The organism is Streptomyces sp. NPDC001373 (assembly GCF_042895815.1).
In the GTDB taxonomy this organism is placed as follows: domain Bacteria; phylum Actinomycetota; class Actinomycetes; order Streptomycetales; family Streptomycetaceae; genus Streptomyces.
Map to the genome: position 1 here is coordinate 515645 of NZ_JBIAWQ010000003.1, position 57296 is coordinate 572940.

General features: G+C 75.5%; 49 protein-coding genes and 1 pseudogene (2 of these 50 running past the window's edge). 34 read left to right on the forward strand and 16 right to left on the reverse strand.

What is annotated here, in order from left to right; translation table 11 throughout:
• From ACFY15_RS10680 to ACFY15_RS10695, 4 genes and pseudogenes are all read left to right on the forward strand, one after another.
• Nucleotides 1–697: the 3' portion of a BtrH N-terminal domain-containing protein gene (locus ACFY15_RS10680; RefSeq protein WP_390825356.1), read on the forward strand. The gene continues 308 nt to the left of window position 1, outside the view; only the last 697 of its 1005 coding nucleotides appear in the window; its start codon lies off the left edge, out of view; the stop codon is at nt 695–697.
• A 259-nt stretch (nt 698–956) separates the two neighbouring features.
• Nucleotides 957–1232 (forward strand): annotated as a pseudogene (locus ACFY15_RS10685) (chitinase); the annotation flags it as partial.
• A 103-nt stretch (nt 1233–1335) separates the two neighbouring features.
• Nucleotides 1336–1851, forward strand: coding sequence for a TspO/MBR family protein (locus tag ACFY15_RS10690; RefSeq protein WP_390691152.1), 516 nt, complete (start codon nt 1336–1338; stop codon nt 1849–1851).
• Between the two features lie 192 nt (nt 1852–2043).
• Complete coding sequence (locus ACFY15_RS10695) at nt 2044–2538, forward strand: hypothetical protein (RefSeq protein WP_390825357.1); 495 nt, start codon at nt 2044–2046, stop codon at nt 2536–2538.
• On the opposite strand, the gene ACFY15_RS10700 is transcribed toward ACFY15_RS10695, so the two are convergent.
• A complete protein-coding gene (locus ACFY15_RS10700) occupies nt 2487–3464 on the reverse strand; it encodes an NAD-dependent protein deacetylase (protein WP_390825358.1) in 978 nt (325 codons plus the stop codon). The two genes, ACFY15_RS10695 and ACFY15_RS10700, sit on opposite strands and share 52 nt — an antisense overlap.
• Nucleotides 3465–3605: 141 nt before the next feature.
• The gene (locus tag ACFY15_RS10705) at nt 3606–4079 is read right to left on the reverse strand and encodes a lamin tail domain-containing protein (protein WP_390825359.1); all 474 of its coding nucleotides are present in this window, start codon (nt 4077–4079) and stop codon (nt 3606–3608) included.
• A 405-nt stretch (nt 4080–4484) separates the two neighbouring features.
• On the opposite strand from ACFY15_RS10705, the gene ACFY15_RS10710 reads away from it, so the two are divergent.
• Entirely contained in the window at nt 4485–5147 is a 663-nt protein-coding gene (locus ACFY15_RS10710) for an AAA family ATPase (protein ID WP_390825360.1), read from the forward strand.
• Nucleotides 5148–5222: 75 nt separating this feature from the next.
• Here ACFY15_RS10710 and ACFY15_RS10715 read toward each other — a convergent pair whose 3' ends face one another.
• Nucleotides 5223–6032, reverse strand: coding sequence for a peptidoglycan-binding protein (locus tag ACFY15_RS10715; RefSeq protein WP_390825361.1), 810 nt, complete (start codon nt 6030–6032; stop codon nt 5223–5225).
• Nucleotides 6033–6252: 220 nt separating this feature from the next.
• The gene (locus ACFY15_RS10720) at nt 6253–7101 is read right to left on the reverse strand and encodes a DUF3626 domain-containing protein (RefSeq protein ID WP_390691146.1); all 849 of its coding nucleotides are present in this window, start codon (nt 7099–7101) and stop codon (nt 6253–6255) included.
• A gap of 212 nt (nt 7102–7313) precedes the next feature.
• Here ACFY15_RS10720 and ACFY15_RS10725 point away from each other — a divergent pair, with 212 nt between their 5' ends.
• The 10 genes from ACFY15_RS10725 (at nt 7314) to ACFY15_RS10770 (ending at nt 14684) form a co-directional block, all read left to right on the forward strand.
• Entirely contained in the window at nt 7314–7601 is a 288-nt protein-coding gene (locus ACFY15_RS10725; RefSeq protein WP_390691145.1) for a hypothetical protein, read from the forward strand.
• Between the two features lie 8 nt (nt 7602–7609).
• The gene (locus ACFY15_RS10730) at nt 7610–8191 is read left to right on the forward strand and encodes a dihydrofolate reductase family protein (protein ID WP_390691144.1); all 582 of its coding nucleotides are present in this window, start codon (nt 7610–7612) and stop codon (nt 8189–8191) included.
• A 90-nt stretch (nt 8192–8281) separates the two neighbouring features.
• Nucleotides 8282–8965, forward strand: coding sequence for a spermidine synthase (locus tag ACFY15_RS10735; RefSeq protein WP_390825362.1), 684 nt, complete (start codon nt 8282–8284; stop codon nt 8963–8965).
• Nucleotides 8966–9337: 372 nt separating this feature from the next.
• Entirely contained in the window at nt 9338–9595 is a 258-nt protein-coding gene (locus ACFY15_RS10740) for a hypothetical protein (protein WP_390691142.1), read from the forward strand.
• Nucleotides 9596–9631: 36 nt separating this feature from the next.
• A complete protein-coding gene (locus ACFY15_RS10745; RefSeq protein ID WP_390691141.1) occupies nt 9632–10519 on the forward strand; it encodes a hypothetical protein in 888 nt (295 codons plus the stop codon).
• A 122-nt stretch (nt 10520–10641) separates the two neighbouring features.
• Complete coding sequence (locus tag ACFY15_RS10750; protein WP_390691140.1) at nt 10642–10908, forward strand: pentapeptide repeat-containing protein; 267 nt, start codon at nt 10642–10644, stop codon at nt 10906–10908.
• Nucleotides 10909–11431: 523 nt separating this feature from the next.
• Entirely contained in the window at nt 11432–12982 is a 1551-nt protein-coding gene (locus ACFY15_RS10755) for an AMP-binding protein (RefSeq protein ID WP_390825363.1), read from the forward strand.
• A 366-nt stretch (nt 12983–13348) separates the two neighbouring features.
• Nucleotides 13349–13624, forward strand: coding sequence for a DUF6400 family protein (locus ACFY15_RS10760; RefSeq protein WP_390825364.1), 276 nt, complete (start codon nt 13349–13351; stop codon nt 13622–13624).
• The gene (locus tag ACFY15_RS10765) at nt 13611–13835 is read left to right on the forward strand and encodes a hypothetical protein (RefSeq protein WP_366456723.1); all 225 of its coding nucleotides are present in this window, start codon (nt 13611–13613) and stop codon (nt 13833–13835) included. The genes ACFY15_RS10760 and ACFY15_RS10765 overlap by 14 nt, the downstream gene beginning before the upstream one ends.
• 402 nt (nt 13836–14237) lie before the next feature.
• On the forward strand, nt 14238–14684 hold the full coding sequence (locus tag ACFY15_RS10770; protein WP_390825381.1) for a transglycosylase SLT domain-containing protein: 447 nt from the start codon (nt 14238–14240) through the stop codon (nt 14682–14684).
• Nucleotides 14685–14855: 171 nt separating this feature from the next.
• Here ACFY15_RS10770 and ACFY15_RS10775 read toward each other — a convergent pair whose 3' ends face one another.
• Nucleotides 14856–15782 (reverse strand): virginiamycin B lyase, encoded by a 927-nt coding sequence (locus ACFY15_RS10775; protein ID WP_390825366.1) that lies wholly within the window; start codon nt 15780–15782, stop codon nt 14856–14858.
• Nucleotides 15783–15995: 213 nt separating this feature from the next.
• On the opposite strand from ACFY15_RS10775, the gene ACFY15_RS10780 reads away from it, so the two are divergent.
• Nucleotides 15996–16697, forward strand: a complete 702-nt coding sequence (locus ACFY15_RS10780) for a TetR/AcrR family transcriptional regulator (protein ID WP_390825367.1) — start codon at nt 15996–15998, stop codon at nt 16695–16697.
• 48 nt (nt 16698–16745) lie between these two features.
• Here ACFY15_RS10780 and ACFY15_RS10785 read toward each other — a convergent pair whose 3' ends face one another.
• A complete protein-coding gene (locus ACFY15_RS10785) occupies nt 16746–17957 on the reverse strand; it encodes a glycosyltransferase (RefSeq protein WP_390690884.1) in 1212 nt (403 codons plus the stop codon).
• Between the two features lie 91 nt (nt 17958–18048).
• On the opposite strand from ACFY15_RS10785, the gene ACFY15_RS10790 reads away from it, so the two are divergent.
• Nucleotides 18049–19008, forward strand: a complete 960-nt coding sequence (locus ACFY15_RS10790; protein WP_390690883.1) for an SDR family oxidoreductase — start codon at nt 18049–18051, stop codon at nt 19006–19008.
• On the opposite strand, the gene ACFY15_RS10795 is transcribed toward ACFY15_RS10790, so the two are convergent.
• The 3 genes from ACFY15_RS10795 to ACFY15_RS10805 form a co-directional block, all read right to left on the reverse strand.
• Nucleotides 18999–20033 (reverse strand): helix-turn-helix transcriptional regulator, encoded by a 1035-nt coding sequence (locus ACFY15_RS10795; RefSeq protein ID WP_390690882.1) that lies wholly within the window; start codon nt 20031–20033, stop codon nt 18999–19001. The genes ACFY15_RS10790 and ACFY15_RS10795 overlap by 10 nt on opposite strands.
• A gap of 516 nt (nt 20034–20549) precedes the next feature.
• Nucleotides 20550–21305: a hypothetical protein gene (locus ACFY15_RS10800; RefSeq protein ID WP_390690881.1), complete on the reverse strand. Its 756-nt coding sequence runs from the start codon at nt 21303–21305 to the stop codon at nt 20550–20552.
• Nucleotides 21306–21379: 74 nt separating this feature from the next.
• On the reverse strand, nt 21380–22273 hold the full coding sequence (locus ACFY15_RS10805) for a DUF4232 domain-containing protein (RefSeq protein ID WP_390690880.1): 894 nt from the start codon (nt 22271–22273) through the stop codon (nt 21380–21382).
• Between the two features lie 243 nt (nt 22274–22516).
• On the opposite strand from ACFY15_RS10805, the gene ACFY15_RS10810 reads away from it, so the two are divergent.
• The 5 genes from ACFY15_RS10810 to ACFY15_RS10830 all read left to right on the forward strand — a co-directional run bounded on the left by ACFY15_RS10810 (nt 22517) and on the right by ACFY15_RS10830 (nt 26405).
• Complete coding sequence (locus tag ACFY15_RS10810) at nt 22517–23653, forward strand: hypothetical protein (protein ID WP_390690879.1); 1137 nt, start codon at nt 22517–22519, stop codon at nt 23651–23653.
• Complete coding sequence (locus tag ACFY15_RS10815; RefSeq protein WP_390690878.1) at nt 23650–24036, forward strand: hypothetical protein; 387 nt, start codon at nt 23650–23652, stop codon at nt 24034–24036. The genes ACFY15_RS10810 and ACFY15_RS10815 overlap by 4 nt, the downstream gene beginning before the upstream one ends.
• The gene (locus ACFY15_RS10820; RefSeq protein ID WP_390690877.1) at nt 24003–24449 is read left to right on the forward strand and encodes a hypothetical protein; all 447 of its coding nucleotides are present in this window, start codon (nt 24003–24005) and stop codon (nt 24447–24449) included. The genes ACFY15_RS10815 and ACFY15_RS10820 overlap by 34 nt, the downstream gene beginning before the upstream one ends.
• A gap of 126 nt (nt 24450–24575) precedes the next feature.
• Nucleotides 24576–25214, forward strand: coding sequence for a carbonic anhydrase (locus tag ACFY15_RS10825; RefSeq protein WP_390690876.1), 639 nt, complete (start codon nt 24576–24578; stop codon nt 25212–25214).
• Nucleotides 25215–25340: 126 nt separating this feature from the next.
• Nucleotides 25341–26405 (forward strand): MerR family transcriptional regulator, encoded by a 1065-nt coding sequence (locus ACFY15_RS10830; protein WP_390825368.1) that lies wholly within the window; start codon nt 25341–25343, stop codon nt 26403–26405.
• Between the two features lie 251 nt (nt 26406–26656).
• Here ACFY15_RS10830 and ACFY15_RS10835 read toward each other — a convergent pair whose 3' ends face one another.
• Together ACFY15_RS10835 and ACFY15_RS10840 are read right to left on the reverse strand one after the other, a co-directional pair.
• Nucleotides 26657–27316, reverse strand: a complete 660-nt coding sequence (locus ACFY15_RS10835; RefSeq protein WP_390690874.1) for an RNA polymerase sigma factor — start codon at nt 27314–27316, stop codon at nt 26657–26659.
• A gap of 175 nt (nt 27317–27491) precedes the next feature.
• Nucleotides 27492–28865 carry a cryptochrome/photolyase family protein gene (locus ACFY15_RS10840; RefSeq protein WP_390690873.1) on the reverse strand — a complete coding sequence of 458 codons (1374 nt, stop codon included), beginning with the start codon at nt 28863–28865 and terminating at the stop codon, nt 27492–27494.
• 502 nt (nt 28866–29367) lie between these two features.
• Between ACFY15_RS10840 and ACFY15_RS10845 the strand changes: the two genes are divergently transcribed.
• Nucleotides 29368–31008, forward strand: a complete 1641-nt coding sequence (locus ACFY15_RS10845) for a cytochrome bc complex cytochrome b subunit (RefSeq protein WP_390690872.1) — start codon at nt 29368–29370, stop codon at nt 31006–31008.
• Between the two features lie 20 nt (nt 31009–31028).
• Here ACFY15_RS10845 and ACFY15_RS10850 read toward each other — a convergent pair whose 3' ends face one another.
• Nucleotides 31029–31418, reverse strand: a complete 390-nt coding sequence (locus ACFY15_RS10850) for a cytochrome c oxidase subunit 4 (RefSeq protein WP_390690871.1) — start codon at nt 31416–31418, stop codon at nt 31029–31031.
• On the reverse strand, nt 31408–33066 hold the full coding sequence (ctaD, locus tag ACFY15_RS10855; protein WP_390690870.1) for a cytochrome c oxidase subunit I: 1659 nt from the start codon (nt 33064–33066) through the stop codon (nt 31408–31410). Before ctaD ends, ACFY15_RS10850 begins: the two co-directional genes overlap by 11 nt.
• 313 nt (nt 33067–33379) lie before the next feature.
• Between ctaD and ACFY15_RS10860 the strand changes: the two genes are divergently transcribed.
• Nucleotides 33380–33541, forward strand: coding sequence for a hypothetical protein (locus ACFY15_RS10860; RefSeq protein WP_042813696.1), 162 nt, complete (start codon nt 33380–33382; stop codon nt 33539–33541).
• Nucleotides 33542–34033: 492 nt separating this feature from the next.
• Here the strand turns inward: ACFY15_RS10860 and ACFY15_RS10865 are convergent, their stop codons facing one another.
• Nucleotides 34034–34261, reverse strand: a complete 228-nt coding sequence (locus tag ACFY15_RS10865; RefSeq protein ID WP_390690869.1) for a hypothetical protein — start codon at nt 34259–34261, stop codon at nt 34034–34036.
• A 180-nt stretch (nt 34262–34441) separates the two neighbouring features.
• Here ACFY15_RS10865 and ACFY15_RS10870 point away from each other — a divergent pair, with 180 nt between their 5' ends.
• A complete protein-coding gene (locus tag ACFY15_RS10870; protein WP_390690868.1) occupies nt 34442–34612 on the forward strand; it encodes a hypothetical protein in 171 nt (56 codons plus the stop codon).
• A gap of 49 nt (nt 34613–34661) precedes the next feature.
• On the opposite strand, the gene ACFY15_RS10875 is transcribed toward ACFY15_RS10870, so the two are convergent.
• Nucleotides 34662–34916: a hypothetical protein gene (locus ACFY15_RS10875; RefSeq protein ID WP_390690867.1), complete on the reverse strand. Its 255-nt coding sequence runs from the start codon at nt 34914–34916 to the stop codon at nt 34662–34664.
• A 15-nt stretch (nt 34917–34931) separates the two neighbouring features.
• Between ACFY15_RS10875 and ACFY15_RS10880 the strand changes: the two genes are divergently transcribed.
• Nucleotides 34932–35489 carry a LysR substrate-binding domain-containing protein gene (locus tag ACFY15_RS10880; RefSeq protein ID WP_390690866.1) on the forward strand — a complete coding sequence of 186 codons (558 nt, stop codon included), beginning with the start codon at nt 34932–34934 and terminating at the stop codon, nt 35487–35489.
• Nucleotides 35490–35679: 190 nt separating this feature from the next.
• Entirely contained in the window at nt 35680–36054 is a 375-nt protein-coding gene (locus tag ACFY15_RS10885; RefSeq protein ID WP_390690865.1) for a VOC family protein, read from the forward strand.
• A gap of 127 nt (nt 36055–36181) precedes the next feature.
• Here ACFY15_RS10885 and ACFY15_RS10890 read toward each other — a convergent pair whose 3' ends face one another.
• Nucleotides 36182–36991 carry a 4'-phosphopantetheinyl transferase family protein gene (locus ACFY15_RS10890; RefSeq protein WP_390690864.1) on the reverse strand — a complete coding sequence of 270 codons (810 nt, stop codon included), beginning with the start codon at nt 36989–36991 and terminating at the stop codon, nt 36182–36184.
• Between the two features lie 368 nt (nt 36992–37359).
• On the opposite strand from ACFY15_RS10890, the gene ACFY15_RS10895 reads away from it, so the two are divergent.
• The 7 genes from ACFY15_RS10895 to ACFY15_RS10925 form a co-directional block, all read left to right on the forward strand.
• Nucleotides 37360–40197 (forward strand): LuxR C-terminal-related transcriptional regulator, encoded by a 2838-nt coding sequence (locus ACFY15_RS10895; protein ID WP_390690863.1) that lies wholly within the window; start codon nt 37360–37362, stop codon nt 40195–40197.
• Nucleotides 40198–40712: 515 nt separating this feature from the next.
• Complete coding sequence (locus ACFY15_RS10900) at nt 40713–43625, forward strand: AAA family ATPase (RefSeq protein ID WP_390825369.1); 2913 nt, start codon at nt 40713–40715, stop codon at nt 43623–43625.
• Nucleotides 43622–46612: an AAA family ATPase gene (locus ACFY15_RS10905; RefSeq protein WP_390690861.1), complete on the forward strand. Its 2991-nt coding sequence runs from the start codon at nt 43622–43624 to the stop codon at nt 46610–46612. The genes ACFY15_RS10900 and ACFY15_RS10905 overlap by 4 nt, the downstream gene beginning before the upstream one ends.
• 237 nt (nt 46613–46849) lie before the next feature.
• Nucleotides 46850–48028 carry a cytochrome P450 gene (locus ACFY15_RS10910; protein ID WP_390690860.1) on the forward strand — a complete coding sequence of 393 codons (1179 nt, stop codon included), beginning with the start codon at nt 46850–46852 and terminating at the stop codon, nt 48026–48028.
• Nucleotides 48025–48237: a ferredoxin gene (locus ACFY15_RS10915; RefSeq protein ID WP_390690859.1), complete on the forward strand. Its 213-nt coding sequence runs from the start codon at nt 48025–48027 to the stop codon at nt 48235–48237. The genes ACFY15_RS10910 and ACFY15_RS10915 overlap by 4 nt, the downstream gene beginning before the upstream one ends.
• 220 nt (nt 48238–48457) lie before the next feature.
• Nucleotides 48458–50050 carry a GMC oxidoreductase gene (locus tag ACFY15_RS10920; protein WP_390690888.1) on the forward strand — a complete coding sequence of 531 codons (1593 nt, stop codon included), beginning with the start codon at nt 48458–48460 and terminating at the stop codon, nt 50048–50050.
• A gap of 190 nt (nt 50051–50240) precedes the next feature.
• On the forward strand, nt 50241–57296 hold part of the coding region annotated (locus ACFY15_RS10925; protein WP_390825370.1) for a type I polyketide synthase (this coding region is incomplete at its 3' end). Its footprint extends 2150 nt past the window's final position; 7056 of 9206 annotated nt are visible.

Below are 57296 nucleotides of genomic sequence, written 5' to 3' on the forward strand. Positions count from 1 at the left end.
CTGCGTGGTCGACCGCTCGGCCCTGCCCTGGCACGGACCCGACCCGGACGCCGAGCTGACCGGCACCGACGCGCACACCGTCGTCATCGCCGGGTACGACGGCGACGAGCTGCTGGTCGAGGACGGTGCCGAGACGCCGCACCGGATCGACCGCGAGGAGTTCGGCGCCGCCTGGACCGCGCACCGCACGGGCCGCCACCAGCTGATCGTGCCCACCGGGCCGCCCGAGGGGGAGCCCGATGTGGCGGGGGCGATCGCCTCCACCGCCGCGCACTTCGACGGCCCGGTCCTGGGTAACGCGTTCGACGTGAACTTCGGCTTCAGCGGAATGGAGAGGCTCGCCGCCCAGCTCCGCGACAGCAGCACGGGTACGGGCTGGGAGCGTCGGTTCGGCGGCACACCGGAGGCCTTCCGCGCGGGGACCGGGCGGCTGTACGCCTGCCTGGAGGAGGAGTGGACCGCCCCGGGCGCGACGCGGCCGCTGTACGCCGACTTCCTCGACCTCGTCGGACGCCCGGAGGCGGCGGGGCTCTTCAGGGAGTCCGCCGGCCACTGGTCGGAGCTGGCCGCGCTCGCCCGGGACGCGGCACCGGACGCCGGTCCGGGAGAACGCCGGGCGCTTTTCGACGCGTGCGCGCGGCACGTGGACCGGTGCCTGGACCTGGAGCGGCAGGCGGTCCGGGCGCTGAGGGGCTGACGGGACGCCCCCCGTGGGGGCGGCCCTGCCGACACTCTTGACGGATGGTCTGGACCAAACCTACGGTGAGGCGCATCGGCCCGCGCACGCCCGCGGGCGCCCCGTCCCGCAGGCGATCGCGGTCACGGTAGTCCTTCCCTCCCGGTCACTCCGGCCTGCCCGCCTGCCCACCCGTCCGGGCGCGGACGGCGCGAAGGGAGCACCCCCATGATCCGTCGGACCGTCCGCCTCCTCGCTCTCGGTCTCGCCGCCGCGCTGCGCGGGGACCGTCGCGGGCTTCACGGCGCAGACGGACTGCCTCGACCGCGGACTGGTCGTCCAGAACACCACGGTCAAGGTGCCCTACGACAAGCAGGTCCCCGGCCTTCCGGCCCAACCGGGCGCCGGCGGCGGTTACATGGGTCCGGCCCCGGTCTCCCAGGCGTGGAACTCCTGCGGCGGCCGGCTCAAGGGACGGATGACCTGGTCGCTCAACTGGGACGGGTCCCGGAACTGGACTTTCGGCGACAACGTCCGGACGCTCCAGGGACGTTGAAGCAGGGGGGCCGACGGCACGCCGCCGGACGGGGGACCGCACCGAGGGGACACGCCCACGCGCGGAGATGCCGGTACCCACCGCCCCTGGAACACTGGGAGGCATGAGGACCACCGGTGCCCGGCACGACAGGACGGACCGCGTGACGTGGCGTGCGTACGCGGCGACCACGGCGGCGGTCGCCGCGACCGCCGCCGTCGGAGCGCGGGCCGTGGACGCCGACAGCACCTGGTACCGCGCCCTCGCCAAGCCCTCCTGGCAGCCCCCGCCCGCCGTGTTCCCGTGGGTGTGGAGCCCCCTGTACGCGTCCCTCGCCTACGCGGGCGGCCGGGCGCTGAGCGGGACGCGGGGCCGCGCCCGGCGGGAGCTCGCCGTCAGCCTGGCCTCGAACCTGGCCCTGAACGCGGCATGGACCTGGACCTTCTTCCGCCTGCGCAGCCCCCGGGCCGGTGTCGTGGGGACGCTGCTGCTCGACGCGAGCAACCTCGAGCTGATCCGGCGGACGGCGCGCACCGACCCCACCGCGGCCGCCTGCCTGGTCCCCTACGCCGCCTGGTGCGCCTTCGCGACCGCCCTGAACACGGCCATCGCCCGCCGCAACCCCCCACAGGCCTGCTGACGGGCAGGCCGCGGGCGGGGGGAGCGCCCGTCGTGCCGCTGCCGACCGCCCGGCAGGTGTGCTGCGGGTGTGGCGCACGTGTTCAGGGGACCCCCGTGACGGTGACGCTCGCCCGTCCTGGTCCCGAGCCGGGGTCACGGTGCGGGATCATGAGGGGGTGCAATGCGGGCCGGACGTGGAGAGGGCGCCTTGATGGGGGTGGAGCACACGACGCAGACGGCGACCGTCGCGGGGCTGCTCGCAGCGGCTGCGGAGGGTCAGAGCGGGGCGTTGTGGCGGCTGCGGGGCGCCGACCGCCAGCTCGACGCCAACCTGGTGCGCCACCTGCCCGGCGCCGGGGGAGCGCTCTACACCGAGGACGCCGTCGACGTCATGATGGTCGTCCTCTCGGGCACCGGCATCCTCACCCTCGACGGCTCCCAGTCGCACCTCGCCCCGGGATTCCTGGGCCTGCTGCCGCGCGGTGCCACCCGGGCGCTGCTGGCCGGCCCGAAGGGCCTGGTCGTGCTGACCGTCCACCGCAGGCGCCAGGGGATGAGCATCGCGTCGGCCGCCCCCGCCGCTCCGCCCCCGCCGTGCGCCCTGCACCTGGTCTGCGCCCGGTGCCACCGGCACGCCATAGAGGTCGACGCCCGTTACTGCTCCGGCTGCGGCGCCCGGCTGGCCGGCCGCCCCGCGGGCGGCTGACCTTCCTCCGGTCGGTCCCCTCCCGGTCGGTCCGCGGCCGGCTCGTCGACCGGGACGCCGAGCCGGCCGGCCACCGTGGTGAGGGCCGTGCCGAGCGGGAGACCGACCCGGGTGACGGCGTGGCCGTCGCCCCGGGTGCGGTCACGGTTGACGATCAGCACCGGCGTTCCGGCCGAAGCCGCCTGGCGGACGAACCGGAGCCCGGACATCACCGTCAGCGAGGATCCCAGGACCAGCAGTGAGGTCGCCCCGCGGACCAGGTCCCGGCAGTGCTCCACGCGCCGCGGCGGCACGGATTCGCCGAAGAACACCACGTCGGGCTTGAGGATGCCGCCGCAGATCGCGCAGGGCACCACGCGGAAGTCTCCGACCTGGTCCTGGGTGAGGTCGGCGTCGCCGTCCGGGTTGGTGCCGGCGGGGACGGGCTCGTAGCCGGGGTTGGCCTCCTCCAGCCGCCGCGCCAGTTCACGCCGGGGGCTGACGTCCCCGCAGGAGAGGCAGACGACCCGGTCGAGGCCTCCGTGGAGCTCCACGACGTCCTCGCTGCCCGCGGCCTGGTGCAGGCCGTCGACGTTCTGGGTGATCACACCCGAGAGGAGGCCCCGGCGCCCGAACGCGGCCACCGCCCGGTGACCGGCGTTGGGGCGGGCCCGTCCGAAGGTGCGCCAGCCCAGGTGGCCGCGCGCCCAGTAGCGCTGACGGGCCCGGGCGCTGCCGCTGAAGTCCTGGTAGGTCATGGGGGTGTGCCGGCTCAGGCTCCCGTTCTCGCCGCGGTAGTCGGGGATGCCGGACTCCGTGGAGATGCCGGCCCCGCTGAGCACCAGGACACCGCCGGCGCGCAGCGCGTCGGTGACCGGCCGTAGGTCGGTGGTGGCCGGCGGCGGCTCCTCGGTAGGGGTCCAGTTCAGGGTGGGGCGCATGCGCATGCCTCCAGGGTACGAACCGGCGTCCCGGAGGGGCGGGGGCGGACGCGCGCCGCGGCGTGCCGCGGCCGGTCTGCCGTGGCACGCCGTGATCCGGCGGGTAGCGGTCCCCTTCCCGGCGTGGGTGCGGGGCCGCGGGGTGGATCAGCTGTGGTGGTGGTGTCCGCGGCGGCCCCAGGACTCGGTGTCGACGACGTTGCCGCGGTTGTCGCGCAGGGTGGCGGTGTCGCGCTCGTCCCAGATCTGGCGGCGGCGGTCCTGGTAGACGTCGCGGTGGGTGTCGCGGCCGTTGCCGGTGTGCACCCTGACGCTGGAGCGGCCGTCGAGGCGGAAGTCGTTGAAGCGGTAGCGGTTGCCCTGCTTGTCGGTGAGGGTGTAGCCCCGCAGGTTGACGCTGTGGCGGCCGGTGTTCTTGACCTCGACCCACTCGCTGTTGAGGGCGCGGTTGTCGTGTCCGCGGCCGGCGTTCTCGACGTCGCCGATGACGATGGTGGAGCGGGCTCCGCGGTGGTCGTTGCGGTGGTCGTCGGCGGCGGCCGGTACCGCCGCGGCGCCGATGAGGGCGCCGACGGCCAGGACGGCGGCGAGCGTGCGGCGGGTGGTGAGGGAAGCGGACATGCAGGTGGCTCCTTCAACGATCGGCACGGCCCGGCCGTGTGCAGGCCGGGCAGGCTCCGAACAGTCCCGGCGTCCTGCCGGGAAGCCACACTCTGGCCCCCATTCACCGCCGAACCCGCTGAAGACATGGCGTATTGCCCAATCTAGACATTTCCGTGACTGTCCCTTGTGGGGGCGGATGCGGCGGCCCCGTCGCCCCGCCGCCGGCGTTCCCACGCCGGTTCGGGAGGCGGCCGGCGCGGCGGATAGGGTCGACGGCGACAGCCGGGCCCCTGGCCGGCGGACGGACCTCGGGCCGGCCCCGGCCGGATCCGGTACGGCCCGCCACCTAGCAGGGAGTCGAAACACGATGTACGTTCCGCTGTGTCCGAAGCCGGCCCTGACGTGAAGACCGCGAAGGCTGCCGTGGACAGGGGACCTGGAGCCGTCCGCAGCATCGCCCCGCAGGGGATCGTCGACCTGCGGGGCCGTACCGATGCGGGCCTGTGCCTGACCTACCCGCGGGACGCCGTCGTCGTCATAGCCGGGCTCCCGGGCAGCGGGAAGAGCACGCTGCTGCGGGCATGGGCCGACGCGGGGACCGTTCTCGACCCGCGCGCCACGCGCTCCGACTGCGAAGCGCTCATGCCCTCCTGGCTTCCCTACGGCGTGTACCGGCCATTGGCCCGGCTGTACCACATGCGCCGGATACGCAGGGCCATGCGGGGCTCCTCCCCGCTGCTCGTCCACGACTGCGGCAGCCGGGCCTGGTTGCGCCGATGGCTCGCCCGCAGCGCCGACCGGGCGGGCCGGCAGGCGCACATGATCCTCCTCGACGTCGGGGCCCGGGAGGCCCTCTCGGGCCAGCACGCCCGCCGGCGCCTGACGTCACCCCGGGTCTTCGCCACCCACGAACGGGGCCTGGAAGACCTCCTGTCCGGCATCGGCGGGGGTGGCCCGGCGCGGTGCACGGGCTTCACCTCGGTGGTCCTCCTCGACCGCCGCCTGCGCGACACCTCGCCCCGCGCCCGGTTCACGGCCCCGCCCTCGCCGCCGAGCGGACGCCGGGGGGACGAACCCGCGGGCTGAGCGGCCGGCAGGGTCGTCCCCGTCAGGTCGTCGCCGCCGGTCCGGAGCGGGATTGCCGCCCGCGCGGGGGCCCCTTCAGCCCTCGACGCGGGGGACCTTGAGCTTGGCCCAGGAGGTGGGCCCCGGGGTCCCGTCGGCGTCGGAGCCGGTGTAGCCCAGTGCGCGCTGCCAGGCCTGGTAGGAGCGGACGTCACCGGGGCCCCAGACGTCGGCGTCGGCCGAGCTCCGGTAGCGGTCGCAGCCGACGTCGACGAGCCGGTCGTGCATCGCGGCGACGACCGGGCTGCGGCGCCCGGCGGTGAAGAACTCGCCGCCGGGGAACGGCTCGAAGGCGGAGTCGGGCGGTGTCCACCGCCAGGCGGTCACGGCGGGGCCGCCGCGCGGGTCGGCCGGGTCGGCCGTGGGCGGGCACTGCCCGTCGGGGAAGCGGGGCGCGAAGTACCCGGTGACGTAGCTGCTGCGGCGCGGGTTGGAGTGCGACCAGACGCCGTTGCCCTGGCCGCGGTCGACGGACCCGGCCTGGATGCTGTTGCCACCCTTCGTGTACACCGTGTCGGCGTCGAAGCCGGTGACGATCTCGGTGTGGGCGCCGTCGCCGAAGTCGACCCAGGCGCCGACGGAGGGGTACGCGGACCACTGGCCGCGGGCCCTGGCCCAGGAGGCGAAGGCGCTCACGTTGTCGACCTTGGGGACGATCGCGTCGAGGCCGTTGTCGTGGTACATGCACCAGTCGAAGATCACGCACCAGGGGACGCCGTTCTCGCCGAACTCCTCTCCCCAGCGCGTGTAGTTGTCCCAGCCGTCCCGGCTGTTCCAGCCCTCGTAGACCTGCTCGCGGACGGCCATGAGGTGGTCGGTGAGCTGCCGCCACTGGGGTGTGCTCATGGGGTGCCTCCAGGTGTGACGGTGTCGCGGATGGCGGTCCGGCCGTGGTGCGGTGGAAGCGGGCCCTGGGCGGCGCTTCGGGAGCGGGCCCGGCCGGGCGCGGCGACCCGTGCGGGGCGGGCCGCCCGGGCCGTCCGCGGTGAGGTGTCCGGAGCCGTCGGTTCTTCCTAGGCTCCCCGGAACCCGGGCACCCGACACCGCCCTGAGCTGGAGAAACGATTCAGCTGGATTCGGCGGGCGCCCCGAAACGCGCCAGGTAGTGCCACACCTTCTTGATCGCCTGGGGGTCGTGGCGGCCGGCCCGCACCGCGTCCCCGACGATGCGCGGATCGAGGACGCCGTCGACGGCGATCCGCGTGCCCAGGTCGACGTACTCCTGGCCCCGGTAGCCGGGATGACGGCGCAGCTCGGCGACGTCGAGGACGAACCCGGCGTGCCACTCCACGGCGCAGCCGAGCCGCAGGGCGGCGGCCTCGACGGCCGAGCCCCGGTAGCAGGGGTCCAGGACCAGTGCCTCCACATGGCGGTCCGGCCGCACGGGCCCGTGGACCTGCGCCTCGATGTAGTCGTCGAGCGCGTCCTGCCGATCGGCGAGGGCCAGCTCGACGAGCCCCATGGAGGCCGCCACGCCGAAGTCCGAGGGCTCCAGGAAGCTGTCCGGGTAGCAGAACGTGGTCCGCGCCAACGAGGCGGACGTCAGCCGGAAGTGGGCGGAGCCGAACCGCGGCGCACCGCCGGCCGGCTTGCGGCGGAAGTTCAACGCCCCGTAGACGGGCCGCTCATGGGCGGGCGCCCGGTCGTACGCCCCGTTGAAGATCCGGCTCTCCCAGCGCCACCGGTCGCCGCCGGGACGGGCGGTCAGTCCGCCGTTGCCGGTTCCCGTCACGAACTGCGAGCGGTAGAACCCGTCGTCCGCCATCGCCTCCAGGATCGGCCGGCCGTGCACGGGGCGGTCCGGGTGGAAGTTCAGGGTGACCCGCAGCGCCGGGTCCACCGCGGGGCCCGAGGCCAGTCCGGCGACATGGGCGAGCGCCCGCTCCTGCGGTGTCCGTGGGGTGTCGATGTTCATCGGCCCAGTCTTCCCCAGGCCGGCCGGCCGCCGCACGCGGATTCCCGCGCAGCGCGGGGTGCGGGCCCGTCGGGCGGCGGTGACTCGAAAGGGTGGTGTGCGGGGCCGGTGGGCGGGGCGGATCGATTCGCCACCGGACTGCCCTTCTAGGGTCGGCCATCAGAGCCCAGATCGATCGACGCCGTGCCGCAGAAGGCAGCCGGGAGGCACGCATGTCCCGCTCCGTGTCCGATTCTCCGCAGCACCGGATCTTCGCCATGCTGGACGTGGACGTGGACGTGGACGTGGACGGCGACGGCGTGGTCACGCAGGCCGAGTACCTGGGCCGGGTGGAGCGGGTGGCGTCGGCCATGGGCCGTGACCCGGACGCCGACGGTGACCACCTGCTCGACGGCGGCGCCTGCCTGGCGGGGATCCGGGCCTTCGTCACCACGGGATCCCCGCCCATGGCCGCGTCATACGGTCCCGGCCGACCCCTCCTCGACACGCGCGGCCGGTAGGAGCCCTCATGCGCCGGGTCATCTACTCCATGGGCATCTCCCTCGACGGCTACATCGCCGGTCCGGACGGCAGCTTCGGCTGGACGGCGCCGGAAGAGGAGGTCTTCCGCTTCGTCATGGAGGAGGAGCGGGAGGTGGCCGTCCACCTGCTGGGACGACGGCTGTACGAGACGATGCTGTACTGGGAGACCGCCGACCAGGACCCGTCGCTCGACGCGGCGATGCTGGAGTGGGCCGCGCTCTGGAAGCCGCTCCCCAAGGTGGTGTTCTCCACCACGCTGGAGACGGTGGAGGGCCACGCCCGCCTCGCCACCGGCGGCCTGGCGGAGGAGATCGGGCGGTTGCGGGCTGAGCCGGGGGACGGCGACATCGCGATCGGCGGCGCGACCCTCGCCGCCGAGGCGGCCGCACTGGGCCTGATCGACGAGTACCGTACGAGGGTCCACCCGGTGCTGGTCGGCGGCGGCATCCCGTTCTTCCCGCGGCACGACCGCCGGGTGGACCTCGAACTCGTCGGGACCCGCACGTTCGCCTCGGGAGTCGTCCACCTCCGCCACCGCGTGGTGCGCGAGGGGCCCACCGGGTCGTAGGCACCGGTGCCCCGGCACGGAACACCGGCGCCGGACCGTTCGTTGGGACGCCCGAGTGAGATCACGCGATCCCAGGGAGGAACCCGCTTCATGACGTTCCATACCGCCGATGTGGCAGCCCCGTTGACGCTCGACCGCCGCACCGGGCCGCAGGGCGAGGTGGTCCTGCGCCGCCGCGGCGAGACGTACGAGATCATCGTGAACGGCTGCTTCCTGATGGACACTTCCGACGGGCGCTCCGAACGGCTCCTCGTCGACGCCGCGCTCGCGCGGACGGCGGCCGCGGCCCCCGCGGTCCTGATCGGCGGTCTCGGTGTGGGGTTCTCGCTCGCCCACGCCAGTGGGCAGCCGCGTTGGTCGCGAATCGTCGTCGCCGAACGCGAGGACGCCATCATCGGCTGGCACCGCACCGGCCCGCTGGGGGAGATCACCGCGGCCGCCCTGTCCGACCCCCGGGTGACCGTCCTGCACACCGACCTCAACGAACATCTGCGCACTGCGGGGGAGCGCTACGACGCCCTCTGCCTCGACATCGACAACGGCCCCGACTGGACCGTCACCGACGACAACAGCGGCCTCTACTCGCCGAGCGGCCTCGCCGCCTGCCGTGCCCGTCTCGCTCCGGGCGGCGTGCTGGCCGTCTGGTCCGCCCAACCGTCCCCCGCGTTCGAGGAGGCCCTCGAACGCGCCGGGTTCGAGGAGGTCCGCAGCGAGGAGGTACCCGTCGCACGCGGCGTCCCGGATGTCGTGCACCTCGCTCGCAACCCCTTCTGATCCCGGACCCGCCCGGATCCCGGACGGGCGGGGGCGGACCTGACGCCTACCAGGAGGACTTGCTCACTCCCGGCAGGACCCCCGCGTGCGCCTGCTGCCGGACCCGTACCCGGCGGACGGGCGCCGGACCGTCTCCTTCGGCTCCGCCCGGCGCAGCAGCAGCGCGCGCTCGCGACCACCGTCAAGAACGTCCGGGAGATGGCCCTGCTGCCCCACGCGAGCCGCTGACCGGCCGGGAGCGCTTCCGGCGGCGGGCCCGGTGAGGTGAACCTCTCCGCCGGATGGCGGCGCGGGCGGGAGCAGCGGTGGCGGTCGGCCGGGGGGCGCCCGAGGCTCGTGCTGGGGGCGACCGCGAGGGAAGGGCAGCAACCGATGCCGCGAGCCGAGGAGGAGGGCCTCACCGCGCCGCCGGGCGGTGCGGTCGCCCGGCGCCGGAGCAGGGCCGGCCGCCTGAAGCCGGTGGTCATGCGGACCAACCTGCTTCCCGCGTTCCTGGTGCTCACGGTCATGATGGTCGCCCTGTGGCTGACGGGCATGCCGTTCCTCCAGGCCCTGACGATCTCCACGGGAGTGAAGATCGCGGCGGCCCTGCTGGTGTTCCGGCGGCGGCCGGAACGCACCGGGAGCTGACGAAGGCTGACGTACGCGTGTTCTAGGGTCGGCGCCATGAGTACGCGAAACCAGACCCTTGAGACGCTCCTGTCGCAGATCGCCCGTCAGGAGCGTGTGTGGCAGGCCGAGAAGGACCTGAAGGCCCTCGGATCCGAAGGGGTCGGCGGGCTGCTGGAGATACGGCGGAACGGGCCGGGCGCACTGCGCCGCCACGCGCTGCACGCACTTGCGATGATCGGAGCCGGGGACGAGCTGAGCGATCGGGACCGGCGGGCGCTGGAGCGCCTCGTCCGGATCAAGCTGCCGGACGACCGGCCGCTCGACCACCACTGCCCGTTCCAGTGGATCGCGGTCCCGGCCGCCGCGTACGAGGGCGTCTTCGAAGCCCTGGGACTGTACGACCGCATCCCCGCGACCATGGCCATGGGCATGTCGGCCATGCTGCACGACACGGCCGTGACGGCCGGCCCCGGCGGCGAGGAGACGACCGTCCACCGGGCTTTCGTCACGCCCGAGTTCGCCGGGTGGCGGTTGGTGTTCGGCGGCCCGGTGTACCGCTGTGCCGAGGAGGAGGTGCTGGCGCGCGTCAGCGCGCACTGCGGGCAGGCCCACTTCTACTTCCGCGACGCCTACGACGACGACCACGGCTGGGCGATCGCCGAGCAGGGCCGGGTGGTCCGCTCCTACCAGACCTACCGCGAGCCGGCGTGGACGGGCGAGCCGATGTCCTGGGAGACCCCTCAGACGGAGGACGAGTGCGGGGAGCCCGGGATGTACGAGCCGAACGCCTCGTGCGAGACGTCCGCCAACGGCGTGGCGGAGACGCTGACCGTCGACCCCGAGCAGATCGACGAGGACACCCCCATGACCGGACACGGCTGGCTGGCGGTGACCGCGCCCGGTGTCGGCAACGGGCCGTTCCCCGGCGCCCTGGAGATCTGAGCCTTGCCCGGCGCGCGGCCATCCAGGGGCGACACGTCCGCATTCATCAGATCTGCATCGGAATCTCCAGGGATCAAGTGTTATTGATCTGTTTCGAACGTACCGCACATGGGAGGTATGCAATGCGTACACGTCTTCTCCGTCTCACCGTCGTGCTGGGTGCCGCCGCGGCGCTCGGTCTGGGCGGAGCCGCGGCGGCGAGCGCCGACGGTATCGGCAACTCGGGCATCGGGAACTCCGGCGTGGGCAACGCGGGCATCGCGAACACCGGCGTCGGCAACGCGGGCATCGCCAACCTGGGCCTGGGCAACGCGGGCATCGCGAACTCCGGCATCGGCAGCGCGGGTATCGGGAACTCCGGTGTCGGCAGCGCGGGTATCGGCAACTAGCGGCCCGGGGAACTCCGTGCACTGAGCCGGTCCTCCTGCGGCCGGGGCGTCATCGGGCGGTGGTCCGCCGATGACTCCCGCCGGCCGGGGGGCCGGCTCGACGCATGAGGTCCGGGGGCGACCTGTCGGACCGCGGTCCCGCCCGCGCCGCGGGTCGGCCGGCCCCGCTCGTCGGGCACCGCGGCCTCCGCCGCCAGGTCGTCCTCGGGCAGGACCGGGGGTGGGTGTGGCCCACCCCGGCCCGCCGGGCCCGGGTGAAGGCGGATGAGTGTCTCGTGGGCGACCCCGGTCCGGCAGACGGCGGGCCGGCCGGCGAGTTCGGCGCCGGAGAGCCGGTGGATCGGCACGGGGCGAATGGAGGACCTCAAGCGCTCGTGAGGCCGAGCACGTGATCTTCCTGAATCCGGCGGCGCGGAGCGGGGGCGCGGGATGCGGTGGCCGGATGTCGGCGTCCGGCTTGGGCTTGTGGATCATCGGCCGTTAACCTCCCTCTAGTTGCTCAAGTCAACCAATGAGGAGCGTCATGGACGAGACCACCGCACCACTCCCCCCCTTCTCCAGTCATGTGGAAGAGATCCTGGACGCCCTCGGGAAGGAACCCGGCCGTGAGGCCCTGGTGCACGGGGACCGGCGCGTGAGCGCCGGCGAATTACGCGGTCTCGTCCACAGCATGGCCCGCGCGCTGCGGTCCCAGGGGCTGGGTCGCGGGCAGACGGTCACCCTCCTGGCCGGCAACCTTCCCGAGACGATAGCGGCCCGCTACGCCGCAGGGCTGCTCGGCTGCGCCGTGAACCACCTCTACGCGGGCCTTGCGGCCGATGTGCACGCCGACATCCTGCGGGACGTCGAGACCCGGGCGCTGCTGGTCGACCCCGCCTACCGCGACCGCGCCGCCGACCTGGCCCGGCGGGTGCCGCTGGAACGGGTGCTGGTCCTCGGCGGGGGCACCGGCGCGGAACCGGACCTGGTGGAGCTCGCCGCCGAGGAGTCCGCCGAGCCACTGCCGGGTGCGGCGCGGCCCCAGGACGTCTGCACCATCCGCCACACCGGCGGGACCACCGGCCATCCGAAGGCCATCTGCACGACCTACGGGCAGTGGGTGTCGATCGGCCCGGACTGGCCCGAGGACGGGCAGGTCAGGACCCTGGTGTGCACCACCCTCGCGCACGCGGCCGGCTTCCTGGCGGACAGCACGCTGCACCGCGGCGGAACCGTCGTCCTGCTCGACGCGTTCGACCCCGGGGCCGTGCTCGCCGCCATCGAGGCCGAGCGCATCTCGCACCTGTTCCTGCTGCCCCCGCTCCTCTACCAGCTGATGGACCACCCCGGGGCGGACCGCACCGACACCTCCAGCCTCCGCTCGCTCACCTACGGGGGCTGCGCCTCCTCCCCGGCCCGCCTCGCGGCGGCGGTCCGCCGCTTCGGCCCCGTGCTGAACCAGTTCTACGGGCAGAACGAGGCGGGCGGCATCAGCATGCTCTCCCCCCAGGACCACGATCCGCAGCGCCCGGAGCTGCTGCGCACCGCCGGGAAGGCCATGGACGGGGTCGAGATCGCCGTGGTCGACGCCGCCGGCCGGCACCTGCCCGCCGGCGAGCACGGCGAGATCTGCGTCCGCTCGCCCCACGTGATGAAGGGCTACTGGAAGCAGCCCGAGCTCACCGCGGAGGTACTGCGGGACGGCTGGCTGCACACCGGTGACATCGGGTACCTCGACGCGGACGGCTACCTCACGATCGTGGACCGGCTGAAGGACATGATCGTGGTGGTGGGAGGCCACGTGTACACGGTGGAACTGGAGGACGTGCTGAACTCCCATCCCCGGGTCGCGCAGAGCGCCGTCCTCGGAGTCCCCGACGCGAACCTCATGGAGCGGGTCCACGCGGTCGTCGTGCGGACACCGGGCGGCGAGGTCGGCGAGGAGGAGCTGCGCGCCCTGGTGCGGGAGGCGAAGGGCGCCATGTACGAACCCGCGAGCATCGCCTTCGTCGACGCCCTGCCCCTGACCGACGCGGGCAAGCCGGACAAGAAACTGCTCCGCAGCCGGGCCCTCGCAGGGGCCGCGCCGGCCTGACCCCCGCTGCCCGGCCCGCTCCGGTGTCCCGGGGAGTCCAGCGCCCGTCGTTCGGGCCGGGTCGGGCCGGGGTCGGCGCGCGGCCGGCCGCCTCCAGGGCCTCGGCGGTCGCGGTGACCGCTGCGGCCACGGTCCGTACGGCCTCCGCGCGGGCCCGCTCGTTGCGGACCGACGCGAGGACGCGCTGCCACCGGGCGTCGCCTCGCCCAGGGTCATGGTCCGAGGATGCCCGCGAGCTCCGTCCCGAAGTGCCGGCCCCGGACACCGGCCGATCTTGGTTTGTCCCGAATGCCCCAGGGGCGCCGGAATGTGACTCGGCCCACGCCCCCTTGACCCGGGAACAAAGGGTTACCTAAGTTCTGCCTCATGTCCACCTCTCACTCCACGCCCGCCACCGGCCCGGGCGACGCAGCAGAGCAGGTCGACTTCGCCGTCGACCTCACCTCCCAGGAGATACTCCGGCGCGCCCAGGTGATGGCCGCGCTCGGCCCCGACTGGGACCCGGTCGAGGTCCTGAGGGGGGAGGGGGAGGCCTACGACCTGCTCTACTCCGGTCTCGACGCGGAGCAGCAGCGCATGTACGACGACCTGGTGGCGGCCGGTGTCCTGCCCGTGCGCGGGGGCGGCCATGCTGCCTCTTGACCCCCAGGCCGAGATCGGACGCCGGGCCTGGGTGCCCTGCCCCCGGTGCGACGACACGCGGGGCTGCGAGCCGTGCGGCGAGCGCCGGACCTGCTCCCGGCACTGGCGCTACCTGCTCTCCAACAAGGGCAGCCTCCTCCACCTCCAGTGCCCCGGCTGCACCCACGTCTGGACGCACGAGAGCGGCTTCGGCGCGACCCGCTCCCTGTAGAAGGGGAGCGGGCCGGCTCGGGAAGCCGCGTTCGACGCACCCGTTTCCTTCGTCCAGGCGGGCGGAAGTGGCCCGGGTCACGCACCCGAGAGGCTCCGGGCGGACACGGAAGGTGAGGTCCGGCCCCCCTGCCGGTGAGGCGGCCCACAGGACCCACGTCACATCCGGCCCCGCCTAGTAGCCCCCGCACCCGCCCCTCGCACCGGTCCCGACCTGCACCGGCCCGCGCCGCCGCGGGTGATCGGCGCGGCGTGGCCTCCGAGGCCGGCTAGTAGGAGGGGGGCGTTGCCAGCCGGCCGGCGGCCTGGCTAACTGGTGTTGTCGCCGAGGCGGCCGGGGCCCACAGCCCCCCGCCGGGACGATCCCCTCTCCTTTGCGTGAGTGGTTCACGCATGCTCCGGCATGCGCCGCGGCCGCCCTTGTCCCCTTCGGAAGGTTTCCTCCGTGTCCAACGCCGTCATCCGCCGCATCGCCGCTTCGAAGAAGACCCTCGCCGGTACCGTCCTCGCCCTGGGTGTCGCGGGCTCGATGCTCGCCACCGTTCCCGCGCAGGCCGCCCCGACGAGCGCCAAGGCGATCGCGCAGCAGATGATCAAGGACCCGGCGCAGTTCGCGGCCTTCGACAAGATCGTCACCCACGAGAGCGGCTGGGACTACACCGCGACCAACTCCGCCTCCGGCGCCTACGGCCTGGTCCAGGCCCTGCCGGCGTCGAAGATGTCGACCGCGGGCTCGGACTGGAAGACCAACCCGGCCACCCAGATCAAGTGGGGCCTGGACTACATGAACGAGCGCTACGGCAGCCCGGTCGGCGCCTGGAACTTCTGGCAGGCCAACCACTGGTACTAAGCCACCAGCAGCACAGCAGTTCAGCACCACGGCAGACGCATCGGAACGCCCGACGGGAACCTCCCGGCCGGGCGTCCTCGCGTTTTCGGCGCGTGCGATCGAGTGTCGACGCGGTGCGCGATCGCACGCGGTACGCGCATGACGAACGGAATTCGGTCGCATCCGCGGGGCTCAGCCGTGCGTGGCCGCGCTGACGTCCCAGCGGGTGACGTCGCCCGTCTCCTGGGCGACGTACAGGGTGCCGTCGGGGCCGAAGGCGAGGCCATGGGGTTCGCACGCGGGGTCCGGCAGGGGGACCTCGGTGAGCCGGCCGTCGGCGGTGATGCGGCCGATCCTGCCGGTGGCCCATTGCGTGAACCAGCAGGCGCCGTCCGGTGCCACCGCCACCGCGTGGGGCCGGCACCGGGCGTCCGGCAGCGGGTGCTCCGTGAACCCCGGCCGGTCCGGGTCCAGGCGACCGATCCGGCCGCCTCCGATCTCGGCGAACCACAGGGCGCCGTCCGGCCCTGCCGCCAGGCCGACCGGTGCGGCACCGGCGGTGGGCAGCCGGAACAGCCTGGATTCGCCGGTCACGGTGATCCGGGCCAGGGCGTGCTCCTGGTTGAGGGTGCACCACAGCGCTCCGTCGGGGGCGGTGGCGAGGAAGGAAGGGAAGGAGCCGGAGCCGCCGACGGGGAGCGGGTGCTCGGTGATCTCGCCGTCCAGGGTGATGCGGCCGACGGACCCGGCGTTCAGCAGCGTGAACCAGAGGGCTCCGTCGGGCCCGGCGGTGATCCCGTACGGTCCGGGGCCGGAGCCCGGCAGGGCATAGGAGCGGGCCCTGCCGTCGGTGGTGATGCGGCCGATCCGGTGGTCCCGGTGGCGGGTGAACCACAGGGCGCCGTCCGGCCCGGCGGTGATCAGGGTCGGGCCGCAGTCGGGCGAGTCCAGCGGGAACTCGTCGATCCGGCCGTCCGGGGCGAGGCGGGCGATGCGTCCGGCGTGCACCAGGGTGCACCAGACGTTGCCGTCGGGGCCGACGGCCAGGGCGTACGGGCCGGCGCCGCCGGTGGGAAGGGTGTAGGTGTGGATCAGGCGGGCGGAGCTGACGGAGGGCATGCGTAGACCTTTGCGGGGAGGGGGAGCGAGGAGTTCGGCGGAGGGGTTCGCGGGGAGAGGTTCACGCGGAAGGGTTCACGCGGAGCGGTTCACTCGGAGGGGGTTCACGCCGGCGCGCCGCCGGTCGGGTCGGGGGCGCGGAGGACGATCCTGTCGCCCTGCGGGGACTCCTTATTGCGACGGATGTTGCGTTAAGATCGTTCCATGGATGCCATGGCGCACGCAAGCGAAGAATTCGGCCACGGGGACGATCGGCCTCCGGTCGATCGGGATCCGGCCGATCAGGATCCGGCGCCGCCGCGGCGCCGGACCGGCGGCCGCAGCGCCCGGGTCCGCGCACAGGTCCTGGCGGCGACGGGCGATCTGCTGGTGGAGGGCGGGTACGACGGGCTGGCCGTCGACGCGGTCGCGGAACGCGCGGGCGTGCACCGCACCACGGTCTACCGGCGCTGGCGCGACGTCGGCGGTCTGCTGGCGGACCTGCTCGACGCCGCGTCGGACGACGCGTGGAGCCCGCCCGACACCGGATCGCTGGAGGGGGACCTCGCCGCACTCAACCGCGAGGTCTACGAGGCCCTGGCCGGTGATGGAACCGGCCTGACCACGGCGCTGATCGCCGCGGGCTTCCGCTCGGCCGAGGCGGTCGGCGCCCTGTCCCGCTTCTGGGAGGACCGCTACGCCCGCTGCGCCGAGGTCGTCACCCGCGCCACCGCGCGGGGTGAACTTCCAGGCCCGGTGGACACCCGCGCACTCCTGGTCGCGGCGACGGCGCCGCTCTACCACGAGCTGCTGCTCCTGCGGGCCGCCCCGGACCCGGCCCTCCCCGGCCGAGCCGCGGCGGGCGCCGCGGCGGCGGGGCGGGCGGGCGTCTTCGGTGTGCCCGCCCCGCCGACGGCGGTCACTCCGCCCCGCTGAGCCCCACGGCTCCCGGGAAACGGGTCCCTGTCTTCCAGGCTGCGGAGGTCAGCCGGGGAAGGCCGAGCCGATACGGGCCAGCAGCGGGGCGGCGCCGTCCTCCGCGGCGATCCCGCGCGCGAGTGCGGACGCGCGGCGGCGGTGGGCCGGTTCGGACAGGCAGTCCGTGATCGCGGCCCCGAGGGCTGCGGCGGTCAGCTCCTGGAAGGGCAGCGCGCGGGGGGCGACCCCCAGCTCGACCAGCCGCGACGCCCAGAACGCCTGGTCGGCCATGACCGGGACGGGCACGGCGGGCACGCCCGCCCGCAGCCCGGACCCGGTGGTGCCCGCCCCGGCGTGGTGGACGACGGCGGCCGTCCGCGGGAACAACCAGTCGTGCGGGACGTCGCCGATGGCCAGGACGTCGGCACCGCGCCCGTCCAGCCCGGCCCACCCGGCCTGCACCACCGCCCGTACCCCGGCCCGCCGGACCGCCGCGGCCACCAGCTCGCCGAGCCGTTCCCCCTGCCCCACCGCCATGCTGCCGAACCCGATGAACACCGGGGGCGGGCCTGCCCGGAGGAAGGCGGCCAGGCCGGCCGGGGGCTGCCAGCCCTCCGGTCGGGCCGGCCACCAGTAGCCCGCCACCTCGGCCCAGGACGGCCAGTCCGTGGGTCGCGGCACCACCAGCGGGCTGAATCCGTGGAAGACCGGCCGGACCTCCGGCCGGGTCGTGGACGCCTCGGCGGGCAGTCCGAGGAGGGACCGCAGCCGGGTGTCGGCACCCGAGAAGACGGCTGCCGCACGCCTCACCACCTCCCGGCCCGCGGCGAGGTTTGCCTCCGGCCCGGTCCCGGTACTGCGCGCAGGGGGAAGGGCGAACCGGCCGGTGGGGTGGGCCGGTACGAGGTAGGTGCCGATCACCGGGACGCCGAGCGCCTCCCCGGCCGTCCGGGCGAGGGGGGCCGGACCGGAGGCCGTGAGCAGCAGGTCGGCCCCGCCGGCCGCCACCCCGGCCACCCCGTCGGCGATGCCGTCCGCGTACGCCCTCGTCAGCGCCCGGACCTCGTCCCGCGACGCCGCCCGGGCCCAGTCCCGGATCAGCCCCTGCGGGTCTCCCGGTACCGGCAGGAAGCCGAGACCGCACCCGCCGACGAGCTCGGCGAACGACGGATGGGCGGCCACCGCGACCTCGTGCCCCGCCTCCAGCAACCGCCGCCCCAGCCCGGTGTAGGGCGCGACGTCCCCGCGTGAACCGGCCGTGATGATCACCATGCGCATGGGGCGATTCTCCCGGGCCGCACGCGGAGTCGCGCGAAAGCCGCGGGAAAAGGTGCCGTGAACTGTCACCTTTGGCGGGCACGGTGATGACATGAACCAGGACACCGACACCCAGCACCCCGACCGGCACCGCCCGCTCGCCGGCCGGATCGCCCTCGTCGCCGGGGCCACCCGCGGCGCCGGACGCGCTCTCGCCGTCGAACTCGGCCGGGCCGGCGCCACGGTCTACGTCACCGGACGCACCACCCGCGAGCACGTCAGCGAGGTCGGCCGGACCACGGAGACCATCGAGGAGACCGCCGAGCTGGTCACGGCCGCCGGAGGCACCGGCACCGCCGTGCCCACCGACCACCTGGACGAGGACCGGGTACGGGCCCTCGTCGACCGGATCGACCGCGATCACGCACGGCTCGACATCCTCGTCAACGACCTCTGGGGCGGCGAGCACCTCACCGTCAACTCCATCTTCGGCAGGAAGAGCTGGGAGACCCCCCTCGCCGACGGACTGCGCGTCCTGGAACTCGGGGTGCGCTCGCACGTGATCACCGCCGCGCTCGCCCTCCCGCTCCTGGTCCGCTCGGACGCTCCGCTGCACGTGGAGGTCACCGACGGCACGGCACGCTCCAACCGCCGCTACCGCGAGAACCTCTACTACGACCTCGCGAAGAACGCCCCGATCCGGATCGCCTTCGGTCTGGGCCGGGAACTGGAGGAGTACGGGGGCACGGCGATCGCCGTCACCCCGGGCTTCCTGCGCTCGGAGCAGATGCTCGGCCACTTCGGCGTGATGGAGGACAACTGGCGCGACGCCATCGCCCAGGAGCCGAGCTTCGCCATCGCCGAGTCGCCGCACTACCTCGCCCGCGCGGTCGCCGCCCTCGCCGCCGACCCGGACCGGGCCGCCCGCTGGAACGGCAAGTCCGCCTCCAGCGGCGAGCTCGCCAAGGTCTACGGGGTACGGGACGTGGACGGCAGCCGGCCGGACGCCTGGGCGTACTTCGAGGACGTCGTGTACGGCGGCAAGGACGGCACGCCCGACGACTACCGCTGACCCTCCGGCTCCGCGCCGTACAGGGCGGCGAGGGCCTGCGCGTTCTCGCGGAAGCGGGCGCGCAGGCCCGGAGGTCCCAGCACCTCCACGTCCGCGCCCAGCCCGGCCAGCTGGGCGAAGGCGACCTCCTCCGACTCCACCGGCAGGTCGAGCGTGACGCGCCCGGCCGCGTCCGGGGCGGTCGCGGACGCCAGCGCCCCGTCCACGCCCGCCGGATCCGCCACGGCGGGCAGGCGCCGCAGACCCGCCTCCGTCAGACGTACCGTGGCGGTCGCGCGCAGCAGCGCCCGGGCGAACCCGGCGGCGTGCTCCTGCCAGTACGCGGCCAGGTCGAAGGACGGGTCGCGGACGAACGGTCCGGCGGCGCCGGGAGCCGGGGACAGAGCCGTGACCCGGTCGACGCGGTAGGTACGCCAGGCGCCGGCCCGGCCCGGCCGCGCCTGCGGGACGCGGCCCACGACGTACCACACCCCCGCCTTGAGGACGAGCCCGTACGGCTCCACCAGCCTGCTCACCCCGCGAGGCGCCGCGCCGTCCCGGCCGGGCCGCGCGTACTCCAGCTCGACCGTGCGGTCGGCCCACACGGCGCGGGCCAGCTCCGGCAGCAGCTCCGGCGCCGACGGCTCGCGGAACCAGGCCGGGGCGTCGAGGTGGAACCGGCGCACCGACGACTCGGCCGCCGCCCGCAGCGAGGGGAGCAGGGTGGCCGACAGCTTCAGCCGGGCCGTGTCCGCCGGTCCCGACAGCCCGAGGTCGCGCAGAGCCCCGGGCAGACCGGAGAGGTAGAGCGTCTCCGCCTCGCTGGGATGGAGGGAGGTCAGCCGTGTCCGGTGGCCGGGCGCCAGCCGGTAGCCGCCCGTGCGTCCGCGCTCGGACCGGACGGGTACCCCCGCCTCCTGGAGCGCCTGGGCGTCGCGGATCACGGTGCGCTCGGAGACGCCCAACTCCCGGGCGAGGGCGGCGGCGGTCAGGCCGGGGCTCGACTGGACGAGGAGGGCCATGCGGATCAGGCGGGCGGCGCGCATGCCTCAAGGATCGGGCATCCGCCGCCTCCCCGGCCTGCCGCACCCGGCCGCCACCCTGCCGCGGCCTCCCTCCCCGTGACGGTTCGCCACCCGCGGGTCCCGCCATCCGGAGTCCGGCCCGGTACGGGGTCCTCGTAGGGGTCGGACCGCGGCCGGCGGCGGGCGGACGGGTACCGCGAGACGGTGCGGCGGGCCGCGCCGACGGTACGGCCCGGCGGTCTCCTTCGGTCCCCGCCGCCCCGGGAGTCCCGGGCGGTGATCACCGCACCGCCGCGCAGGGTCGCGGTCAGCGAGGCCGGGGGAGCGGGGGCCGGCGGCGCCGGGCCGGCGCGGGGGCGGTCGGGCGTACGGGGCTGGAGGGATCCCGTGGCGTTGATCTCCGCCACCTCCCGGCTGCCCGCGGCCAGTTGGTGGGCGCGGCCGGACGCGGCCCGCCAGAGCGTCGTCGCGAGGAGGTGCTGCCCGAAGCGTCCGCAGGCGGCGGCGGAGCGGGCCCGGGCCACCCCGGGCAGGGCGTCACGGGGCGGGCCAGGTGCCGAGGGCGTGGGCCAGGCGGTCGCTGTGTTCGCGGGTGATTCCCCGGGCGAGGCGGATCCCGCACCGCGGGCTGCCGGGCTCGTCGCAGGACAGGATGCCGGGGAACTGCCGCGCGCCGCCCGAGAGCGGGGAGGGCGAGGGCAGGGACCATTGCGCCGGCTCCCACAGGGGGTGGTCGTGGAGCAGGGCCTCCGCGACCCCGTGCGCTCCGGATTCGGGGACGCCCACCTCGACGAGCGCTTCGGCGACCCGCTCGGCCGCGTCGGCGGGCAGGTCGCGGTCGCCGAGGGCCGGAAGCAGGAGCAGCAGGCGGACGTGCGGAGCCTGGACGCCGGGAGCCCCGGGGTCGGGTGTTCCGGCGATGTGCGTGAGCTCGCGCCAGGACAGCCCGGGGCCGGCCTGGTGCCCGTCGACGGTGGCCAGGTGGCCGTGCCGGTCCCATTCGGGGTGGGAGACGAAGTACTCCGTCCCCGGCTCGTCCTCGAAGTTGCGGCCCACGACGACCGCGGTGTGCCCGCCGGCGAACGGGATGCGGAAGACCGGCCAGCGCTCCTGCGCGGTCAGGGCCTCGTACGCCGCGTCCGTGTCGGCCTCGTCGGCGCCGAACCACAGCGGATCCGGCTCGTTCTCCTCGGTCTGGCACATCCACAGCAGGTAGGCGGCCCAGAACCCCGGCAGGTCCGGCAGGTCCTCCGCGGCGACGAGGGGGGCGTCGTCATATCCGTCGATCAGCACGCGCCCAGGGTGCCACCCGGCACTGACATTGAAGCTGACACTCAGGTTCCGGACCGGGTACCGGTCGTGCCGTCCTACTTCGGCGGGAGCGTCCAGGCGCGGACGGCGAGTCTGCCGGTGGTGCCGAGATCGAGCCGGGGCGTCACCGTCACCGGATCGGCGCCCTCCCGGGCCCGCACTCTGACGTAGGGGACGTTCACGGGGTCCCCGGATTCGGTGGTGTTGCGCCACATGAGGCCCGATACGGCGCTCTCGCCCGGCTTCAGGACCAGGGGGCGGGCCGGGTCGTCGAACCCGGTGCCGGTGGTGATGCCGCCGCTCCCCTGCACGATCCGGATGCCGGGGACGGGGGCACGGTCCTCGTCCAGCAGTTCCAGCATCGGGTAGCCGTCGAGCGGGTAGTCGCTTTTCCCGCAGTTCTCCAGGTGCAGGCCCACCACGCGCAGCCCCATCGCGGCGTCGCCGTCGTCCGTGGTGACGCGGATGCCGGAAGGAGGACACTCCCCGGCCGCGGGCGGTGCCTCGGCGGCGGGGACCTTGGTCACCTGGGAGACCTTGACCCGGGTCGCCCGGGACGATCCCGGGCCCGGGGCCGGCCGGACCGTGCCGCGCACGGTCGCCCCGGGGCCGACCGCGCGTATGGTCTCGCGGGTGTTGCCCATGACCTCCCCGGCGTCCGTGGTGAAGTCGAAGAGGACCGTGTAGGTCAGCGTCTGGGTACCGCCGTTGGTGACTTCGTAGGCGGCCGAGATCCCGGAGTCGCGGGCCGGCAGGGGGCCGGCGTGGACGGACGTCCCGGCCGAGGCGGAGGCGGGAGCGCCGGAGGGGGCGGTCACGGACGTGATCCGTACACCGTCCGCCGACGGGGCGGTGACGGACGTCCCGGGGGCGCCCGCCCGTTGGGTCCCGCAGGCCGTGAGGAGCAGGACCGAGGCGAGGGCCGGCAGAAGGCGAGTGGTTTTGCGCATCGGGCCACTCCAGCAGGGGCGCGGACGCCGGGCCGTGACCGAAGCCACAATTCCGGTCACAGGGCTGTCACGGGCGGCGCCCCGCCAGGCCGTCCGGGCCCGTCGCACCGCCCCGCCCGTCTCCCTGCCCGGGAGCCTGGACGCGCCGGTCGTACGAAAGGTGCGACGCGGTGGCGACCCCGGCATCCCATGTGATCATCTTCATATGCCTCGGTGCTGCCCCTGAGGGCGTACCGTGCTGGTGTGAGCACAGGCGAGACGAATGCACCCGGGACCGCGTTGCTCCTGGCGGCCGCCCCGTCGGGCAAGGGCCGACTGATCGACGCGACCCGTGTCCTGTCCACGCTGGCGGCCTGCCCGCCCAGTTCCCTGATGCGCACGGCCGCCGGGACCATCGTGGAGCTGGCCGATCCGACCGATCAGCAGACCGTCCTCACCCGCATCCGTGCCGCGGCGGCCACCCCGGGCCCCCTCACCCTGCTCCTCGCGGGCCAGCTCGAGCTCGACACCAGGCAGGGCGCGATCCACATGGCCCTCGCCCGGACGACCCCGTCCACCCTGCGCTACACGGGACTTCCGTGGGCCTGGCTGGCGAGCGAGCTCAAGCCGCGCCGTCCGGGCAGCACGACCCTCCTCGTCGACCTGGTCACGACAGCCGACGCCTGGCAGCGGATCGGCGCGGAGGGCCTCACCCTCGGCCACGGAATCCCGGTCTACGGCCGCGTCGCCCCACCGCCGCGCCGCCGGCGGGTCACGGAGCCCGCCTACCTCCAGGCCGTGGCGAGCATCTGGCGGAGCGGTCTGACACCGCCGCTGGCCGAGCTCCACGCGAAGGCCGCTGCCCAAGTGGCCGACCCCGGGGCGCTGTTCCTCACCGCTGAGGCCCTGTCCGCCCCGGTTCTGGCGCGCAGGGCGCAGGCCGACGCGGAGACGACCGGCGACCCGCTCCCCGCGATCCTCGCCGCCGCACGCGCGGGCCACCACGACCAGGCGGCGTCGCTCGCCGCGCGGTGGGAGGGCTGGGCGGTGCAGAGCCACGGCCGTGGCTCCGCGCAGGCGGTCCAGTGGCTGGAAGTGCGGGCCGACCTTGCCCGCCTCGCGGGCGACGCGGCCGGCAGCTGCGAGCTGTGGATGGCGGCGGTCGACGCACGTCTCACCCGTCGGCAGGCCCCGGACGACCCGGACGTGGAGGCCGCCGTGGACCGGGCCCACCACCAGTGGCAGTCCGTGCGCGACGCGGCGCGGGCCCGGGAACTCGGACCGCGCCTGGTCGGCCTGCGCCGCCGGGTCCCGGGACGGCGGCCGGGCGCGACGGAAGCCGTGCAACGCCGACTCGAACTCCTGCACACCATGCCGCAGGCCCTGACCGGGGGCCGGTGACCCGCGGCGGCCCGAGCGCGCTGGACGGCGACCTGACCGTCGACCCGAAGACGGTCGGCATACGGGTCGAGCAGAACACCGCGACGAGGCCGGGGGAGGACCCGAGCGTCGTCTGGGACGACAGCACCGGGACCCTCACCGTGACCGCCCGGCCCAACACGTACTTCCAGGCAGCCGGCTCCATGGCCCTGGTGCCGGACGGCTTCCCCGTCTCCGCCACGCCGGGCCTGGTCCTGCCGCACGTGACGGAGCGGGCCGCGAGCGGTGTCCTGGCGCAGAAGTACCCCGTCACCCTGAGCCTGCCCACCGTCGCCGCCGACGGGGCGGACCTGGACGGCGTCAACACCAAGTGGGTGCAGGGCCGCTCGTCAAGGATCGGCTGACCCTCCAGGGCGGTCTGGCCGTCTCCGGCGTGCTGGAGACCCAGGACGGGCCCCCGCGGCTGGTCGTCCACGGCCGGGTCGAGGCCCGCAGCGACCTCGCGGTCGGCGGAGCCCTCTCCGCCGTGGCCGGCCTCGCCGTGAGCGGGCAGGCCCTCTTCGAGGGGAGGGTGAACGCCAACGGCCACCTGTCGGTCCGTGGCCCGGGCGGCTGGGTCATGCACACCGACGACGACAAGGTCTCCCTCAACAGCGACCTGCGCGTCCAGGGGGAGTCGGCCTTCCACGGCAAGGTGAACGCCAACGCGCACCTGTCCGTCCGCGGTGGAGGCGCCTGGGTGGTGCACACCAACGACGGTCAGGTCTCCGTCAACGGCGACCTCCGCGTCCACGGGGCCTTCCGCTCCGACAGCTGACGGTCCCGGCCCGTCGACCGGTCCGCCGCACCCCCGGGCCCGGCGGACCGGCCGGCAGGGCCCTGCCCCCGCCGGGGGGATCTTCCTCACACGGCTGGGCCCCCCGATTCCGCGTAGTCTGCGGCCATGACCGCTGATCGAATGAATGTCCAGGAGACCCTGGCGACACTCCTGGCCGGCAACGAGCGCTTCGTCGCCGGTACGCCCGTGCACCCCAACCAGGACGCGGCCCGGCGTGCGGAGATCGCGCCCGCGCAGACGCCCTTCGCCGTCCTCTTCGGCTGCGCCGACTCCCGGCTGGCCGCCGAGATCATCTTCGACCGGGGCCTGGGCGACCTCTTCGTGGTGCGTACCGCGGGCCACGTCGTGGGCACGGAGGTCCTCGGCAGCATCGAGTACGGCGTGAGCGTGCTGGGCTGCCCGCTCGTCGTGGTCCTCGGCCACGACGCCTGCGGCGCGGTCGCGGCGACGCGGGCGGCGGTGGAGGAGGGCGCCACCGCCGGCGGTTTCGTACGGGACGTGATCGAGCGCGTGACCCCGAGCGTGCTGGCCGCCCGGGCCGCCGGCTACAGCGAGGACGGCGACTTCATCGCCGAGCACATACGGCACACGGTCGATCTGCTGCTGGACCGCTCCCGCCTGCTCGCCGAGCGGGTGGAGACCGGCGAGGTGGCAGTGGTGGGCCTCTCCTACCGCCTCGCCGACGGCACCGCCCAGCTGATCACCGCCCGGGGCCTGGAAGCACCGGCGGGCGCCGCGGGCTGACCCCCTCGCCCGGCGGCGGTGGCGGGGCCCTTCACCCGGACGCACCCCCGCGCGGCTCCGGCGGACGGGGGCCCCGGGTCGGGCCGCTCCCTGACTCGCATCGATCGCGCATCGTAGGATGGGCGCATGTCCGGAGCGGCCCTCGGTGTCTCGACGGGTGCCGTGGCACGGCGCCTGGGAGTCTCGCCGACCACCGTGCGTTCCTGGGAGCAGCGGTACGGGATCGGGCCCGCGGTGCGCGAGGACGGCCGGCACCGGCGGTGGAGGCCCGAGGACGTCGCCATGCTGGAGGAGATGTGCCGGCTCACCTCGTCGGGCATACCGCCCGCCGAGGCGGCCCGCGCCGCGCTGGCCGTGCGCCGAAGGCCCGACGGGGACGTCTGCCCCGACCCGCCGCGCACGCCGCCGCAGCCACGGGGCGCGGAGGCGCCGGGAAGCACGAGCCGGGCCCGTCGGCCCGGCTCGGGCAACGGCCTGCCCCTCGGCGAGGTCCGCCAGGAATGCCGGGGACTGGCGCGCGCGGCCGTGCGGCTCGACGGGCCCGCCATGGAGGCCCTGCTGCAGCAGGCGCTGGGCACCCACGGGCTGGTGACCGCCTGGGACGAGGTGATGGTGCCGACCCTCCACGCCGTGGGCCGCAAATGGGAATCCACCGACAACCGCTACGTCGAGGTGGAACACCTGCTGTCCTGGCACGTGTCGACCGCGCTGAGGCGGGCCGCGGTCACCGCGCCCCGCGCCTCGGCCAGCGGCGCGGCCCCCGTACTGCTGGCCTGCCTGCCCGGGGAGCAGCACACCCTGCCGCTGGAGGCCCTGGCGGCCGGGCTCGCCGAGCGGGGGCTGCCGACGCGGATGTTCGGCGCGGCCGTGCCCGCGGCGGCGCTGCGCGCGGCGGTGTGCCGGTCGGGTCCGGCGGCGGTCGTGCTCTGGTCGCAGTCCCGCTCGACCGCGGACACCGCCCTGGCCCGGCACATGGCGGCCACGGCCTTCGGCCTCAAGGGGGCGCGGACCGCGCCCCTGGTCCTGCTCGCCGGCCCCGGCTGGCCCGTGCGGGCCCCGACCGCGGGCATGGTGCGTCCCCACGGGCTGCGGGAGGCCCTGGACGTCATCGCCGCGCTCTACGCGGGGGCCGGTCCGGCGGGCGAGGCCGACGGGCCGGCGCCCGGCGCCGGCGCGCCGTCACATCCCTGAGGTCAGTCCGCCGGCCGGCCCGGCCGCGCGCTGCCGCCGCCGCTCGTCGCCCGGCGCGGAGGGCGGGGAAGGAATCCGCTGGTGCGGGCCTGGTAGGCGGCATACCCCGGGCGGTCCGCCCTATGTGGCGTTCCACGATCCGGCGGACACTCCGGCTCCCACCACCGCGATGCCGGGTCGCTCCCATCTCTCCACCCCCTGGTGTCGTGGGGCCCGGGGAACGCTTCCGGCCGGGCCCGGTGTACGTCGGACTATGCGGCGCCGCGGGCCGCCGGGACGGGTCCGGTGCCGGTCCCGGATTCCCCGGCGGCGGAGGCCGCGCGGAGCCTGAGCCTGCGCATGCCCCTGCGGGCGTGGCTCTTGACGGTGCCGAGCGGCATCCCGGTGCGGTCGGCGATCTGGACCTGGGTGAGGTCGGCGTAGTAGGCGAGGGCCAGCACCTCGCGCTGGAGCCGGGGGAGCAGGGAGAGCTCCCGGGCGACCACGATCCGGTCGACCGCCCGCTCGGGGGCCGCGTCCGGGTCGTCCGGGAGGGGGAGGGCGGTCGCGGCGGCCATCACGTCCAGGCGCCGGGTCCGCGCGGCCAGCGCGTCCGCCGTCTTGCGGCGGGTGATCCCCAGGAGCCACGCCGGCAGGGTGCCGCGGTCCGGGCGGAACCCGGACCGCCCGCGCCACGCCGCGACGAACACCAGCTGGGCGACGTCCTCCGCCTCGCGCCAGTCGCCCAGGGCGCGGTGGGCATGGGCGTGGACCAGGCGGCTCCAGCGCTGGTGGGCGAGGGGCAGCCATCGTTCGTCGTCCTGGACCAGCAGCGCGGCGATCGCCTCGTCGGAGACCGCCTCGTCCCCCGGGGCGCCCGCCGGGCGGGCCGGGCGGACGGCGCTCCCGGTGTGAGCCGTCGGTACCGCCATGACGTCTCCTCCTCCGGTCCGCGGTGGGTCGCGTCCGCCGGAGCGGGGGTCCCCCGCGCGCGGAAGGACGTGCCTCCGGAGCCGGTGGACGCGATGAGGTCAGCCTCCCGGGACCATGGCGGTCGTATCAACTCGCATCGGTTACGCATCGAATCCCTGCTTCGACGGGTCCGGATCAGTGGATCCCGCGGGCGTGCCGGAACCGGGCCAGTCCGTCCGGGAGCGCGATCACGGGATCCGGGTAGTCGTACGCAGCCCGTTCGAGTCCGGTGAGGCGCCAGGGCTCGTGGACCGCCGCGCCGTCGAGTCCGGCGAGTTCGGGGACCCAGCGCCGGACGTACGCGCCGTCCGGGTCGTAGCGGCGGCCCTGCAGCACCGGGTTGAGGACCCGGTTGGGCCGGGTGTCCGTTCCGGTACCGGCCACCCACTGCCAGTTGAGCTGGTTGTTGGCCACATCGCCGTCCACCAGCAGCCCCAGGAAGTGGCGGGCGCCCTCGCGCCAGTCGACGTAGAGCGTCTTGGCCAGGAACGAGGCGGCGATCAGCCGGCCGCGGTTGTGCATCCACCCCTCCTGGGCGAGCTGCCGCATGGCGGCGTCGACCACCGGGTAGCCCGTCCTGCCCTCCTTCCAGGCCCGCAGGTCCTCCTCGGCCTCCCGGCCCCGCCGCCAGCGGTCGTCGCGGGTGCGGTACTCCTGGCCGGCGCAGCCGGGGCGGGCCGCGAGCACCTGCTGGTGGAAGTCCCGCCAGCACAGCTGGCGGATGAACGCCGCGGCGCCGGCGCCTCCGTGCCCGTGCGCGCGGTACACCGCCTCGCCCGCCGACACCGTTCCGAAGTGCAGGTGGGCCGAGAGGCGGGAGGTGGCGTCCCCCGCGAGGTCGTCGTGCCGCTCCTCGTACTCCCCGGCGTGCTGCGACAGCCAGGACCGCAGGAGCCCGCGCCCCTCCCGCTCGCCGCCGGCGGCCAGCCCCGGCGACAGGCCGGCCTGCCCCGAACGCGTCGGTACGTCCTCCGACCGTGGCAGGGACGGGAACCGCAGCACCGGGGGAGCGGGCCACGGGGTGCGCAGCGGTTCGGTGCTCCAGCGCCGGAAGTACGGGGTGAAGACGGCGAAGTGGTCGGAGCCCTGGGGCGTGAGGGCGCCGGGAGGCACCACGGTGTTCACCCCGTCGTGGACCAGCAGACGGCAGCCCTGCGCCTCCAGGGCGCGCCGCAGCCGGGTCTCCCGGGCCCGGGCGAACGCCGTGTACCCGGCCGCCGTGTGCACCTCGGCGGCCTCCGCCTCGCGTGCCACCCGGCAGACCTGCGCCGCCGTCTCGCCCGTGCGCACGACGAGTCGGCCGCCCCGGCTGCGCAAGGACGCGTCGAGGTCGGTGAGGCAGTCCGCGAGGAAGGCCAGCCGGTTGGGCGCGGCGAAGCCGGCCCGGTCCACGGCCGGGTCGCGCACGAACAGCGGCACGATCTCCCGGCCGCCCTCCAGCGCGGCTCGCAGCGGCGGATGGTCGTGCACCCGCAGGTCGGACGTGAACAGGACGACGGCGACGGCCATGGGCCACTCCCGGCGGTCGGCCCGCGGCCACGCGCGGGGCGGTGCCGACAGGGCAGGGCAACTGACGCAGTGCCTTCCGTCCTGCGCCGCCCGGCGGATGCACCGGCGGCCGCCGTCTTCGCTCAGCCCGCCCGGGGCCCGGGCGGAGCCGGCCGGGCCGACAGGCGCGACCCGAGGCGCGTGTGCATCTCCCGGGCGGCCAGACGCTGCTCCGGGGTGCAGCCGGCGTGCACCGTGCCCGGCTCCGGCCCCGCTCCTGCCCCTGCTCCTGCCCCTGCCCCTGCCTCCGGAGCCGGACCGGCTCCTGCTCGTGCGCCGCGCGCCGGAGCCGGTCCTCGCCTCTGTCCCGCACCCGCCGCCCCGTCTCGCTCGGGACGGTGGTCCGCTCGTCGGGGGGCGTCCGGCTCGCACCCTGATAGGTGTCGTGTCTGTTCTGCCCCGCTCTGGCGGGATTCGGTAGCGTAATCCGGCGTACGCGCGCGACAACAGGAGGGGCACGCCGGTGCCGGTTTCCCAGCGGAGCACACGGAAGGCTTCGCGCGGCGCCGAGGCCCTGGACGCGCGGCTGCCGCTGGCCGAGATCGCCCGCGGCACGCTGCGCAAGGTCTTCCCGGACCACTGGTCGTTCCTGCTCGGCGAGCTCGCGCTCTACAGCTTCGTCGTCCTGCTGCTGACCGGCGTGTACCTGTCCTTCTTCTTCGACCCCTCGATGAGCGAGAGCGTGTACCGCGGCTCGTACGCGCCGCTGCGCGGCGTGCGGATGTCCCAGGCCTACCTCTCCACCCTCCGCATCAGCTTCGACGTGCGCGGCGGCCTCCTGATCCGGCAGATCCACCACTGGGCGGCGATCGTCTTCCTCGCCGCCATCGGGGCGCACCTGCTGCGCGTCTTCCTCACCGGAGCCTTCCGCCGCCCCCGCGAGCTCAACTGGACCATCGGCGTGACCCTGTTCGCCCTGGCCACGCTGGAGGGTTTCGCCGGCTACTCCCTCCCCGACGACCTGCTGTCCGGCACCGGGCTGCGCATCGCCCAGGGCATCGCGCTGTCGGTCCCGGTGGTCGGTACGTACCTGGCCCTCTTCGCCTTCGGCGGGGAGTACCCCGGTGCGGACATCGTCCCCCGCCTCTACCCCGTGCACATCCTGCTGGTCCCCGGACTGCTGCTGGGCCTGGTCACCGCGCACCTGCTGCTGGTCGTCCACCTCAAGCACACCCACTGGCCGGGGCCCGGCCGGACCGGCCGCAATGCCGTCGGCCTGCCCTTCTTCCCCCAGTACCTGGCCAAGTCGGGCGGGCTGTTCCTCCTCGTCTTCGGCCTGCTCGCCGCCCTCGCGGCCGTCGCGCAGGTCAATCCCGTCTGGGTGTACGGCCCCTACCGCCCCGACCTGGTCTCCACGGGCTCCCAGCCGGACTGGTACATCGGCTTCCTGGAGGGCTCGCTGCGGCTGATGCCCGGGGTCGAGACCCGGCTGTGGGGGCACACGGTGGCGTGGAACCCCTTCGTGGCGGCCGTCCTGCTGCCCGGCGCGCTCTTCACCGCGCTCTACGCCTACCCCTTCTTCGAACGCTGGATCACCGGCGACCGCGGCGAGCGGCACCTGTGCGACCGCCCCCGCGACCGCCCCGTCCGCACGGCCTTCGGCGCCGCGGCCCTCGCCTGGTACGCCGTACTGCTGCTGGCGGGAGCCCAGGACATCCTCGCGTACGTCTTCGCCGTGCCCCTGCCGGCGTTGACGTGGACCCTGCGCGCGGCGTTCTTCGCCGTGCCGGCGGGCGTCTTCTGGCTCACCCGGCGGCTCTGCCTGGCCCTGCAGGACCGGGAACGCGAACTGCTGACCGAGGGCGGGGAGACGGGCCTGGTGCGCCAGGGCGTCGAGGGCGGCTTCCACCCCGAGCGCCAGGCCCTGCCGGACGGGCGGCGGTACAGGATGCTCGTGGGGGAGCGGCCCCGCCCCCTGGAGGACGACCGCGACCCGACCCGCTCCCTGCCCCGCCGGCTGCTGGGGCGGATGCGGGCGGCCGTCAGCTCCTGGTACTACCGCGACCAGGTCCCCTACCCGGCGACCCCCGAGCAGCGCAGGGAGATCGCCGAGGTGACGGCCGGCCCGGACCGCCCGGAGGGGGCCGCGGCGAAGTCCTCGTAGGGCCACCCGGAACCGGGGCGCTACTCCGGATGGCCGAGGTTCTGGAAGGCGAAGCCGAGGACCCCCGGCACCAGCACCCCGAAGCCGATCAGGAACAGCCACAGCCCCTGGACCACGCCCAGTGCCGACAGGGCGGCGCCGGCGGCCGTCAGGACGGGGAAGTAGCTCCGGTCGGGGAAGAAGGTCCGGCGGCCGGAGGCCTCCAGCACCTCGGCGTCCCCGCGGTCCTCGGGCCGCTCCCCGCCCCGCCGGTACTGCCGCCACAGGAAGGCGGCGACCAGGCCGGACATCACGAAGGACACGCACAGCGCGGAGCTGCCCGCGGGGTCGTCGGAGAACCAGCGGTAGACGACGGTGGTGGCCCCGAAGAACAGGGCCGTTCCCGTGAACAGCCAGGCCTCACCCTTCACCGGCCACCTCCGGGTGGTGCAGGTCGAAGGCCGGGGACTCCGAGCGGATCCGCGGCACGGTGTGGAAGTTGTGGCGGGGAGGCGGGCAGCTCGTCGCCCATTCCAGGGAGCGGCCCCAGCCCCAGGGGTCGTCGACCGTCACCCGCTCGCCCGTGCGCCGGGTCTTCCAGACGTTGTAGAGGAACGGCAGCGTGGACAGGCCCAGCAGGAAGGCGCCGATGGTGGAGACGGTGTTGAGGAGGGTGAACCCGTCGGAGGCCAGGTAGTCCGCGTACCGGCGCGGCATGCCCTGCTCGCCCAGCCAGTGCTGGACCAGGAAGGTCAGCTGGAAGCCGGGGAAGAGGGTCCAGAAGTGCAGTCGGCCCAGACGCTCGTCCAGCATCCGGCCGGTCAGCTTGGGCCACCAGAAGTAGAGGCCGCCGAAGGTGGCGAAGACGATCGTGCCGAAGAGGACGTAGTGGAGGTGGGCGACGACGAAGTAGCTGTCGGTCAGGTGGAAGTCCAGCGGCGGCGAGGCGATCAGCACCCCGGTCAGACCGCCCAGCAGGAAGGTGACGAGGAAGCCGACTGACCACAGCATCGGCATCTCGAAGGAGAGCGAGCCGTTCCACATCGTGCCGATCCAGTTGAAGAACTTCACTCCCGTCGGCACGGCGATCAGGAACGACAGCAGGGAGAAGAACGGCAGCAGGACGGCCCCCGTCGCGAACATGTGGTGCGCCCACACGGTCGCGGACAGGCCGGTGATGGCGATGGTCGCCCCGATCAGGGACACGTAGCCGAACATGGGCTTGCGGCTGAAGACGGGCACGATCTCGCTGACCACCCCGAAGAACGGAAGGGCCACGATGTAGACCTCCGGATGGCCGAAGAACCAGAACAGGTGCTGCCACAGCAGCGCGCCGCCGTTCGCCGCGTCGAAGACGTGCGCGCCGAACTTGCGGTCGGCCTCCAGGGCCAGCAGGGCCGCTGTGAACACCGGGAAGGCCAGCAGGGCCAGGATGGACGTGAACAGCACGTTCCAGGTGAAGATCGGCATCCGGAACAGGGTCATGCCCGGAGCGCGCAGGCACACGATGGTGGTGATGAAGTTGACCGCGCCGAGGATGGTGCTGAGTCCCGCCACGGCGAGCCCCATCGCCCACAGGTCGGGTCCCGTCCCGGGTGAGTACACGGCGCCGTTGAGCGGCGCGTACGCGAACCAGCCGAAGGCCGCCGCCCCGTCGGAGGTCAGGAACCCCGAGACCACCATCAGGCCGCCGAACAGGTAGACCCAGTAGGTGAAGGCGTTCATCCGGGGGAACGCGACGTCCGGGGCGCCGATCTGCAACGGCATCAGCGCGTTGGCGAACCCGGTGAAGGTCGGTGTCGCGAACAGCAGCATCATGATCGTCGCGTGGACGGTGAACAGCTCGTTGTACTGCTGGTTCGAGACGATCTGCAGCCCCGGGCGGGCCAGCTCGGCCCGCATCACCAGGGCCAGCGCCCCGGCGAAGAGGAAGAAGCAGAAGGCCGTCACCAGGTAGAGGTTGCCGATCACCTTGTGGTCGGTGGTCGACAGCCAGCGCAGCACCGCGGATCCCTGCCGGACGCGGTGTCCGGTCCGTTGCGCCGTCTCCGGGGGGAGCGAGGGGTCCAGAGCCGTCATCGGGGTCCTCCAGGGCGTCGCGCCTTCGCAGCCCCACGGCCTCGGAGCCCCGCCGCCGTGCCTGCACCCCCTTCGACTACCGGCCCCCCGTCCGGCCGCCCGCCCGACGCGCCGGTGCCCGCCCTCCACCGGCCGCCGTATCCCCCGCTTGGGGGGGATACGGCCGGGGGTCCGGCCGCGCGGTGGCGGGGGCCCGGGCAGAGTACCGGGGGGAGCGGCTGCCCGGGGTCGGGGCCCGCACCGAGGGGGTCTTCGGCCTCGGCGTGCATGCTCGGGAGTTCCGGGGGCATGCGAGGGCGCGGAGGTGATGACCATGGTTCCCCTGCTCCTCGTTCTTCTGCTCGCCCTGGTCCTGTTCGGAGCCGGCTTCGCACTGAAGGTCCTCTGGTGGGTGGCGATCGCCGTGCTGGTGATCTGGCTCCTCGGGTTCGTCGCCCGGCCGAGGACCGGCGGCGGGCGCTGGTACCGCTGGTAGCCGCGGCCGGCCCGCGATGAGGCGTGGGTGGGGCCCGCACCGTACGGTGCGGGCCCCACCGCCGTGTCCGCCTCGGCCCGGGGAAGCAGAACCCCTCCCGTCCAGGGATGCCCTTCGTCGGCCGCGGTCAGGCTGCCGGCGCGACCAGGCGTGCGGCTTCGCCGTCCGGAGCCCTCGGCCGAGGCCCCGCCGCGGACCCGAGCGCTGGCCGGCGCGAGCTCCGCCGAACTCGAAGAGCGCGCAGGCCGCTGGGCCACCCGGCTCTGGTCCGAGGACGGGGACGACATGACCGATGATGATCTACTGGCGGTCCTGCAGGGCGTTGCCCGGCGCGCGGCGTCTGCGGTGCACACGGGCTGCGTCCTCTACAGCTGGAGCTTCTGTTCCGTCCTCCCGCGCGGGACGGTCCGCGTCCGGCCCCGGGTGCCGTGCCCGGACCGCCGGGCGGATGCCGGGTGAGTCGGCCCCCTCACGGGCCGGAAGGCCCGCCGGTCAGGCGGCCTCTCGGCGCCCGGGCGCCTTCCGCGTCCGCACTCCGCCGAGGACGAGCGCCAGCCCCACGACGGCGATGCCGAGGTAGGCGCCGGACGGAAGGTCGACGACCTTGTGGAGCCAGCCCCACTCCGTGCCGAAGAAGGCCTGTGAAACGAAGCTGATCAGCCCCTGGGCCCCTACGACGTACCCGATGCTTTCGACGGTGTATCCGATGGTTGTTCGCACGGACCAACCCTCCTACGGCGGCGCCGCGGGATCGTCCTCCGCAGGGCCGAAAACGCGGTAGGCCGAAGGATGCAGTCGCCCGCCGGGAGCGGTGGCCGCGCCGGGCCGTAACCCCTGGTGCTGGACGGCAGCAGGACTCTCTCTTGGCCACGGGCGCCGGCCGCCACCAGGGTGGGGCACATGCGAAACGTGACGAACCCTCAAGACGGGCGGCCCGCGCTCAAGGCGGCCACAGCCGCGGAACACCGCCGCCTGGCCGGTCTCTTCGACGGCCTGCGGGAGCGGAACGCGCCCAGCCTCTGTGCAGGCTGGTCGGTCCGCGAGGTCGTCGCGGCGGCCTGCTCCGCCTGACCGGGTGGCCGTCTCCGCCACCGCCCCCGGTCCCGCCGGCTCCCGCCGGTTACGCGGGGCGGGAGACGTACGCCAGGCCGTGGGCGCCGGGTTCGGCGAGTCTGGCGATGTCCAGCCGGGCCAGGCGTTCCAGGGTTTCCAGGTCGATGACGTCGACGGTGGAGGAGACGACGCAGGACACGTAGCCGAGCCGGCCGTCGGGGGCAGGGTTCGACGCCGTGCACCTGCGGCGCACCTTCACCGTGCAGGCCGCCGACCTGCTGCTGGTGGGGCTGGCCGGGAGCCTGATGGAGCACGGATCCACGCGGAGGCCCCGCAGGTGGACGTGGTCTTCCTGCCGGAGGCGGTGGAGGGCGGTCCCGGGTTGCGGCAGGGGTGGGTGGACGTGGAGCTGGGGGTCCTCGGACACCTGGACCCGGAGATCCGGACCCGGCCGCTCGCCCGGATGCCGCTGGTCGGGATCGCCCGCAGCGGTCATCCCCTCTTCGACGGGCCGGTCGACGCCCGCCGTTTCGCCGAGGCCGACCACATCGGCATCTCCCGGCTCGGCAAACGCCTCGGGCCCATCGACAGCGCCCTGGCGGAGCTCGGGCTGCGCCGCCGGACCGCGGTCGTCGTACCCAGTCACACGAGTGCGATGATGCTCGCCCGGGACAGCGACCTCGTCGCGCTCAGCCTGGCCGGCTGGCTCCCCGACACGGTCGCGGCCATGGGCCTGCGGACCTTCCCCGTCCCCCTGGACCTGGAACCCCTGGACCTGGGGATGGCCTGGCACCCCCGCAACTCGGCCGACCTGGGGCATCGTTGGTTCCGCGAGCACCTGGCGGCCGCCGTCCTGGCCCCGGCCGGGCCGGGACCTGCCACCGCCCGTACCTGACGGCCGCTCGTCCCGCGGCCGGCGCGATGCGGATTCCGCCGGTCGTCGTCCGCCCGGACGCCGCGCCCGGACGCCGCGCGGGGACGGCCGCGCGGGGAACAGTGTTCCGCCGTGCATGGGGGCCGCGGAGGTGGGTACGACCCCCGGGTACGGGTGATCGCGGGAGCGTCCGAGGGACAGGGTGTCGGAAGTGATTCGAAAGCTGCAGGCGGTTGCGCTGGACTGTGCCGATCCGGTGTCGCTGGCGGAGTTCTACGCGGGTCTGCTCGGCGGCCGGGTGGTCGTCGACCCGGACGATCCCGACTGGGTCGTGGTGGACGGGTTCGAGGGAACGCCGCTGGCCTTCCAGCGCGTGGACGGCCACCAGCCGCCCGAATGGCCCGGCCGGCAGCGCCCGCAGCAGATCCACCTCGACTTCGACGTCGACGACCTCGACGGGGAGGAGAAGCGGGCGCTCGCCCTCGGCGCGACCGTACTGGAACGGACGGACCAGATCCGCGCGGACGCCAACTGGCGGGTCTACGCGGACCCGGCCGGTCACCCCTTCTGCCTCTGCTTCCACTGACGCCGGCCTTGACGGGGCGGCCCGGCGGCCGTGCGTTTCCCGGACGCCGCCGGGTGCCCGCTGTGCGCGAGGCATGATCCGGTGGGCCGTCCCGCCGGTGCGGCCCCGGACCTCCGGCGGGCGGGGGTCAGCGGCCGGACAGGGCGTCGGCGGCGGCTTCGTCCAGGACCCCGAGGTAGTGCGTGCGGAGCGTGATCCCGGGGTCGGTGCCCGGCGCCCTTTCCAGGGCCACGGCCGCCGCGTGCTCCGGCCCCACCGGCACGTCCCGGACGGTCCACCCGGACGGCCGGGCGGGCGCCCCGATGCCGGGGTCGCCCAGGTAGTCCAGGTTCGGGCTGCGGCCCACCCCCGTGCCGAGCCCCTTGAGGTAGGCCTCCTTGCGGGCCCACAGCCGGGCGAAGACGGCGGGCCGCAGGGCGGGCTGCGCGGCGTGGATCGCCCGCTGTTCGGCGGGATGCAGGGCCTCGGCCACGGTGGTCGCCCGGTGCGGAGCCGGCAGTGCCTCCACGTCCACGCCGACCGGCCGCCCGGCCACCCCGATCAGGATCAGTCCGCCCGTGTGGGACAGCGAGAAGTGCGGCGCGCCGGAGCCGTCCACGGCCGGGCGCCCGTGGGGTCCGCCGCAGCAGGGGCACGACCGGCGCACGAAGCGCAACTCCGCGGGAGCGACGCCCTCGTACGCGCAGAGCACCCGGCGCAGCGCGAGGTGCGCGGCCACGTAGCGGCTCCGGTCCAGGGGGAACACGAAGGCGGAGACCCGGGCACGCTCCTGCGCGTCCAGCGGGGACCGGTCGAGGACCACGGAGCGCAGCCCGGAGTCCGGGACGTGGAACAGCCACAGGTCCAGCGAGTCCCCGGCCGGCCGGGAGCGGGGCCCCGGCCAGGGGGCGGGCGGCCAGCCCGGCGGCGGGCAGGACGGCTCCAGGTGGGACAGCACGCAACACTCCGGTGGGTTCGGCGGCCAACTCCTGTCCCGGCACGATAACCCAGCCCGGGGAAAGCGGAATTGATGGCCGGATATCGGCTGAACCGTTCCGGTGGTTCCCTGCCCCGCGCCCTGCACGCCGCGCGGATAAGGGAATTCGGGTGCAAGGAAAGGCCGAAATCCGTGCGGTTCTCCGCCGACGGGCGGCTCGCGGTGGCGTGTGCCTCGGCCAAGGTCCAGTCCATTCTGGCTCAAATTGAGCGGATCGTCCGTAAATTCCCGTGGCACATCCCTTACGATCTTGGTCACGCAGGGACATTCCGGCGTCGTATCGCCGGATGACCAGAGGCGGTTCCACGAAGGAAGAGGGAAATGCAGTGGTGTTCACCGCTGGAATGGCGCGGGGACCGGTGCCGACCCCGGACGTCCCCACCCCTGAACTCGAAACCTTGCTGCGCCAGGCCGCCGAGGCCCGTACGGGCACCGCGCGGGCCGTCCTCGTCAGGGGCCCCGCCGGAATCGGCAGGACCCGCCTGCTGACCCTCGCGCGGCGGCACCTGGAGGCCGACGGCTGGGCCGTGCGCCGCACCGCCGGCCGGCAGGACGGCCCGCCCCGTACCCGCGCGGTGGACACCCTGCTGCCGCCCGGGCCCGGGTCCCCGCCCCCCGCGGCCCCGCCCCGCGACCTCCACCACGACCGGGACGTCCACCACCGGGCCCTGGACATGCTCGCCGCCGGCCCCCTGGCCCTGGTGGTCGACGACGCGCAGTGGTGCGACGAAACCTCCCTGCGCTCGGCCGAGTTCATCCTGCGCCACGCCGCCGCCCGGCCCCTGCTCCTGGTCCTCGCGCAGCGCACCGACGCCCCCGGCCCCGGAACCCCCGTACTCGCCGGGTTCCTCGCCCGGGGCCGCTGCACCCTGCTGGAACCCTCCCCGCTCACCGACACCGCCATCGCGCACCTGGCGGCCCGGATCCACGGCGGGCCGGCGGACGAGCCGTTCGTCCGGCGCTGCGCCGAGCTCACCGCCGGCAACCCGCTGCTCCTGGACCGGCTGCTCACCGCCCTGCACGCCCTCGGCATCCCGCCCGTCGAGGACGCCGTGCACCGGCTGGACGCCGTCCACCAGTGCGTGCTGGCCTCACGGGTCCCCGAGCTGCTGGCCGCCGGCCCGTCCCGCGCCCGGCAGGTGGCCACCGCACTCGCCGTCCTCGGCCGGGCCGCCCCCGACCTGCTCGCGGCGCTCTGCGGACTGGACGTCCGGGCCGTGGAATCCGCGCTGACGGCGCTGCGCCGGATCGAGGCCGTGGTGCCGGGCTCCCCGCCGCACATGCGCGAGCGCGTCCGCGCCGGGGTCCTCGCCGGCCTGCCCGGACCCGACCTGCGGGACCTGCGGATCCGGGCCGCCCGGGTCCTCAGCGACGCCGGCCGGCCCGCCCCGGAGGTCGCCGAACAGCTCGCCCCGCTGGACCGGATCGACGAACCGTGGATGTTCGCCGTCCTGCGCGACGCCGCCGCCGAGGCCCCCACCCGGGCGACCGTCAGGGCCGCCGGCCGCTGGCTGCGCGGCGAGGCGGGCCGCGCCCTCACCGACGCCGAACGCGGCGGCCTGCACGTGGAACTGGCCCGCGCCGCCAGCCGTACCGTCGTCACCCCCGCCCACGCACTCTGGCACCTGCGCAGGGCCCTGGCCCTCACCCCCGACGCGCGCGGACAGGCCCCCGTGGCCGTGCAGTACGCCATGATGGCGCTTGGCACCCGCCGGGCCCCCGAAGGCCTGCGGTTACTGGAGCGGGTGCTGGACGGCCTGGCCGGCGCCGCGGCCGACGGCGCCGGCCCCGCCGACCGGGACCTGCGCACGACCGTCGAATCCGCCCTGCTGGCCACCGCCGTCAACGACCGGACGGCGCTGCCCGCCGCACGCGCCCGGGCCGCCGCCCTGCCCGTACCGACGGGGCACGGTCCGGCCGACCGGCGCCTGCTCGCGGCGCTCAGCGCCTTCGCCGCCCTGGACGGCGGATCGGCGGACCGGGCCGCCGCCCTCGCCCGCCAGGCCCTGCGCGCCGACGAACCCGGAACCGCCGGCTGGGGGGTGTTCTGCTCCTCCGCCGTCCTCGCGCTCGCCGACTGCGTGGACGAGGCCCTCGCCGCCCTGGACCGGGCGCTGTCGCCGGCCCGGGAACACCCCCCGCTGTGGCCCCGGCGTGCCGCGCTCGCCGGCCGTTCCCTGATCCTGCACGGCGTCGGCGACGTCGCCGCCGCGGCGCGGGACGCCCGCGCCGCGACCGAGGTCACCGGCCCGGCAGGGGCGCCGCCCCTCGCCCACCTCGCACTGAGCTCCGTCCTGCTCTCCCAGGGGGAGGGCGCCCGGGCCGGCGCCGTGCTCGACGGACTCGCCCGCACCGCGCGTCACCTGGACCGCAGCGTCTGGGAACGACACCTCTTCCTGTACACCTCCGGGGAGGTCCGCCGGGAGCGGGGCGACCTCGAAGGGGCGCTCGACCTGTGGCGGCGGTGCGGGCGCAGCCAGGAGGAGGCGGGCATCGCCAACCCGGTCCTCGCCCCCTGGTGGCTGCCGACCGCCACCACGCTGGGCCGCCTGGGCCGGGGCGCCGAGGCCGCCGGGCTCGTCGGGGAGGCCCTGGAGCGGACCCGCAGCTGGGGTACCCCGCGCGCCCTGGGGCTGGGTCTGGTCGCGGCGGCCTCCGTCGTCGGGGGCCGGGACCGGACGGAGCTGCTGGCCGAGGCGGTGGAGACCCTGGCCGCCTCGCCGGCCCGGCTGGAACTGGCCAGGGCCGAGTACCGGCTGGGCCGCGAGCTGCTCGCGCTCGGTGACGCCCGGGCGGCGCGCGGGCACTTGCGCCAGGCCATCGAACTCGCCACCCGCTGCGGCTCCCATGCGCTGACCGCCACCGCCCGCGAAGCGCTGGTGACCGCGGGCGGACGGATGCCGCAGCTGGCCACGGCCCCCGTGGACTCGCTGACCCCCAGCGAGCGCCGGATCGCCACCCTGGCCCAGCGCGGCCACAGCAACAAGAAGATCGCGGAGGCCCTGTTCATCACCCCGCGGACGGTGGAGATGCACCTGACCAACGTCTACCGCAAGCTCGACGTCCGGGGCCGCGGCGACCTGCCCCGCGGCCTCGGCTCCCGCGCCCGCCCCGCCGTCCGCTCCGCCGTGCCCCACCCGGCCGACGGCGTGCCGGCCACACCCTAGTGCGATGACCGGAAGGGTTTGCCGGTTCGCGGTGTCCGGTGCGGTGCGTCGCAAGGCGGAGGGCCGCGGCGCCTACCGGACGTACTCGCGTGGCCCGACGACGCGGCGAGGTGCCGTGCCGGGCGTCGTGCGGCGGTGAACCCTTCCGGCCAGAGCGCTGGCCCCCGTCGTCGGACTCCCGCCCGCACCGGTGCGCCGGGCGCGCGTTCCCGGCGCACCGGCCGCACGACCGGGTACACCCGGTACGAGGTCGTGCACCCGGCCCACCGGGAGCCCCCGCCGGACGCCGCGTGGCCGCCCTCCGGGCGACGAGGGGGTCTTCGTCGACGGGGCTTTCGACGACGGGGTCTTCCACGACGGGGCCTTTCGACAGCGGGGTCTTCGACGACGGGCCCTGACGGCCCGTCCGGGACGGCGCCCGGACGGAAGTGCAGGGCCGCCCGATCCGGCCCCCCGCCCGCATGGGGGCCGGTGGGGGAGCCCCACCGACACGACACCCAGGAGGACGGACAGCCATGCCACGGACGACAGCCGCCCCGCCGGGCCTCTCGGCAGTCCCGCCCGGCCCGGACCCCCGCCCCGCCGGCCCGGCGGTGCCCATCGGACGGGACACCGAAGACCGGCTGCTGCGTGGCCTGCTGGCCGACCTGCGGCGGGGCCGGCCCGCGGTCGTCGAGGTCCAGGGGCCGCCCGGGATCGGACGCAGCGCGCTGCTGGACCACGCGGCGGCCCTCGCCGAGGAGGCCGGAGTACGGGTCGCCGCGGCGGCGGCCTCGCCCGCGGAGACCTGCCTGCCCCACGGGATCGCCGCCCAGCTCCACTCCCAGTTGCTCCCCGGGACCGCCGCACGGGACCTCCCGCCCGGCCCCGCCCGCCGCGGCGACGGACGGGCCCGCCCGCCCGCCGACCTCTGCGCCCCCTTCCTGGCAGCCGCCCGCAGCCGCCCCCTGCTCCTCGTCGTCGACGACACCCAGTGGGCCGACCCCCCGTCGCTGCGCCTGCTGCGGGCACTGGCCCGGCGGCTGGCCGGGGTGCCGCTGATGCTGCTCACCTCCCGCAACAGCGCCGCCCGGCCGGACCCCCACGACCGGATCGAGCCCTGTCCGCTGGCCGACGGGCGCTCCGTGGCCCGGCACGCCCTCGACCTGCCCCCGCTGCCCGCCGCAGCCGTCCGCCGGGTCCTCGACGCTGCGTGGCCCGACGCCGTCGACGCGGCCTTCCACCAGGAGGCCGCCCGGTGCCTCGACGGCAACCCGGCCCTCCTGCGCTCGGTCGTCGCCCGGTTCACACGGCACGGCTGGACCCCCCGCACCGGCCACCTCGACCACCTCGCGGAGAGCACGGCCGAGGCCGTCAGGGAGCGCACTGTGCGCACCCTTCCCCTGCTGCCGGCGGAACTCCTCGGCGTGCTGCGCGCGATCGCGGTTGCGGGGCCCGACTGCACCCCCGGCCTGATCGACGCGCTGGCCGCCGGCCCCGGCACCCCCGGCGCCGCCCGGGCCCTGACCCTGCTGTCCGGCACCGGTCTGCTCGCCGACGGCCCCCGCCCCGCCCTGCGCAGTGGGGCCGCCGCCCGGGCCGTCCTGGCCGGCCTCGACACCGGGCAGCGGGAGGAACTCCATGCCCGGGCCGCCTCCTGGGCCCACCGGGCGGCCCTGCCCGACCGCGCCGTGGCCCGGATGCTGCTGGGCGCCGGCCGGATCGGCGCCCCCTGGGCCGTGGCGGCGCTGCGCCGCCGGGCCGCGGAGCACCGGGCGGTCGGCCGGCACGCCCAGGCCGCCCGGCTGCTGGAACGGGCCCTGCGCGAGCCGGTGCCGCAGGCCCTGCGGGTCCGGCTGCTCACCGAACTGGCCACCGCCACGCTCCCCACCTCGCCCGAGGCCGCGAGCCGCCACCTGTACCGCGCCCTGGGCCCCCCGGCGGGCGCGGACCGGTCCGCGCCCGCCGGCCCCGGCACGGTCCGGGCCCGGCTGCGCGCGGCCGAACTCCTCGTGGCCCGCGGCGACGTCCTCACCCCCGCCGCCCGGATCGCCCGGGCGGCCGCCGACGCGGAGCCGGGCACCGCCGAACACTCCGCGCTGAGGGCCCTGCACTGGATGGCCGAACACGGCCGCCCCGACCCGGAGGACGGCTGCGCCCCGCCGCTGCCCGACGCCTGGCCCGCCCGGCCGGAACAGGCCGCCGAGGCCGCCGTGGCCGCCTGGCGGACCGCGCAGCGGGGCCTGGACATCACCCGCGCCCGCGGGCTCGCCCGGGCCGCCCTGGCGCCGGAGGCCCGTACGCACGTGCCGCCGGCCGTCCGGACCGCCGCGGCGTACGCGCTCGTCCTGAGCGGGGACACGGGGGAGGCCCGCGACGCCCTCGACGGGATCCTGGTGTGCGCCCGACGGCGGGACGCCCGGCCGGTGGCCGGCGCGGCCCTGCTCGTCACCTGCCTCGCCGAGCTGTGGGGCGGACGCGACGCGGCCGCCTCCGAGGCCCTGGACCGGTGCGAGGAGGTCATGCCGGGCCGCCTCTGGCACCCCCTCATGGCGCCCGGACCCCTCGCCCTGCGGGCCCTGCTGGACCTGCGCCGCGGGGACGCGGACGCCGCCGCGCGGATCCTGGCGACCCGGCTGCCACCCGCCGCCGAGGAGGGCCTGGCCTGGGCCTACCTCCTCTACGCGCGAGGACGGGTCCGGCTCGCGGCCGGCGACCGGGACGGGGCCCTCGCCGACCTTCTGGAGTGCGGCCGCCGGCTGCTGGCCCGGCAGGCGGTCAACCCCGCTCTCCTGCCCTGGCGTTCGGCGGCCGCTCGGACCCGCGACCCCGGGGACCCGCTGGCGGTGCGGCTGCTGGCCGAGGAGCGCCGCCGGGCCGTGCTCTGGGGCTCGCCCGTCGCGCTGGCCACGGCGCTGGCCCCGCGCCCCGGCGGAGCCGCCGCACCCGGAGCGCCGGCGCGGGCCCGGGGGAGCGCGGCCGGCTGGCAGTACCGGCAGGCACTGGTGGCCATCGTCACGGCCCCCTTCTCCGGTCACCTCACCGTCGACTCCCTGCTGGACGACGACGGGGCCGCCCCCGGCCCCGTACCGGACCCGGGTGCACCGGACCGGGGACCGGACGGGGCCGGGCCCCCGGCCCCGGACCCGGACCGCGGCGTGCGGCCGGACCGGCCGCGGCCCGCCCCGGCGCACGGTGGCCCGCGAGGCCCCCGGCACGGCGCGGCTCCGGCTCCGGGCGGGGCGGCCGTCCTGCTGACCGACGCCGAGTCCCGGGTCGCGGCGCTCGCCGCCGGGGGCCTGCCCAACCGGGCCATCGCCGGGGAACTCGCCGTCACCCCCCGCACCGTTGAACAGCACCTGACGAAGGCCTACCGGAAGCTCGGCATCCGAGGGCGACCGCAGCTGGCCGCGGCACTCGAACGAACAGCGACGGAGGAACCGACATGACACACCTGCTCCACCGGCAGCAGGAACTCGACCTGATCACGGCGGCGTTGGACGCCACGGGCCGCGCAGCAGGAGGCGGGTCCCTGACGGTGGTGGCCGGGGGCATCGGCATGGGCAAGACCGCCCTGCTGAGGGCCCTGCCGGAACTCGCCGAACGCCGGGGCATCCGCGTCCTCACCGCCAGCGGATCCCCGCACGAACAGGCCTTCGGCTTCGGCGTGCTCAGCCAGCTGCTGACCCCGCTCCTGCCCGCCGACGGCGGCGCCGTCACCCCGCCCGAGGACGCCGCCGACGCCCCCGACGGCTCCGGACAGGACGCCGAGCTGCTCGCCCTGATCGCCGGACACGCCGACCGCAAACCCCTGCTCCTGCTGGTGGACGACCTCCAGTGGGCCGACGCCCCCTCGCTGCGCTGGCTCGCGCGGCTGGCCGGACGGCTGCCCCGGATGCGCGTCACCCTGGTCGCCGCCCTGCGCGAAGGGGACCCCGGCGAGGACGAACCCCGCCTCCACCACCTCACCGGTCGCGCCGCCGCCGTCCTGCGGCTGCGCCCGCTGTCCATCGGGGCCACCGCCGACCTCGTCGCCGCCCGCCTCGGCAGGCCCGTGGACCAGGACTGCGCCCGCGCCTGCCAGGAGGCGACGGGCGGACACCCCCTGCTGCTCACGGCCACCCTCGACGCCCTGACCGCCGCCGGGGAGCAGGACCGCGAGGGACGGCTGCCCGACGCACGGGTGATCCGCGGGATCCGGCCCGACGGCCTGCGCGAACGCCTCGCGGTGGTCCTGCGCGGCCAGCGGCCGCCGGTGTGGCGCTTCGCGAAGGCCCTCGCCGTCCTCGGCGAGGACACCTGGGCGGACGCGGACGCGCGGGACACCGGCCCCGCCCGGGACACCGCGGACGCGGGTGCCCCCGGAGCCGCAGGCACGGGGGACACCCCCGGAGCCGCCGACCCGGGGGACACCGGCCCCGAGGAGGACCCCGCCGCCCGGCTCGCCGGCCTCGACGCCACCGGCCGCGCCGAGGCGGTGCGCGCGCTGCGCCGGCTCGGCCTGCTGGCGGAGGACCCCGTACCCCGGTTCGTCCACCCGGTCGTCGCGGACGCCGTGGAGGATTCGATGGACCCCGCCGAAGCCGAGGCCGTGCGGCTGCGCGCCGCCCTCCTGCTGCACCGGGGCGGCCACCCCGCCGAGCGGGCCGCCGCACAACTGCTCGCCGTCTCCTCCTGCGAGGAGCCCTGGGCGCAGGAGGTCCTGCGGGCCGCCGCCACCGCAGCCCTGCGCCGCGCGGACCCGGAGGCCGCCGCCCGCCACCTGCGCCGCGCCCTGCTCCTCGGCCCGCCCGACGGGCCCGCCCGCGCCGAGCTCCTCGTGGAACTGGCCATCGTCGAAAGGGACTTCGCTCCCACGGCGGCGCTGCGCCACTTCACCCAGGCGCTGCTCCTCCTCCCGGACCCGGCCCGGCGCGCCCGGGTGGCGGGCCGGATACCTCCGTTCCTCCTCGACGGCTGCCCGCCCGCCGTCCTCGACACCGTCTCCGCGACGGCCGCTGAACTGGGAGACGCGGCCGGCCTCACCGGCACCGCCCGCCGCAGCGCCCTGCGGCTGGAAGCCCGGCTCCGGCACGCCGCCGTGGCCGGCCCGGCCGAACTGGCCGCCTCGGCCGACCGGCTGCGGGCCCTGGGCCCCGTCCCCCGCCTGGACAGCGCCGCGGACCGCGAACGGGTCACCGTCCTGCTGCACGGGGCCGTCCTGGCCCAACGGGTCACCGCCGCCGAGGCCGTCCCCCTCGCCGAACGGCTGCTCCAGCACGAGCCGGCCACCCCGGACCACGTCCACACCGCCCTGCCGCTGCTGACCGACGTCCTGGTCGCCGCCGACTCCCTCGGCACCATCGGCCCCTGGTTGCACACCGCCTACGACCGGGCCCGCCGCGACCACGCCACCGTCCCGCGCGCCCTGATCGCCGTCGAGCTGGCCCACCTCGCCCTGGCCCGGGGAGACCTGGCGCTGGCCCGCGCCCACGCCGCGGAGGCCCTCGACCTCGACGCCACCGGCTGGGCCACCCTGCGTACCCTGGCCGCCGTCGTCCTGGCCGCCCTGGAAGCCCGGGACACCGCCCTGTGCGAACGGCTGCTGGCCGGCTCCGCGCCGGACGCCGCCCAGGGCCACCTGCCCTCCCTGCGGCTGCTCATCCGGGGCACGGCCGCCGCCCTGCGCCACGACCTGCCGACCGCCCTGGGCTGCTACCTCGACTGGGGCCGCACCGCCGAACGTGCCCACTGGCGCAACCCGGCCGTCGCGCCCTGGCGCTCCTGGGTCTCCGCACTCCACTACCGGACGGGCCGCCCCGGCCAGGCCCACGACCTCATGGACGAGGAGTACGCGCGCGCCGTGAGCTGGGGCAGCCCGGTGGCCATCGGCCGCGCCCAGCGCGGCCGGGGCGCGATCACCGGGGGAGAACGCGGACTCGTCCTGCTGCGCGAGTCCGCGGCCACCCTGGAACGGACGGCCCACGTCCTCGAACAGGCCCGCACCTCCCTGCTCCTCGGCAGGCGGCTGCTGGCCGCCGGCCGGGAGGCCGAGGCCGAGCACCGGCTGACCCGGGCCCGGGAGCAGGGGCTGGCGTGCGGGGCGCCCTGGATCGCCGACCGGGCCGGCCGGGCGCTGCACACCATCGCGGGTTCCCGGGGCGCGGACGCGGTCGCCGCGCTGACCCGTACCGAACGCCGCGTGGCCGCACTGGCCGCCGGAGGAACCTCCAACCGGGCCATCGCCGAACGGCTGGAGGTCAGCGCCCGGGCGGTCGAGAAACACCTCACCCAGGCCTACCGCAAGCTGCGCATCGACGGCCGAGCCGAACTCGCCCCGATGGCACGGCTGCTGTCCGAGGAGTGCCCCGAAGCCCGGAGGAGGACGGGGGAGGGGCGGGGTTCCGGCGCGGGGTCCGCACCGTACCGAACCGAAGCCTCCCGGTACCGCCCGTAACCGTACCCCCCGGCCCACGCCCACAGGGTTAGTGCGCGGGGGATTGTTTTCGTTGACACCTTTCACCGCGTCTCCATACCTTCGTGGTGGCGCTGATCGAACTGCGCGCACGGCGGAGTTCGCATTGCAGGACGTCGTGTTGAGAACGCGTTGACGCCGTATTGAGGCCGCGTTTCCGGGGGGTTCGGCCGCGATAGGGCCAGCCAAGGAAGGGCATTTATGAGCCAGGGTTTACCGGTGACCTTTACCACTGTCCGGGACGGATACTTCAACCCGCCCCCGGCGATCCGGACGCTGCGCCGGACCGAACCGCTGACGCGCATGGAATTCGCCGACGGCCATCTCGGATGGCTCGTCACGGGATATTCCGCCGCCCGGGCCGTCCTTGCCGACGCCCGGTTCAGCGCCCGCGGGGAGCTCAAGCACCCGCCGGTCCCGCGCGCCGCGACCCTGGACGAGGCCCCGGCGGCGCCCCCCGGCATGTTCATCCAGCACGACGACCCCGAGCACCAGCGCTACCGCAAGCTGCTCGTCGGGCAGTTCACCGTCCGCCGCATGCGCCTGCTCACCGAGTGGATCGAGAAGATCACCGCGGAGCGGCTCGACGAGATGGAGCGCCTGGGCTCCCCCTCCGACCTCTTCGAGCACTTCGCGCTGCCCATCCCCTCCCTCGTCATCTGCGAACTGCTCGGCGTCCCCTACGCCGACCGCGCCACCTTCCAGCACCACACCCACGTCTGGAGCAGCTTCGGGGAGTCCACCGAGGACGTCACCGCCGCCTTCCTGGAACTGGGGGCCTACCTGGGCGGCCTGGTGCGCCTCAAGCGCACCGAACCCGCCGACGACATCATCAGCGGACTGATCACCGCCGACCCGGACCTCACCGACGAGGAACTCACCTCGATCGCCTTCCTGCTGCTGGTCGCCGGCCACGAGACCACCGCCAACCAGCTCGCCCTCGGCACCTTCGCCCTGCTGGAGCACCCCGAGCAGCTGGCCGCGCTGCGCGCCGACCCCTCGCTGATCGAGGGCGCCGTCGAGGAGAGCCTGCGCTACCTCAGCATCGTCCACCACGGCCCCACCCGGGCCGCCCTGGAGGACGTGGAGATCGAGGGCACCCTCGTCAAGGAGGGGGAGGTCGTGATGGTCTCCCTCGCCGCCGCCAATCGCGACCCCGAACGCTTCCCCGACCCCGAGTCCTTCGACGTGACCCGCCGCGCCGCCGGCCACCTCGGCTTCGGCCACGGCATCCACCAGTGCCTGGGCCAGCAGCTGGCCCGCATCGAACTGCGGGTCGGGTTCACCGCCCTGCTGGAGCGCTTCCCGCACCTGCGCCTGGCCTGCCCGCCCGAGGAGATCCGCCTCCGCCACGACATGCAGGTGTACGGGGTGTACGCGCTGCCCGTCGCCTGGTGACCGACGGCCCGCTGCGGGTCGCGGTCGACCGGCGGCTCTGCTGCGGCGCCGGGATGTGCGCCCTGCTCGCCCCCGAGGTCTTCGACCAGTGCGACGAGGGGTTCGTGCTCCTGCTCGACCCCGGCCCGCCCGCCGCCGCGCACGCCGCCGTGCGCGAGGCCGCCGACCAGTGCCCCTGCTCGGCGATTTCCCTGCACACCGCCGACTGACGCCTCCCGAAGGGCTCCCGCGCCCCGCGCGGGGCCCCGCGTCACCCAGGCCGCCGCGCCCGCCTCACCGCAGGCCTCCCGCCTCCCCCGGCGTACGGCTTCCCGACGCCTTCCCGCGCCCGCCGTGCGAGGCGCCCTCCACACCACAGCCCGTCCCCTTCATCCCGAAAGTCAGGTATCCACCGTGGAACAGCACCTCTCGCGCCGCCGCTTGCTCGGCATGACGGCCCTCGGCGCGGCGGCCCTCGCAGGCAGCACCACCATCGGCGCCCCGCGGGCCCTGGCCGCCGACCGCGCCGACGGCGTCGCGTTCGTCCCCGCCGTCGTCATCGGCACCGGCTACGGCGCCGCCGTCTCCGCCCTGCGCCTGGGCGAGGCCGGAGTCCGCACGGTCATGCTCGAGATGGGCCAGCTGTGGAACCAGCCGGGCCCCGACGGCAACGTCTTCGCCGGCATGCTCAAGCCCGACAAGCGCTCCAGCTGGTTCAAGAACCGCACCGAGGCCCCCCTCGGCAGCTTCCTCTGGCTCGACCTGGCCAACCGCGACATCGACCCGTACGCCGGCGTCCTGGACCGGGTCAACTTCGACCAGATGTCCGTGTACGTGGGCCGCGGCGTCGGCGGCGGCTCCCTCGTCAACGGCGGTATGGCGGTGGCCCCGAAGCGCTCCTACTTCGAGGAGGTGCTGCCGCGCGTCGACGCCGCCGAGATGTACGCCCGCTACTTCCCGCGCGCCAACTCCATGCTCCGCGTCAACCACATCGACTCCGGCTGGTTCGAGAGCACCGAGTGGTACAAGTTCGCCCGGGTCTCGCGCGACCAGGCCCAGAAGGCCGGACTGGGCACCGTCCACGTCCCCAACGTCTACGACTTCGACCACATGCGGCGCGAGGCGGCCGGGGAGCTCCCCAAGTCCGCGCTGGCCGGCGAGGTCATCTACGGCAACAACCACGGCAAGCAGAGCCTGGACAAGACCTACCTGGCGGCCGCCCTGGGCACCGGCAAGGTCACCATCGAGACCCTGCACCAGGCCAAGACCATCCGGCAGCAGAAGGACGGCACCTACCTGCTGACCGTCGAGCAGCGGGACGCCGACGGCCGGCTGCTGGCCACCAAGGAGATCTCCTGCCGCCACCTGTTCCTCGGCGCCGGCAGCCTCGGCTCCACCGAACTGCTGCTGCGCGCCCGTGAGACCGGCACGCTGCCGAACCTGAGCTCCGAGATCGGCGCCGGCTGGGGCCCGAACGGCAACATCATGACCGCCCGCGCCAACCACGTGTGGAACCCCACCGGCGGCAACCAGTCCTCGATCCCAGCCCTGGGCATCGACGACTGGGACAACCCCCAGAACCCCGTCTTCGCCGAGATCGCCCCCATGCCGGCGGGCGTGGAGACCTGGGTCAGCCTCTACCTGGCGATCACCAAGAACCCCGAACGCGGCACCTTCGCCTACGACGCGGCGACCGACCGGGCCGCCCTGCGCTGGACCCGCGACCAGAACACCCCCGCAGTCAACGCCGCGAAGTCGCTGTTCGACCGCATCAACAAGGCGAACACGACGATGTACCGCTACGACCTCTTCGGCAAGCAGCTGAAGGCCTTCTCGGACGACTTCACCTACCACCCGCTCGGCGGCTGCGTCCTCGGCCGGGCCACCGACGACTACGGCCGGGTGAACGGCTACAAGAACCTCTACGTCACCGACGGTTCGCTCATCCCCGGCTCCATCGGCGTGAACCCGTTCGTCACCATCACCGCCCTGGCCGAACGGAACATCGAGCGCGTGATCCGCCAGGACGTCACCGCCGCGTAGCCGGCGGCGGGCGCCGGTCCGCCGGGCCCGCGGGGTCGTCCGGTCCGGAAGGGTCGTCCGGTCCGGCACGCAGGGGAACAGCACGGGGCCCACCCCGGCATGCCCGCACGCCCCGAGGCGCTGCGGAACCAGCAAACCAGCAGTAGTTCAACGGGTCGATGGAGCACACATGATGCGCGAGTCTGTTGCGATGCCGGAGGAATCCGGGAACGGCGCACACGAGGTGATCGTGGCGATCGGATCGGCACACCGCACGCCGGCGGACACCGGCGCGGGCCGGGCGTTCGACGCGGAATTCCTCGCGGACGCCACCGGAGACCCGTCGGACCCCGCCCGGACCGACGCCCTGCCGCACGGGCCGGCCGCGGCGGAGACCTGGTGGGAGGCACTGGAGGACGCCGGCGTCGTCCTGGCCGCGGCCCCGGGAGCGGCGACCGGCGTCTTCCTCGCCGTCCTCGGCGGGCCGGACGCGCCGCTCCCGGCGGAGGAGGACGCCGTCGCCGCGGTCGGCGCCGTCCTGCGGCTCCCCGCCGGGGCCACGCCGCTGCTGCGCCGCCTCCCCACCGGCGCCGACGCCCTGCGCGCGGCCCACGACAGCCTCGGCCGGGGCGAGAGCGCCCTCGCCCTGGCCGCCGGCCCGGACGTCCGCCCGCCGGGTGCACCGGACGACGAGCCCGGCGGCTACGGCGCCGTCCTGCTGAAGACCCTCGCCGCGGCCCGGGCCGACGGCGACCGCGTGCTCGCCGTACTCGGCGCCGACGGCCGCTTCACCGCGGCCGCCGACCTCGGCTGGAACCTCGGCCCGGACTCCGCCCCCGCCCCCGTGGCCTCCACCGGCCCCGGCGCCGTGGCGTCCACCGGCCGTGGCGCCGGAGCGGCCGCCGGTTCCGATGCCCCCGGCCTCGAGGGCGGAGCCGCTACCGGATCCGCGGCCCCTGCCGTCCTCGGAGCCGACGCCGGTACTGCCCCCGTGGCCTCCACCGGCCCCGGCTTCGAGGCCGCTGCCGGCGCCGATGCCGCTACCGGCCCCGGACCCGCTTCCGGAGCCGCCGCCCCCGGTGTCCGTCCCGACCTCGCCGGCGCCCCCGGAGAGGGCACCGGGGAACCGGTGCCCTGGATCCTCTCCGCCGCCGGCCCCGAGGCCCTGCGCGCCCGGGCCCGCAGACTCCACGAGCACCTCACCGCACACCCCGGCCTCGACCCGGCCGCCGTGGGGCGGGCCCTGGCCACCACCCGGCACCACTTCCCGCACCGCGCCGTCCTCCTCGGCGACGGCCCCGACGGGCTCCTCGACGCCCTCTCCACCCTCGCCGCCGGCGGATACGCCCCCGACGTGGTCCGCGGCACCGCCGCCGCCCGCCCGACGGCCTTCGTCCTGTCCGGCATCGGCGGACAGTGGCCCGGGATGGCCGCGGAACTCCTGGACTCCTCGCCGGAGTTCCGCACCGCCGCCCTGCGCTGCGAGCAGGCCCTCGCCCCCTTCACCGGCTGGCTCCTCACCGACGTGCTGCGCGGCGCCCCCGGCGCCCCCGCCCTGGACACCCCCGACGTCAGCGTGCCCGCCACCTTCGGCGTCCAGATCGCCCTCGCCGAGACCTGGCGGGCCCACGGGGTCCGCCCCCGCGCCTACGCCGGCCACAGCATCGGCGAGGTCGCCGCCGCACACCTGGCCGGCGCCCTCACCCTGGAGGACGCGGCCCGCACCATCCACGCCTGGGGCGCCGCCCTGGCCGAACTCGCCCGGCACGGCGGCGACATGCTCGCCGTGAGCCTGCCCGGCCACCGGCTCCAGGAGCGGCTCGCCCCCTGGGCGGACCGGCTGGTCATCGCCGCCCACAACGGCCCCGGGTCCCACGTCGTCTCCGGCGACGGCGATGCCCTGCGCGCCCTGCGCACCGAACTGGAGGGCTACGGCGTCCGCTGCGGCGGCGTCCGCCTCGGCGCCGCCGCCCACTCGGCGCACGCCGACGCCGTCCGCGACCGGATGCTCACCGCCCTCGCCAGCCTCGCCCCGCGCGCCGGCCACACCCCCCTCTACTCGTCCGCCACCGGCGGCATCGTCGACGGCCGCACCCTGGACGCCGGCTTCTGGTTCGGGGCCCTGCGCCGCCCGGTCCGCTTCGAGCAGACCACGCACGCCCTGCTGGCCGACGGCCACGAGGCCCTCGTGGAGATCAACCCCCACCCCGCGCTGACCGCCGCCATGCAGGAGACCGCCGCGGCCGCCGGACGCCACGCCGTCACCATCGCCACCCTGCGCCGCGGCCAGGGCGGCCTGCGCCGCCTGCGCACCGCCCTCGCCGAGGCCTGCGTCCAGGGCGTCGACGTCGACTGGGCGACCGCCTTCCCCACCACCCCCGCGGGCCGGGTCCAGCTGCCGACCTACCCCTTCCAGCGGGCCACCACCGCCGACGGGCCCGCCGCGTCCGGCCGGCTCGCCCCGCTGCCCGAGGCCGAACGCGAGCGCACCGCCGCCGCCCTCGTCCGCTCCCTCACCGCCGCCCTGCTGGGGCTGCCCGGCCCGGACGCCGTCGCCCCCGGACAGGCCTTCCGCGACCTCGGTCTGGACTCCGTCACCGCCGTCGAACTCCGGGGCCGCCTCAACGAGGCCACCGGACTCGCCCTGCCGCACACCGTCGTCTTCGACCACCCCACCCCGGCCTCCCTGACCGGACGGATCCTCGCCGAGGCCCTCGGCACCCACGAGGACCCGGCCGACGAGGACACCACCGCCGCCGCCTGGGACGAACCCGTCGCCATCGTCGCCATGAGCTGCCGCCTGCCCGGCGGCACCGACACGCCGGAAGCCCTGTGGCGGCTGCTCACCGAGGGCGGCGACGCCGTGTCCGCCCTGCCCGCCGACCGCGGCTGGGACGTCGAGGGTCTCTACGACGCCGAGCCCGGCCGACCCGGCCGCTACTACCAGCGCGAAGCCGGCATGCTCCCCGAAGCCGGCGACTTCGACCCGGAGTTCTTCGGGATCTCCCCGCGCGAGGCCCTCGCCATGGACCCCCAGCAGCGGCTCCTCCTGGAGACCGGCTGGGAGGTCCTCGAACGCGCCGGCATCGACCCCGCCACCCTGCGCGGCACCCGCACCGGCACCTTCGTCGGCGCCATGAACCAGGACTACGGCCCCCGCCTCCACGAGGCACCCGAGGACATCAGCGGCTACCTGCTGACCGGCAACAGCGTCAGCGTCGCCTCCGGCCGCCTCGCCTACACCCTCGGCCTCGAAGGCCCCGCCGTCACCGTCGACACCGCCTGCTCCTCCTCCCTGGTCGCCCTGCACCTGGCCGCCCAGTCGCTGCGCACCGGCGAATGCTCCCTCGCCCTGGCCGGCGGCGTCACCGTCCTGCCCACGGCCGGCTCCTTCGTCGAGTTCAGCAAGCAGCGCGCCCTGGCCCCCGACGGCCGCTCCAAGGCCTTCTCCGCCGACGCCGACGGCTTCGGCCTCGCCGAGGGCACCGGCATGGTCCTCCTGGAGCGGCTCTCCGACGCCCGCCGGGGCGGCCGCCGCGTCCTCGCCGTCCTGCGCGGCTCCGCGATCAACCAGGACGGTGCCTCCAACGGCCTCACCGCGCCCAGCGGCCCCGCCCAGCAGCGGGTGATCCGCCAGGCCCTCGCCAACGCCGGGCTGACGGCCGCGGACGTGGACGCCGTCGAGGCCCACGGCACCGGCACCCGCCTCGGCGACCCCATCGAGGCCCAGGCCCTGCTCGCCACCTACGGCCGGAACCGGCCCGAGGACCGGCCGCTGTGGCTGGGCTCCCTCAAGTCCAACATCGGCCACACCCAGGCCGCCGCGGGCATCGCCGGCGTACTGAAGTCCGTCCTCGCCCTCCAGCACGGCCTCCTGCCCAGGACCCTGCACGCCGAGGCCCCCTCCCCGCACGTGGACTGGACCGCCGGACGGGTCAGGCTGCTGACCGACGCCGTGCACTGGCCCGCGACCGGCCGGCCCCGCCGCTACGGCGTGTCCTCCTTCGGGATCAGCGGCACCAACGCACACGCCGTCCTCGAAGAGGCCCCCGCCGAACCCCCGGCGGCCGACCCGGCCCCGGAGGCGGACCCGGCCCCGGAGGCGGACACCCCCGCCGGAGCCGTCGACGTACCGTGGATCCTGTCGGCCCGCAGCCCCGAGGCCCTGGCCGCCCGCGCCGAAGCCCTCCTCGCGCACACCGCCGCGCACCCGGGCGCCCGCCCCGCCGACATCGGCCACGCCCTCGCCACCACCCGTACGGCCTTCGAACACCGCGCCGTCGTCACCGGCGCCACCGAAGCCGAACTCGCCGAAGGCCTGCGCGCCCTCGCCGCCGGCGGCTCCACGCCCCGCACCGCCCGGGGCACGGCCGCCGACGGCCGCCGCGTCGCCTTCGTCTTCCCCGGCCAGGGCTCCCAGTGGGCCGGCATGGCCGCCGGACTCCTCGACACCTCCGCCGTCTTCCGCGAGCGCATCCACGCCTGCGGCCGGGCCCTGGCCCCGTACGTGGACTGGTCCCTGGAGGACGTCCTGCGCGGCGCCCCCGGCGCGCCCGCCCTCGACAGCGCCGACGACGTGGTCCAGCCCGCCCTGTGGGCCGTCATGGTCTCCCTCGCCGAGCTCTGGCGCTCCTTCGGCGTCGAACCCTCCGCCGTCATCGGCCACTCCCAGGGCGAGATCGCCGCCGCCGCCGTGTCCGGCGCCCTCGGTCTCGACGACGCCGCCCGGGTCGTCGCCCTCCGCAGCCGCCTCCTCGCCCGCCTCGCGGGACTCGGCGGCATGGTCTCCGTTCCCGAACCCCTCGCCGACGTCACCCGGCGCCTGGAGCGGTGGGGCGAGCGGCTCGGCATCGCCGCCGTCAACGGACCCCGCTCCACCGTCGTCTCCGGCGACGCCGACGCGCTCGGCGAACTGCTCGCCGCATGCACCGCCGACGGGGTCCGCGCCAAGCGGGTCCCCGTCGACTACGCCTCCCACTCCGCCCACGTGGAGCTCATCGAGGCCGAACTCGCCGAAGCCCTGGCCGGTATCACCCCGCTCACCCCGCGCGTCCCCTTCTACTCCACCGTCACCGGCGAGCCCGTCGACTCGGCCGCCCTCGACGCCGCCTACTGGTACACCAACCTCCGCACCACCGTCCGCTTCGAGCCCGCCGCCCGCCGCCTCATCGCCGACGGCCACCAGGTCCTCGTCGAATGCAGCCCGCACCCCGTGCTCGCCATCGGCCTCCAGGAGACCGCCGAGGACGCCGCCGCCACCGTGGACGTCCTCCCCTCGCTGCGCCGCGGTGACGGCGGCACCGCCCGCTTCCTCACCTCCCTCGGCGAGGCCTGGACCCGGGGCGTCCCCGCCGACTGGGCCGCCGCCTTCGCCGGGCTGCGCCCGCGCCCCGCCGACCTGCCCACCTACCCCTTCCAGCGGCGCCGCTTCTGGCTCGACACCGCCGCCCCGGCCACCACCCCCGCGACCGGCGCCGCCCACAGCGAGGAGGAGGCCCGCTTCTGGGCCGCCGTCGAGAACTCCGACGTCCGGGCCCTGACCAGCTCACTGGACCTGGCCCCCGACGCCTCCCTCGACAGCATGGTCAGCCGCCTCGCCGACTGGCGCCGCCGCTCCACCCGGACCGCGCGCATCGACGGCTGGCGCTACCGGATCACCTGGACCCCCACCGAAACCCGGGCCCGGCGCGGCAACCGCGCCCCGCTCACCGGCACCTGGCTGCTCGTCACCACCGCCGCACACCAGGACGGCACCACCGCCACCGCCGTCCACGACGCCCTCACCGCCCGCGGCGCCCGCGCCGTCCGCGTCCCCCTCGACCCGGCCGCCCACCCCGACCGGCAGACCGCGGCCGCACTCCTCACCGAACGGCTCGCCGAGGCCGCCCTGGAGGCCGACGAGGTCACCGGAGTGCTCTCCCTGCTGGCCGACGACCCGGCCGACGCGCCCGGCCACCACGTGCCGGCCGCCCTCGCCGCCACCCTCGCCCTCGTCCAGGCGCTCGGCGACACCGGCATCGGCGCCCCCCTGTGGTGCGCCACCTCCGGTGCCGTGGCCACCGGTCCCGCCGACCCGCCCCGTCACCCCGCGCAGGCCCAGCTCTGGGGCCTCGGCCGGGTCGCCGGCGCCGAGTACCCCCAGCGCTGGGGCGGCCTCGTGGACCTGCCCGAAACCCTCGACGCCCGTGCCCTCGACCTCCTCACCGGCCTCCTCGCCGACCCCGCCGGCGAGCAGGAGCTCGCCGTCCGCGCCACCGGCACCCTCGCCCGCCGCCTGGTCCGCGCCACCGCCGACCCGGTCGCCCCCGCCGGCGAGCACACCCTCGCCCGCCCCCACGGCACCGTCCTGGTCACTGGCGGCACCGGCACCCTCGGCGCCCACGTCGCCCGCTGGCTCGCCCGCTCCGGAGCCGCCCACCTCGTCCTGACCAGCCGAAGCGGCCCCGCCGCCGAAGGCGCCGCCGAACTCCGCGAGGAACTCGCCGCCCTCGGCTGCCGCGCCACCATCGCCGCCTGCGACGCCGGCGACCGCGCCGCCCTCGCCGACCTGCTCGGCTCCCTGCCCGCCGAACACCCCCTCACCGGCGTCATCCACACCGCCGGCGCCCTCGACGACGGCGTCCTCGACGCCATGACCACCGACCGCCTCGAACACGTCCTGCGCCCCAAGGCCGAGGCAGCGCTCCACCTGCACGAGCTCACCGCCGGCCACGACCTCGACTTCTTCGTCCTCTTCTCCTCCATCGCCGGCATCGTCGGCAACGGAGGCCAGGGCGGCTACGCCGCCGCCAACGCCCACCTCGACGCCCTCGCCCACCACCGCCGCGCCCAGGGCCTGCCCGCCACCGCCATCGCCTGGGGATCCTGGGGCAGCGGCCGCATGATGGGCCGCCACGCCGAGGAACACCTCACCCGGCGCGGCATCCTCCCCATGCCCGCCGACCTCGGCATCGCCGCCCTGCGCCGCGCCCTCGAGCACGAGGACACGGCCGTCACCGTCGCCGACATCGACTGGGAACGCTTCGTCCGCGCCTTCGCCCCCACCGGCGACTACCCGCTCCTGCACCGCCTGCCCGAAGCCCGCCGGATCCTCGACAGCGCCACCACGGCCGCCGGCCCGAACGGCCCCGCCGCGGGCGGCCCCGCCCTCGCCGGACAGCTGGCCGCACTCCCCGGCGCCGACCGGCTCCGGGCCCTGGTCGAAGTCGTCCGCACCCAGGCCGCCACCGTCCTCGGCCACGCCGGCGCCGACGCCGTCCAGCCCCAG

Bases quoted from the DNA above. Each gene is read 5' to 3' on its own strand.
- ACFY15_RS10690 (WP_390691152.1), top strand. From the start codon at position 1,336: ATGAGGACCACCGGTGCCCGGCACGACAGGACGGACCGCGTGACGTGG.
- ACFY15_RS10695 (WP_390825357.1), top strand. From the start codon at position 2,044: ATGGGGGTGGAGCACACGACGCAGACGGCGACCGTCGCGGGGCTGCTC.
- ACFY15_RS10700 (WP_390825358.1), bottom strand. From the start codon at position 3,464: ATGCGCATGCGCCCCACCCTGAACTGGACCCCTACCGAGGAGCCGCCG.
- ACFY15_RS10705 (WP_390825359.1), bottom strand. From the start codon at position 4,079: ATGTCCGCTTCCCTCACCACCCGCCGCACGCTCGCCGCCGTCCTGGCC.
- ACFY15_RS10715 (WP_390825361.1), bottom strand. From the start codon at position 6,032: ATGAGCACACCCCAGTGGCGGCAGCTCACCGACCACCTCATGGCCGTC.
- ACFY15_RS10720 (WP_390691146.1), bottom strand. From the start codon at position 7,101: ATGAACATCGACACCCCACGGACACCGCAGGAGCGGGCGCTCGCCCAT.
- ACFY15_RS10725 (WP_390691145.1), top strand. From the start codon at position 7,314: ATGTCCCGCTCCGTGTCCGATTCTCCGCAGCACCGGATCTTCGCCATG.
- ACFY15_RS10730 (WP_390691144.1), top strand. From the start codon at position 7,610: ATGCGCCGGGTCATCTACTCCATGGGCATCTCCCTCGACGGCTACATC.
- ACFY15_RS10735 (WP_390825362.1), top strand. From the start codon at position 8,282: ATGACGTTCCATACCGCCGATGTGGCAGCCCCGTTGACGCTCGACCGC.
- ACFY15_RS10740 (WP_390691142.1), top strand. From the start codon at position 9,338: ATGCCGCGAGCCGAGGAGGAGGGCCTCACCGCGCCGCCGGGCGGTGCG.
- ACFY15_RS10745 (WP_390691141.1), top strand. From the start codon at position 9,632: ATGAGTACGCGAAACCAGACCCTTGAGACGCTCCTGTCGCAGATCGCC.
- ACFY15_RS10750 (WP_390691140.1), top strand. From the start codon at position 10,642: ATGCGTACACGTCTTCTCCGTCTCACCGTCGTGCTGGGTGCCGCCGCG.
- ACFY15_RS10755 (WP_390825363.1), top strand. From the start codon at position 11,432: ATGGACGAGACCACCGCACCACTCCCCCCCTTCTCCAGTCATGTGGAA.
- ACFY15_RS10760 (WP_390825364.1), top strand. From the start codon at position 13,349: ATGTCCACCTCTCACTCCACGCCCGCCACCGGCCCGGGCGACGCAGCA.
- ACFY15_RS10765 (WP_366456723.1), top strand. From the start codon at position 13,611: ATGCTGCCTCTTGACCCCCAGGCCGAGATCGGACGCCGGGCCTGGGTG.
- ACFY15_RS10770 (WP_390825381.1), top strand. From the start codon at position 14,238: ATGCGCCGCGGCCGCCCTTGTCCCCTTCGGAAGGTTTCCTCCGTGTCC.
- ACFY15_RS10775 (WP_390825366.1), bottom strand. From the start codon at position 15,782: ATGCCCTCCGTCAGCTCCGCCCGCCTGATCCACACCTACACCCTTCCC.
- ACFY15_RS10780 (WP_390825367.1), top strand. From the start codon at position 15,996: ATGGCGCACGCAAGCGAAGAATTCGGCCACGGGGACGATCGGCCTCCG.
- ACFY15_RS10785 (WP_390690884.1), bottom strand. From the start codon at position 17,957: ATGCGCATGGTGATCATCACGGCCGGTTCACGCGGGGACGTCGCGCCC.
- ACFY15_RS10790 (WP_390690883.1), top strand. From the start codon at position 18,049: ATGAACCAGGACACCGACACCCAGCACCCCGACCGGCACCGCCCGCTC.
- ACFY15_RS10795 (WP_390690882.1), bottom strand. From the start codon at position 20,033: ATGCGCGCCGCCCGCCTGATCCGCATGGCCCTCCTCGTCCAGTCGAGC.
- ACFY15_RS10805 (WP_390690880.1), bottom strand. From the start codon at position 22,273: ATGCGCAAAACCACTCGCCTTCTGCCGGCCCTCGCCTCGGTCCTGCTC.
- ACFY15_RS10825 (WP_390690876.1), top strand. From the start codon at position 24,576: ATGACCGCTGATCGAATGAATGTCCAGGAGACCCTGGCGACACTCCTG.
- ACFY15_RS10830 (WP_390825368.1), top strand. From the start codon at position 25,341: ATGTCCGGAGCGGCCCTCGGTGTCTCGACGGGTGCCGTGGCACGGCGC.
- ACFY15_RS10835 (WP_390690874.1), bottom strand. From the start codon at position 27,316: ATGGCGGTACCGACGGCTCACACCGGGAGCGCCGTCCGCCCGGCCCGC.
- ACFY15_RS10840 (WP_390690873.1), bottom strand. From the start codon at position 28,865: ATGGCCGTCGCCGTCGTCCTGTTCACGTCCGACCTGCGGGTGCACGAC.
- ctaD (WP_390690870.1), bottom strand. From the start codon at position 33,066: ATGACGGCTCTGGACCCCTCGCTCCCCCCGGAGACGGCGCAACGGACC.
- ACFY15_RS10860 (WP_042813696.1), top strand. From the start codon at position 33,380: ATGGTTCCCCTGCTCCTCGTTCTTCTGCTCGCCCTGGTCCTGTTCGGA.
- ACFY15_RS10870 (WP_390690868.1), top strand. From the start codon at position 34,442: ATGCGAAACGTGACGAACCCTCAAGACGGGCGGCCCGCGCTCAAGGCG.
- ACFY15_RS10900 (WP_390825369.1), top strand. From the start codon at position 40,713: ATGCCACGGACGACAGCCGCCCCGCCGGGCCTCTCGGCAGTCCCGCCC.
- ACFY15_RS10905 (WP_390690861.1), top strand. From the start codon at position 43,622: ATGACACACCTGCTCCACCGGCAGCAGGAACTCGACCTGATCACGGCG.
- ACFY15_RS10920 (WP_390690888.1), top strand. From the start codon at position 48,458: ATGACGGCCCTCGGCGCGGCGGCCCTCGCAGGCAGCACCACCATCGGC.